The sequence below is a fragment of the Chloroflexota bacterium genome (assembly GCA_009840625.1).
GTDB lineage: Bacteria > Chloroflexota > UBA11872 > UBA11872 > VXNJ01 > VXNJ01.
On record VXNJ01000017.1, the window covers coordinates 1 to 57,671 of the forward strand.

The window sequence follows — 57,671 nt, forward strand, 5'->3', positions numbered from 1 at the left end:
GCGCGTGCCCCTGAATCCGGGACGGATAAAGCTCTATAGAAAAGGTATAGGTCGCCCTGGTCATGAGCGGCGGGAACATCACTCGCCAGCACCTGCGAGAGGCGCTGGCCTAGTTCCGGCGGCGGTACCGATCGATTCGGCGTTACGCTCCGGCGGGAAAGTCTTCAGCTCCCGGTTCGAAAGAGATAGCGGGTGTCGAAAAGCCCGTAGAGCGTGGCGGTCGTGTTGCCGAATACGTTGCGCACGGCCGTCATTCGAGCCGCATTGGCGGTGAAGATCACCGGCAGGTTCTCGGCGGCGATCGCCTGGGCGCGGTGGTATAGCGCCACCCGCGTGGCATGGTCAAGTTCCTGGCTGGCCCGCACGTAAAGGTCGTCGATCTGAGCCTCCCAATCGGTGGCCGGCCGCTGCTGCTTCGGATGCCATAGGTGAAATGCGCCGGTGCTGTGCCACAACCCGATGCCGCTGTAGGGATCGCTGCCGCCGGTGAACCCGATAACCGTCGCCTGCCAATCGTAGGTTTCGGTTAGCTGCTTAACCACGTCGCTGAATTCGATCAACTGGACGTCGGCCCGCACCCCGATATCGGCGAGGCCCCGGGAGATGATCGCCGCGACCCTTTCGCGCACGCTGTTGCCTTTGTTGGTAACCAGCTTGAACGCGATTTCGTTGCCGGCCGAATCCTCGCGGATTCCGTCGCCGTCGGTGTCCCGCCAGCCGAGGCCGTCAAGGATCTGCCCGGCCCTCGCCGGGTCGTATTCGTAGCGAGGCACATCGGGGTTGTGGAAGTCGCCGGCCGAGGGGCTGACCGAAGACCATTGCGGGGTTCCGAACCCGTTCAGCACCTGCCCGATGATCTCGTCGCGATCAATGCTGTGGGCGGCGGCCCGGCGAAATTCGGTGTTGGTGAACCATGCCAGGACTTTCGGCTCCAGATAGGGTTGCCCGGAATCGGGATCCCGGCCCGGGTTCATGTTGAAAGTCAGGAATGTCGACCCGAACGTTGGGCCGCGCCGGTGGATTGTGAAATCGCCGTCTGCTTCGCGGGACTTGAGATCGGCGTACTCCTCGCCCAGCACCCCGTGCACGTCGACCTCGCCGGCCAGGAACAACTCCAGTTCGGCGTCGAAGTCCGGAACGTATCTGAAATTGACGCTGTCCAGATACGGCAGCGAGTTGCCGGCGGCGTCGCGCAGCCAATAGTTGGGATTGCGCCGCAGGGTCAACTGCTCGTCCGGATCGTAGCTCTCGATCGTGAACGGGCCGGTGCCGATGATCTCGGCCGGTTCGGTATCGACGCCCCAGGCCTCGGCGAAGGTGCCTTCGTCGACGTATTTCTCTAGGACGTGCCGCGGGTAGATCGCCGTGCCCATCGCGCGCAGGAACGGGGCGAACGAGACCGGCAGATCGAAGCGCACCGTGTACTCGTCGACCGCCGCCACGCTCATCCGGGCTTCCTGCCACTGACCGGATTCCTGGTCCAGGAACCGGAACGTGAACGAATCGCGGCTGCTGGCGGGAATGTCGTCGTTGTAGATGATCCGGTTGAACGTGAATTCGACGTCGCGGGCGGTGAAGGGTTCACCGTCATGCCAGCGCACGCCTCGGCGCAGGCTAAATGTCCAGGTGAGACCGTCGTCGGAGTGAGTCCATGACTCGGCCAGGGCCGGTTCGACCTGGTTGGTAAGCCAGGAGATTTCGGTCAGACCCTCGAAGAGATAACCCAGCACGTTCGATGACGAGGTGTCTTTTGATACGGCCAGGTTAAAGGTCAGCGGTCCGCCTATGCTGGCGTAGTTGATCGATCCGCCCGGGCGTCCGACCTGGTAGCTGAAATCGCTGGCGTTCTGGTTCAACTGGGCGATTCTTTCCCAGGCCAACAGATCGCCGTCCGGCCGCGATTGGAGTCCGTAGGGACCGTTAACCCAGGTTTGCTGCCCGTCGCTGAAAGCGGTCCAGTTGTCGGCCTTGCGCCAGGTGAGCAGACCGCTCTCGGTTCGCTGGGTGGCCTCGCCGGTGGCGGGGTTGAAGCGCTCGTTCTCCAGGCAGGCGCCGACCCGGTCCGCGCCCTCGGAGAGCGTGATAAGCGTCTTTATCGCGGCAAATCCCAGTACGAAATCGCACCGCGCAGCCGCCGCCGCCGGCGCGCTGGATAGGACGAGCAACCCGGCTATGGCTAACGCGACGAGGCGGTTCTTCAATGCATGTTCTCCCGGTTTGGCGATGACCGCGGAACCGGGTTGCGGATCCGGACCTCGACGTGATTAATTCTTGGCCACGACCGATTCGAAATCACAACGAAATTCCGATCGGATCGCAGCTCGCGCGTCCAACCCGCACTCGCGGCGCTGTCTCTTGAGCGGCCGGCGCAGAGCATGCGGCGTCAGGCCCCCAATGGCTTGGCGGCCAGGCATTCGCCGAATCCGATCGAGCCGACCGCCCCCGGACTATTCCGCCAGGCTTCCAACGCGCCCCGGCCGCGCTCGAATTCATCCGCGGTCGAGAGACCGTGCTTGATCGCCGCCTCCACCACCGCCGGCGAGTGAAACCAGTCGACTATGAATCCATAGAAGAATTCCACGTCTCCGTCGCTCCCGAAACTGTCAAACGAGAAGCTCGGCTGGATTTCTTCGAATCCAGCCTTCAGCAGGGCGCTCTTGAGCTCCTTGCCCAGCTGCGGGTGGCCGCCGTTGGCCGACAGCAACTTGGTGAATACGGCCCATGCCCTATCGATTTCGACCGAACCCGGCTCAAGGAACGAGGACTCAACGATCGCCTCGCGGCAGGCGATGATGCCGCCCGGCTTGAGAACCCGGCGCACTTCGGCCAGGGCGGCGAATGTATCCGGAATGTGCATCAGCACCGCGTGGCAGTGGGCCACGTCGAAGGTATCGTCCTCAAACGGCAGGTCGTTGACGTTGCCGACGTGGAAGGTGACGTTGTCGTGCCCGCCGGATTCGGCCGCCGACCGGGCCAACCCGATCTGAGTCTCCTCCATATCGATTCCGTGCAGATGCCCGGGATCCACCGCTTCGGCCAGACCGAGGGAAATCGTTCCCGGACCGCAGCCGAAATCGAGGACGGTCTGCCCGGGCTCCAGGCGGGGGAGCAGATGACGGGCATGGGTCCTGGCGCTGCGGCGCCTCAGGAGCTGGCGAAAATCCTCGTCATACCCCATGGTGTAGCGGCTTTCCGAAGGCGAATCCGGGCTCATTTGCGACTCGGCAGAGTTAATTGGAACGGCGCTGAGATTTTTGCAATTTGGATGCCAGATCCGGGCCGTCAACAACGATCCGGATTGCTTTTGAATTGACTTCGCCTGTCCGGTGTTGCGCTTTCCAAGTGGTGAAATTGGGGCGCGTCAAACCAGAGTTCAAGACACCCCCTGTTCGATCCGGGCAACACATTTCTGGTTGCATCAGCGAATGGTTGCCGCTTCGCGGTGAAGTGCTATCCGGGCTGGCTTGGCTTAAACCCGGGCCGGCAGCGCAGCGCCTTGCTGACTTTCACCAATTGTCGTTCGGACTGATGATTTATACTTTACACCTTTATAACGGTTCCGGCACAAAAGTGATACGGCGACAATGTCCAAAGCCATGCGCACCTTTTGCCAGCGAGGCTACGTATCGCGCAAGGGCTGCGATCGCCTCAATCAGGTCCTGGCCGAGTGCGCGGAGCTGTACAACGCCGAGTTGGAAACATGGCGTATGCAGTACAAGGAGACCGGCAGGAGCGATTCGCTGTTCGACCGCTTCAAGGCCTTCACCGCAGTCCGAAATGCCGATGATTTCTGGTATGGCATGTCGCTTTTGGTGGGTCGTGGAGTGTTGTGCCGGGCCGATAGGGCCAAGAAGTCGTTCTACCGCCGGGCAAAAAACGGCGAGAAACCGGGCTATCCGAGATTTAAGCCGCGCAATCGCTACCGCACCATCCAGCTGGAGCAGGCAGCCCCGGGGATGATCAAACCCGATAAGCGCGGCTACGTAGTAAGGATTAAAGGTCTGCCCGAAATTAGGCTGCGGACAAAGCGTGAATTGCCGTCGTCGGATGACATCAAGTCCATCCACATCACTTTCAAGGGCCGCCGCGTCGGCGTAAATCTTATCTACGCGGTTGATATGAAACCACTGCCATACAACCGCGCCAGGGTCGGGCTGGACTTGGGTGTCCTGTCGCGCATTACCACCAGCGACGGGCGGAAGGTGGAGCGCCGCCGGCCGGACCGCGAGGAGATTACCGGCAAACAGCGGAGGCTGTCGGCGTGCAAGAAGGGAAGTCGAAGGTATCGCAAGCGCCGGAGGATTCTGGCCAACGCCCACGACCGGGCAAGGGTCCGGGACCGCGGCCGGTGCCATGAGATCACCACCGCTATCGTGCGCCGCCACGGCTTTATCGCCCTAGAGGACCTGGACAAGCGAAATATGATCAGATCGGGCGGTGCAAGAAAACGTAGTCTCAACCGCGCAATCTTGGAACAAACCTGGGGACGAATCGTAAGTCAGCTCGTCTACAAGGCAGCGTGGGCCGGCAGAGAGCTCGTATTCGTTGATCCCAGGGACACCTCGCAACTCTGCTCGGGCTGCGGAGCGAAGGTGCAAAAGAGCTTGCAGGAAAGGATGCACATTTGCGGCTGCGGACTGGTGCTGGACCGCGATCACAACGCAGCGATCAATATCCTGAATAAAGCTCTCGGGGGTGGGGTTATTCCCCCGGCCGTCGGTGAGACGGCGTGAATATGTGCCGGTTGGTTTTCCGACCTAGGTATATAAGCCCCAGTAATTGGGTTTCGCAACCGGGCAAAGGGCCTCAATGCACCAACCGACAAACCTGATCGAGGTCGACGGTTTGTGGAAGTGCTTCGGCAATACGTCCGAGCGGGTATTCACCCCCGAATACCGGTCCAAGAGCCGGTCCGACATCCAGTCCGAACTGGGAATCGTACTGGCGCTCCGCAACGTGTCCTTCGGCGTTCGCCCCGGTGAGATATTCGTGGTGATGGGGCTGTCCGGCAGCGGCAAATCGACCCTGGTGCGCTGCCTGATCCGACTGATCGATTCCGACCGCGGCCGAATCCTTTTCGATGGGGAAGATATCGGCGCCCTGGAAGGCGGCGAGTTGCTCCGGTTCCGGCGCGAAAAGATGGCGATGGTCTTCCAGCACTACTCGCTGCTGCCGCACCGCCGGGTCCTAGACAACGTCGCCTACGGCCTGGAAGTTCAGGGCATGGACCGGGATTCGCGCTACGACCTGGCCGCCAGGGCGATCGAAACCGTGGGCCTCGACGGCTGGGAGGATTACTACCCGCGCGAGATGAGCGGGGGCATGCAGCAGCGGGTCGGCTTGGCCCGGGCCCTGGCGGTGGACCCGCAGATCCTGCTGATGGACGAACCCTTCAGCGGGCTCGATCCGCTGATCCGGCGCGAGATGCAGGACGAATTGCTCGACCTGCAGAAAAACATGCGCAAGACGATCGTCTTCATAACCCATGACCTTAATGAGGCGCTCAAGCTCGGCGATCGGATAGCCATCATGCGCGACGGCGAGATCATCCAGCTGGGAACTCCGGAGCAGATCGTGACCCGGCCGTCCGGCGGATACGTGCGCGAGTTCGTGCGCGACGTATCGCGGGCCAAGGTCATCCCGGCGCGGGCGATCATGCGGGAGCCGAGGGCGTTGCTCAAGGAGGACCTGGCGCCGTCCGCGGCGCTGCGAATGATGGACGACCGCGGATTTGACGCCGCTTATTTGGTCGGGACCGATGCACGCCTGCGCGGCTTGGTGAGCAGGTCCAGCTTGGCCGATTGCGCGCGGGGAGACCGGGAATCGCTTGCCGGAATCCCGACGACCGATGTCGCTCGCGTCTCCGCAAGCGCCCCGGTGGAGTCGATCATTACCCTGGCGGCCCGCTCCGAACGCCCGGTAGCTGTGGTTGATGACGACGAACGCCTGGTCGGTGAGATCCACCGCCTGGTTCTTCTGGCCGCCCTTGCAACCGCCCCACCCTAGGACCGGTAACCATGAATCAAGCACCCACCGGCGAAACTGCCCCGGCCCGGCTGGCGCAGCGCCTCGATTTCAGCGGGCTCCCGGTCCTGCACCGCTGGCTGGCCGGATTCGTCGCGCTCGGGCTGGTGCTGGTGATTTCGCTGGCGATCTGGGGGCCGGAAATGGGGTTTCCGACCGACGTCGGGAGCCGGACATCGAGCGACGGTACGCTCGTGCTCGGTGAAACCGTGCGCGATGTGACCAGCCGCGCGATCGACGACGGATTCGACTGGATAACCCGCGAAGGCGCGTGGTTCTTCGACGGGATCAGCGCCGCGGTGACGTTCGCCCTGGTCAACATCGAAGTCGTGCTCAAGTGGACTCCCTGGCCGGTGGTCATCCTCGGCTTGGCGGCGGTCGCCTTCGGCGTCGGGCGCTGGCCGCTTTTCTCGTTCACCCTCCTGGCCCTTTTCTTCGTGGGCATGATGGACCTCTGGGAGAACGCCATGGACACCGTGGCCCTGATGGCCGTATCGGTCGCGGTGGCGGTGGCGATCGGCCTGCCGCTGGGCGTGCTCGGGGCGCGCTCCGGCATCGCCGACAGCATCATGCGCCCGATTCTGGACGGCATGCAAACGATGCCCAGCTTCGTCTACCTGCTGCCCGGCATCCTTTTCTTCGGCCTGGGCAAACCGGCCGGGGTTTTCGCCACGATCATCTATGCCGTGCCGCCGGTCATCCGCCTCACCAACCTGGGCATCCGCCAGGTTTCGGCCGAGACGGTCGAGGCCGCGCGCGCGTTCGGCTCCTCGCCGCTGCAGATCCTGACCAAGGTACAGATTCCGATCGCCCTGCCGACCATCATGGCCGGCATCAACCAGACAACCATGATGGCGCTGGCGATGGTGACGATCGCCAGCCTGGTGGCGGCCGGCGGCTTGGGCGACAACGTTAACCGGGCGCTGCAGAAAAACGAGCCCGGCAACGGATTGCTGGCCGGCCTGGCGATCGTGTTCATGGCCATCATCATCGACCGGTTGACCCAGGCCGTCGCCGGCGCCCGGCAGGGACCGATGAGCGTCGGTTGATTGCCTTGCCACATCGGCGGCGCAGGGTCTGCGCCGGGCCTAATGTGATGATGGTGGGTGGCGATTGATGGCTTCGACCCTTACGAATCCATCCCCCGACCGATCGGAAGCCGGAACTTGAAATTTGCAAAAACACGGATATTTGCCCTTGCGCTGCTAATGCTGATGTCGGTGGCGCTAGTCGGGTGCGAGTTGACCGAGTCAGAGGACCAAAAGCAGACCGTCATTTTCTCCGACCTGAACTGGACCAGCGCCCAGTTCCAGAACCGGGTGGCCCAGTACATCCTGGAAAAGGGCTACGACTACCCGACCGACGTGGTGTTCGGGGGAACGCTGCCGCTTTTCCAGGGCCTGCGCCGCGGCGACAGCCACGTGACCATGGAGATCTGGCTGCCCAATCAGGATGAGCCCTGGATGGAGGCCCAGGCCGCCGGCGAGGTCGTTTCGGTGGGCGCAAGCTTGGGCGAAGACTGGCAATCGGCCTTTGTCATTCCCAAATACCTGCAGGAGCAGTACCCGGACCTGGACAGCATCGAGGACCTTAAGGAAGAACGGTTCAAGGAACTGTTCTCCACCGCCGAAACCGGCGGCAAGGCGCGACTGGTCTCGTGCGTCATCGGCTGGGCGTGCGAGGAAGTTAACGCGCAGCAGATCGAGGGCTACGGCCTCTCCGAGCACGTTCACATCATCAATCCCGGCGATGGCGCGGCCGCCAACGCCGATCTGTACGGCGCCTACGAGCGAGGCGAACCCTGGCTGGGTTACCAGTGGGGCACCAACGACCCGGCGGTGGAACTGGAACTGGCCCTGCTGGAGGAGCCGCCCTACAGCGACGAGTGCTGGTTTACCACCAAGGCCTGCGCCTACGAGCCGGCGACTATCCTGATCGCGGTCCACCCGGATTTATTCGCCGCCGCCCCTGATGTTGTCGCAGTGCTCCGGGCGTGGGACATGAACATCGAGCGTTACGACGCGGTTGGCAAGTGGCGTCGCCAGAACGAGGGCGTGAGCATCAACGATACCGCCCTCTGGTGGCTCAACAACAACGTCGAAGTCTGGTCTGGCTGGGTGACCGAGGAAGCGGCCGAAAAAATCTCGGCGGCCCTGGCCGAATCCGAAGTTGCGGAGGGCTGGCCGACCGAATAACTCAGCCTTCCCATTGCGGGCGGGGCCGGTTTCGGTTTGCGCGCGTTCGCCGTCCGGTTAGTCCCGGCGCGGCCCGGATCGGTTTGCGGCCCGGAGGTCGAAGGTTTGCGGAAGCCCGCTCCCTAGCCGTCCCGCGGAGCTTCTTCGGTGTTTGCCCCGTCGTTCTTGATCATCGAGGTTGCCAGCGTGATCATCGAGGCCAGGTCGGTCATGTTGGCCGGGACCACGAATGTGTTGCCGCGTTGGGCCAGCTTGCCGAATTCGCCAACGTACTGTTCGGCGATTCGCAGCCGTAAAGCGTCCTCGCCGCCCGGTGCGGCAACCGATGCCGCGATCGCGCGCAGCCCGTCGGCAGTGGCGTTGGCAATCGAAAGAATGGCCTGGGCTTCGCCTTCAGCCTCGTTTATCTGCTGCTGACGGGCGGCCTCCGACTCGAGCACGACCCGCTGTTTGGCGCCCTCGGCGGCGTTAATCACCGCATCGCGTTCGCCTTCCGAGGTCAAGACGGTGGCGCGTTTTTCGCGCTCGGCCCGCATCTGCTTTTCCATCGCCCCCAGGACGTCGCCGGGCGGGTTGATGTTGCGGATTTCATAGCGCAGCACCTTAACTCCCCAGGCGTCGGATGCCTTGTCCAGTTCGGCCACCACCGACGCGTTGATCGCGGCGCGCTCCTCGAACGTGCGGTCTAGGTCGAGTTTTCCGACCTCGCTACGCAGGGTGGTTTGGGCGAGCTGGGAGATCGCGAACCGGTAGTTGGTTATCCCGTACGAAGCCAGGCGGGCATCGAGGATCTGCATGTAGATGACCCCGTCAACCCCGACCTGAACGTTGTCGCGCGTGATGCAGATCTGCTCGGGAATGTCGACCGCTTCCTCTTTCAGCGAATGCTTGTAGGCGACCCGCTGGATGAATGGGATCAGGACATAGAAACCGGCCTGGTAGGTCGTGCGGTAGCGTCCCAGCATTTCGATCACGTAGGCCGACTGTTGCGGGACGATGATGGCGGTCTTGGCGATGACAATGATCACCACCAATGCCAGCAGCACGAAAACCGCGATTGGTAGAAATTCCATTTACATTGGCTCCTTATGGCGTCGTTTCGTCTTCGGCGCGAAGGTGTAGGGTCAGACCGTCAACCCGCTCGACGCGGACCCTCTGCCCGTCGGTCAGGGTGCTCGAGCCGAGATTGTGGGCCTCCCATTTGGCGCCGCGCAAGCTCGCCTGGCCGTAACCCGCCGGGGCGATCTCGTCGATCACGAATGCGTGCTCGCCGGTGATTGCCTCAAATCCGCCGCTGCGGTTGATCCGCTCGTGGGCATGGCGGCGCAAGCCGACCAGCAGCGCCAGCGCCAGGACCGCAAAAATCGGCCAGTGGGCCCAGAATGGCAGGTCGCTCGCCAGCACGACCAGGATTCCGACCAGGATCGCCGCAATGCCGACAAACAGCAGGTAAAGGGCACCGCCGCCGACCAGCTCCGCGATCAGCAGCAGGCCGCCAAGCGTTATCCATCCCCACCACGGCACGGTTTAAGCGGTTGCGCCTTTCGATCTTTAGACGGTAGCGGGCGGCTCAACCGTGCCCGCACTCCATGCGGACACGCGGCCCAATTGATTTTGGCAGCTTCGCTCCGGTGCCAGCGACGACCCGGGCGCCAACCCCGGCCGGGCCGCTTAGTGGGTCAGGATCTGATCCAGGAAAAGCTTGGTTCGGCGGCGTTTCGGGTTATTGAAGAACTGCTCGGCGGTCCCGATCTCCACGATCTCGCCCTCGTCCATGAAGATGACCCGGTCGGCGACGTTGCGGGCAAAACCCATCTCGTGAGTGACGCAGATCATCGTCATCCCCGATTCAGAGAGCTCTTCCATTGCCCTTAAGACTTCGTTGATCATCTCCGGATCGAGCGCCGAGGTCGGTTCGTCGAACATCATGACCTTGGGGTTCATCGCCAACGCCCGGGCAATCGCCACCCGCTGTTGCTGTCCGCCGGAGAGTTGTCCGGGAAATTTTTCGGCCTGCTCGGGGATGCCGACGCGCTCCAGCAAGCTCCGGGCCAGGTCCTCGGCCTCGCGCTGCGGCATGTGCCGGACTTTCTGCGGCGCCAGGGTGATGTTGCGCAGGACCGTCAGGTGCGGGAACAGATTAAAGGACTGAAACACCATCCCGGTCTCGGTGCGGATCTTGGTCAGCGTGCGCGCGTCGTCGGTCAGTTCGGTGCCGTCGACGACGATCCGACCTTCGTCGTGGCGTTCGAGCTGGTTGATGGTGCGCAAAAGGGTCGACTTGCCCGAACCCGAAGGGCCGATGATCACCACCACCTCGCGCTCACGGATCGAGACATCTACCCCGTTTAGGGCGGTAAAGTCCCCGAAGCGCTTGACCACGCCTTCCAGGCGGACGATTTCCTCTCCCAGTTGATGTGCCATTGGTTCCTCCCGGTCAGCGGGTTTGGCGCGGGCTCTCGCCCAGGCGTGATTCGGCGGCGCTGCCCAGCCGCGAAAGCAGGTAAGAGACGACCCAGTAAATGAGTGCAACGATCAGGTAAACCTCGAAGAATGCGCCCTCAGCGATGTCGGACTGGCCGGCCAAGACCTTCTTGGCCTTTTCCAGGGTATTGACCAGCGATATCGCCGCCAGCAGGGCGGTGTCCTTCCAAAGCGCGATGAATCGGCCGATGATTGCTGGAATCACCGCCTTGATCGCCTGCGGCAGGATGATGAACGCGTATTTCTGGGTGGCGTTCAATCCGACCGCGTCGGCGGCTTCGAACTGCCCGCGCGGTATTGATTGCAGTCCGCCGCGCACCACCTCGGCGATGTAGGCGCCACCGAAGAAGGCGAACACGAACATGACCCGGAAAACCAGGTCGATGCTCGAGAAAGCCACTCCGATCGGACCGAGCTCGTCCTGCAGGAAGGTTGCGAACAGCAACCAGACCAGCAGCGGCGCGGCGCGGACGGTCTCGATGTATCCGACCGACGCAATCCGGATCGCCCGAAACGGGGAGAACCGGCCCAGGGCCAGAAACAGCCCGATCACGAACGAGAAGAATCCGCCGACGGCAAAGACCACGAAATCCAGCAGGACGCTTTCCCAGTGGAGGGTGGAAATTCCGATCTGCAGAACCACCACCAGCGGGATAAGCAGCACCCAGGCGGCCCCGAACGCCTGGCGCAGGATCGGGCTGTGGCGCCAGCGGGCGAGTTCTCGGCCAACGATCGCGCCACCGGCCATTACTGCAAAAACCCCCGCCAGCAGCAGCCATGGGCCCCCGAAGGGCACCGCTAGGCCGAACGAGAGCGCGTAAAGCCAGCCCGGCGCCCAGCCCCCCGATTGGATCAATTGACGGTCGATACCGGTCACGACCGTGGTCTGTCCGCCGGATTCGATCGTATCGGTGAACTCGAACTCCTGGATCTGGAATTCGAGTCCCAGGCCGAAGGTGAGGATGATTACGGCCACGATCCCGACCGTTAGCAGGTAGGGACGCAGGTGTCCGACCCAGACCCCGTAGGTGAGCGCGGCCAGGGCGGCGCCGAAGAACACCACGATCCAGATCCGGTACGCCTCGTCGGCCGGGTAGCTGCCGACGAAGAAAAGCTTGCGGTTTATCGCCACGAGGCCCCAGTTGGCGTCGAAAAGGACGAACCTGAGTACCACGAATCCGAGCACCGCCGCCACCAGCAGGGCGGCAATCGTCAGTATCGAATTCCCGCGCGAGTTGAACAGGTTCTCGCGTGACCAGCGCAGGCCGCGCGCGATCGATGTCTGTACCGGGATGTCGCGCGTCACTTGATCTGCACGTTCCGGTTGATGGTGTTCATGATGAACGAGATGATCAGGTTGGTCGTGACGAAGACGACGAATATGAAGGCGTACGTCTGCAGCAGATTGCCGGAGTTGTTAACGATCCGGTTCGAGATCAGGACGATCTCGCCGTAGGCGATCGCATGCGCCAGGGTGGAGTCCTTGTTGGCGTTCTGGAACTCGTTGTTCAGGGCCGGGATCATGATGCGCAGGGCCTGCGGGAGGATGATCAGGGTGAACCGCTGATAGGCGGTCAGTCCCAGCGAAGCCGAGGCCTCGGTCTGCCCGTGGTGCACCGCCTGGATCGATCCGCGCACTATTTCGGCAATGAACGCGCTGAAGTAGAGGGTGAGCGAAATCAGGGCGCTGATGTAACCCAGGCCCAGCAGATTGCCGCCGGTGTAGCCGAAGAACCCCGCTTCGGACACGGTCACGCTGGGAAGATCGGGCCGAATCGGCATCAGCAGGCCGAGGTATGCGACCAGGGCGATTCCGGTGAATAGCCCCAGTCCCCAACTGTTGGGCCGCAGACTCTCGCCGGTCTCGGCCTCGCGCTGGTCGCGCCGTTTGCGGACCTGCCAGCCGACGACCCCGGCCACCACCACCGCAATCAACCAGACCCACCAGAACTGGTTGTCGGTCTGCAGCCAGGGAATGGCGATGCCCCGGTTGGAGATGTAGAGCAGCCTGCCCACGCCCAGCTCCTCCTCGATTCGCGGCAGGGCCCGGAAGGCGGCAAAGGCGAAGAAGAACATGATCAGCAGCAGCGGCAGATTGCGGAAGAGTTCGACGTAGACTAGGCCCATGCGGTTAACCAGCGGGTTGCCCGAAAGTCGGGCCACGCCTACCAGAAGCCCCAGGAGCGAAGAGGCGGCGATCGCGAAAAGCACCACCGAGATCGTGTTGCCGGCGCCCTTGAGCATGCCTATCCAGCGCGGGTCGCTGGCTTCAACGTTGAGGAAGGGGACTATCGAGGTCCGGTCGGGGCTTCCGTATGGGCCGAACAGGAAATCAAAGTCGAAGAAATTGGTGGCGATCGAATAAGCAAAGTAAAGTGCCACCGCGGCGGCGCCCACCCCGACGACCGTGTTGACTAGCAGATAGCGCGAACGCCGCCGGTACCAGAGTTCGGCCAGGGGCTGCTTCAAGTGGATAGCCGCGCGCTTTAAAAGGAATGGACGGGTGGGCTAGACCCACCCGTCCATTGTTTCAGATCAGAGACCGGATTTACCGCATTGGCGGCGAGTAGATCAGGCCACCGTTCACGTACGAGTCGTTCAGCGACCCGGCGCGAGTGAGGCCGACCCGCTCGAGAGTGCGGGCGTAAGCTTCGCCGTAGTTTCCGACCTGTTCGATCACCGATTGCATAAACGTAATCGGGATCTTGCCGTGGCCGATGCCCAAATTGGGGGCTGCGCCGCCGTCAAATCCAACGCCCAGCAGGCGGGCGACGGTGTTATTCGGCGGAGCGGCGGCCATCTGGCGGACGTTCTGCGAGGTCACGCCTTGCTCTTCGGCAATGATCATCCCGTTAACGACCCAGCGGACCACGTCTTCCCATTCGGAGTCGTAGTCGCGCACGCTCGGTCCGAGCGGCTCTTTGGAGAGCGTCTCGGGCAGGACCACTGCGTTGACGCCGTCGGCGGTCAAGGTGAACTGGTGCCCACCTAGCTGCGACTTGTCAGAAGACCATGCGTCGCACTGATCGCTGATGAAGGCTGCCCGCAGTTCAGGGTTGGCCTGGAAGGTCAGCTCTTCATAGTTGAGGCCTTGTTCGGCGAAGTAGTCAGAAACCGCGCCCTGGGTGGAAGTTCCGTCCAGGATGCAGATCGTGGCCCCGTCGAGTTCGTTGACGGAGGACAACCCCGCTTCGGCCTTAACCATGATGCCGGCGCCGTCATAGAAGGTGGTCGGCGCGTAGGCGACTTCAAGATCAGCGTCACGACTGGCGGTCCAGGTCGTGGTGCGGATGAGTACGTCGATTTCCTTCGCTGCCAACAGCTCGAAACGGTTAGCCGAAGTGGCTTCGATGTACGAGACCTGATTGGCATTGCCAAATACCGCAGCGGCAAGTGCGCGGCAGTATTCGACGTCGTTGCCAACGGCGGTGCCGTCAGGGTTCAGAACTCCGAACCCGGGCGTATCGGCTTTGATCCCGCAGACCAGATTCCCACGATCGATGATCTCGTCGAGGGTGCTTCCGCGAGCCTCTTCCTCGTCGCCACCACCCAGCTCCAGGTCGCACGCCACAAGTACGGTCATTGCCAGGACCATTAGGAGGCCGGCTAGGATTCTTGTTCGGATTCCCATGCAGTTTCCTTTCCATAAAGACTCTTGCTGGCCTTAAGCGCTCCGCCGCCGAACAGCGGCCAGCCTAGCGAAGGCCACAATATCGTCGGCGCGACGTTGCGCCAACAATTATTAATAACACACTCTGTTATTTGCAGCACAATCTATATGTGCCGGGTGGCGCCGAATTCTTCCCGGAATTGATTCCTGCGTTGATCTGCGCCTAAAGGGTCCGCGCGCCAATCAGGCAGTCCAGGACCGCCATCTCATTCAGAGCCGGCTTGATTAGACGTTTCTTTGCCGATTGCGGTCGGCAGCGGCGGCTTCATTCCGAAGGGTCGCCCGGAGGGTCCAGAGCAGGCAGGAACCGGTCGATCAGATCGCTCCATTGCTCCGCTGACGGGACGTGGCGTTCATCCAATCCGCCGCCCTGCAACAGTTCGGTGCCCAACCCGAGCGATTGGCACAGGAATGTGAGCGCCGGCGTGCTGACGCCGGGATCGAACGTGCCGCTCTCCTTGCCGGCCTCAATCAGCCGCTCCAATTGCCCGGCCTCTTTATTGAGAAATGCCTGCAAGCGAGATTGCAGGTCTGGGTTGTTGCGAGCGCCCGCAAAAACGTTCACCATTACGTGGGGTAACCCATCGGGTTCCAGTAGTTGTTTGCCTAGCGCGTGAAGCGCCACCCGCGCTGACGTGTTTTCAATTTTTGAATCCGCGAGAAGGGTCCCTGGGAGGATCTTCTCGAATATGTGGTCCAGCGTCGCCGCCATCAATTCGCTTTTGTCTTGCCACCGCGCATAAACCGCGCCCGGCGTTAGCCCGGCGCGGCGGGCAACGGAACTTATACGGGTTCTGTCGTAACCGCTCTCGATGAATTCGGCCGCCGCCGCGTCCAATATCCGTTGCGTCGTCAGTTCGGTTCCGCTGCGACGACGCGGAGTCCTGTTGCCCACGGGTTCGTTTGATCCGTGTGCTGGCATCGACGCCTGTCTACTTTCGGTGCCAATTGAAAAACGGATTATGCGGCTACTTTCGCGCCTGCTCAATAAGTAGTACGTACCGTTATTGCATCCAGTTCTAGTCGACCAACTGGCGCCGGCCCGTCGAAATCATTTGCGCCGCAAAGTATCTCGCCGGACTCGTCCAACCTGTAGGTCGCGGACATTTCGGCGTGCGCGTCGCGAATAAGCCATTGCTTGGTAGCGGTCGAGTTTGATGTCGTGTTCGACGCGCGGCGGACGCATTAACAGGCGGCAAGGGCAGCGGCGGGACAACCTCTGCGACCGGGGCGGCCGCACCTGTTGCGGGCCGGAGTCGTGGTACACCGCCCGACTGAGTTCAACGCGGTCAACTTCGGTCCGGCATCAATATGCCAACGGCCCTAAGCGCGCCGATTCGAAGAAACCCGGCGGCCCAATCCGTACTGCGCTGGGATCGCGGCAGGGCGCGAGTTACCTAACCGCGCCGCGACCGGTACCCGGTTTACGAAGGTATGATCACCGGCGGGAAATACGCATCGCCGCTGGCCAAGGGCAATGCCGGCCCGAACGCCGCCTCGGCTTTCCAGCCCGGCACCAGCACGGCGCGCAGGTCGTCGCCCAGCAGAGTCAGTTCGGCCAGGTTGCTGCCCGGGGTGATCTGGAGGATCGCGGCCTGGAAGTACTGGCGGACAAGGCCGACGCTCTCCGGCTGGTAAAGGGTGCCTGCCGCGCCCGAGTCCCGCCGGGCGTCAGTCTTGGGGATCCCGAATCCTTCCACGCCGCCCAGCGCCCGGAACAGGTCCAGGAAACCGGTCGGATTGCCATCCATGTCGACGTTGGTAACGTAGTGCCCGAACACGCCGACCTGCACCCCACCCCCGGGAGCCTGCAGCGGCGCCGGCTCGACCCCCTGGTCGTTCTCGCCCAGGTGCCCGCCGAAGTAGTCCCAGGCGAGCCGGCGTTCGACGATGTAGCCGAATCCGGTGTCGTGGAAATCGAGCACCCCGCGCTGGTAGAACTGGGTCAGCGTGCCGGTTTCGATTTCGATCACTTCGGAGGTCGCCAATCCCCAGCGCCTTAAGCCCCCGGTCCGGTTGTAGGCGTCCAGGAACCCAGCCCGCACCGTCGATCCGTCGGCGAGGGTGACCTCGAAGTTGGCAATGTTGTGGTCCAGATCCGGGTTCGTCGCCACCGTCTGGTACCGGGTCTCGGCGACCACGACCGCGGCGAAACTGCTCAATCCGACGCGGTAGCTGCGCGCGCGGCGTCCGTCCTCCGAAGTCACCGTCACGGTGATCTCCGCCGAGCCCTCCAGTGCCACCTGGTGACCGTCGGTCGCAGCGTCGGCGTCCGGCGGGTCAATCACCACGCCCGCGCCCGCTTGCACTGCCACCGCCGTCACGGTAGTGCTCGTTACTCCGATGCCGACTCGCCCGGTGTAGCCCGTCCTGTCGGGATCGAACGCCCCGATGGAGATGCCGCTGAGCGCCAGCTGTCCCAATCGCGCGTCGATGGCGTCGGGCATGTTGTAGGTGTACACCCTGTCGGTGCCGGAGTCGGCTACGTATAGAACCGCTCCGTCCGACCAGATCCCGCGCGGGCTGGTGTTGCCGGCCCGCGCGAGTTCGGCAAAGTCCTCGTCGCGCGCCCGCTCGAGCGCCGTGGTCGCGTCACCGCCCGTCGCCTCCGGCAGAAGCGGCAGACGGTAGGCATAAACGTGCCTGGCTTCACCGTCGGAGACCCAGATGCTCACCCCGTCCGACCAGATGCCCCGGGGATCGCGGTTGGCTCCAACCAGGACGCGTTCGGCCAGCAGCGTACCGCTCTCAAGGTCGTAAGCGAAGAGCCTGGCCCGTCGACCGTCCAGCACCCACATGGTTATCCCATCGGACCAGATGCCGCGGGCGTCCCCGTTGCTTTCGACGAGCGCGATATCGCGATCCGGCAGGCGTCCGCCGCGCCGCAGGCCGTAGGCCAGGAGCCTGTCGAGGGCGCCGTCGGAGACCCAGACCGTGGTCCCGTCCGACCAGATCCCGGCCGGAGAGATTTTGGCAGGGTCCAGTCCGAACTCGCGCTCCGGCACGCGTTGGCCGCTGGCGGTGTCGTAGGCGAATACCGCGTCGGCGGCGCCGTCCTGGGCCACCCACAGCGTTACGCCATCGCCCCAAAGGCCCGTCGGCTCACCGTTCAGCTCGTCCAGCGCCTCGATGTCGAGCTCCACCGTCCAGGCGAAATCGGCCTCGCTGGGCGCCGGGGCCGAACCTCCACCGCCACCGCCACCGCCTCCGCCGCCGGACGTGCGCGCGCTGACCCTGGCGACGGTGATGATCACGTCGACGGAATCATCGGTCGCGTCGGACGGATCGTAGCCGGGAGTGAACCCATCGTTCACCTCCACGGTGACGGTATAGGTCTCCTGAACATCCGGGTCCAGGACCCCCTTCGTCCGAATCTGGCCCGTCTCCGGGTCAATGTCGAAGTTGTCGGCGTCGGGCCCGCCCAGCGAGTAGGTGAGGATGTCGTCCGGATCAGGGTCGCTCGCTCCCACCGGTGCCCCCACTGGCCGGCCGGCCTTGGATCCCTGGCCGACTGATCGCGGCACCTCGGAATCGTCGAAGGCCGGGTCGGCATTCGACGAGGGACGCACAGCGCCGATCCGCGCCCCCAGCGCAGCCATCGCGCTCTGGTTGCTGCCCCGGCGGTCGGAGTACTCCACCCTCACCCGCAGGTAATTGCCGACATCGTCGGCGCCCGCAGTGTAGTTGTCTGAATTGGCGCCGGAGATTTCTGCCCAGCTTGAGCGGTTGGCGGACCGCTCCCACTGCCAGGCTTCACCGCTAACGCCGCCGTCGTCATCGCTGAGCACGGCGTCGAACCGGGTCCCCTGCCATCCGCGCGGCGGAGAAATCCTGAGCGCACCCGCCTCCGCCACGTCCGTCACCGTGACGGTGACGTCGAGGTTCCCTTCCAGGCCGCCGGGATCGGTCGCGGTCACGGTTATCGCGAAGGTCGTGTTTCCGCTCTCGTAGTCGGGCGGCGTCTGGAAGTACAGCTGGCCGCGGCCGGAGATCCAGAAGTCGTTGCTGTTGACCGACCACTCGAGCGTGTCGCGCTCCGGATCGGCGGCCGCGTAGGTCGCAACCGCGGCGCTGCTGTTCTCGGCGACGGACGGGGTGGTGTTTCCGCTGACCACCGGCGCCTCGTTGACGTCGGTCACCGAAATGGTCACGGGCAGGGTGGCGTCGACGGCGTCCATGTCATCGTCGCCGTTCTGGTCTCTGCCATCGGTGACTCCCACCGTGACGCGGAACGTCCGCTTGCCCTCAAAGTCCAGCGACACGCCCTGCGCCAGCCTGATCTGGCCCGTGCCTTCATCGATGGTGAACGAACCGGCGTCAGTCCCTGTGAGCGAGTAGGCGAGGGGGTCGTTGACGGCTGAGTCGCCGGCGTTAACGTCGTTCGCGGCCACCGGATCGCCGATCGCATCGCCGCCCTGGGCGTCCTCGGACACGTCGCGCTTGCCGTCTTCGGTGGCCGGAAACGCCGGCGCCGAGTTGACTGGCGGCGGGTCGCCCACCCGCGGCGAGACCTTCGAGGCAGATTTGTTCTGGCCGTGGCCGTCCGTGTACGAGGCCGTGGCTCGAATGAAATTGCCCGCGTCCACAAGCGTCGGGGTGTACGAGTCGCTCGTCGCCCCTTGCACCATGACCCAGTCGGTGCGGCCGTTGGGCGAGCGGTGCCAGGCCCAGCTGATCGTGTTCGAAACCGGGATGTCGTCGTCCTCCAGGACGGACGTTACCGCGACGCGGGCCTGGATATTGGCCGTCAGCGTGGTGAGCGTTATGCTGCCGGGCTCCTCCACGTTCCCGACCGTGACCGTAACGTCGATCGAGTCGTCGATGGCGGCCGAGGAGTTTCCGAGGCCGTCCTTGCGGTCGTGCACGTCGACGGTGACCTGGTAGGTGGACTTGGACTCGAAGTCGAGCGCCTCCTTAACGCGCAGTTGGCCGCTGCCGGCGACGATGCTGAAGGACGCGGCGTCCGGTCCGCTCAGCGAATAGGTGAGCGGGTCGTTCTCCGGGTCGTCCGCGGCCACGGGATCGCCGATGTTCGCCCCGGGCGAGCTGTTCTCCGGCACCGTCCGGGCGCCGTCCTCGGTTGCCGGGAAGATCGGCTGCTGGTTCTCACCGAAGACGCGCAGCGAGGTGATCCCTTCGGCGCGCTTGCCGCCCCCGCGGTTGTCGGTGTAATTGACGGCCGCGCGCAGGAAGAAGCCCGCGTCCGCCAGCACCGTGGTGTAGCTGCTCGAGATCGTGCTGGAAGTCGTGTTCGGGATGGGTGTCCAACCCGTGCGCCCGTCGCGGGATCGCGCCCAACTCCAGCTGCGGCCGCTTATGCTGCCGTCGCCATCGCTGAGGGTGGCCTGCACCGTGGTCCCGACTCCCGGTTCCGTGACCGAAAGGGTGACCACGCCCTCCTCCTCCACGTCGAGGACACGAATCGAGACGGTCGTATCGGCGTCGACCACGCGCTCGGTCTCGACGGTGCCTTGGTCGTCCCGGCCGTCGCTGACGTTTACGGGCACGAGCAGCAGCCCCGTCGTGGTCTCGAAATCCAGCGCCTGGGCGGTCCGCAGCTGCCCGGTGGTCGGGTGGATCTCGAAGAGCGCGCCGTCGCCTCCCGCCCCGATCGCGAAAGTGAGGGCGTCGTTGTCGCGGTCGGTCGCCGTCACGGGATCGCCGACGTTCTCGCCGGGGCCCGCCTCGGGGATGTCCTGGGCATTGCCAGTGCGGAAGCGCGGTGGCGCGTTGGGGATGGGGTCCGGGGTGATCGCGGCGGTCGTCTCGCTCTCGGCCGATTTCCCCCCGCCCCGGCGGTCGGTGTAGGGGTCCACGATCGCCCGCAGTTCGAGGCCCGTCTCGTCCTCGTCCGCGGTGTAGGTGTAGGAGTCCAAACCGGTGTTTGCGTGGATCAGCTGCTGCCACTCGCCGCCCGATGTCCGCGTCTGGATGACCCAGGCAAAGCCCCCGGAACCCGGGAGCTGGCTCAGGACGATCCCGCCGTCGGGATCGGAGATCGTGAACGTCACGTTTTCTCCCACCGCCGGGTTGAGGTTGCTGACCGTGATTGTGCCGGCCTCTTCCTGGTCCTGCACCGTCAGCGTGACCTCGTGCCGGACGGCGCGGCGGCTGGGCCCGCTCTGGATGTCCGTTGCCACGACCGTGTAGCGGTAAACGTTGTTCCGGTCCGAGTCGTCCGGATCCTCCCAGTTGGGAGTGCTGTTGAAGGTGACGGTTCCGCCGAGGTCGATGGTGAAGTCGAGGCGGTCCGGGCCCTCAAGCGACCAGTTGACGAATCCCTCCTCGTCGCGAGCCGTGTAGGACGCCACGTCTGAGGTTGCGTTTTCGTCGTAGGAGAGGGCAGCGGCGGGGCTCCCGGTGAACTCGGGCTGCTCGTTCACATCGTCCACCTGGACTAGGAATTCACTGTCGAGTTCCCCGACGTTCTCGGCTGTGTTGTCGGGCGGCGTGTTGGCATCCCTTGCCCGGATGATGAGGCGGTAGATGTTGCTGGTCGACCCCGAACCGGTGGATTGCTCGAAGTCGGGCAGGGAGGCGAATCGCAGGACGCCCTTGCCGTCGGCGTTCTTGGTGATCGTGAAGTCGCTGGCGTCGGGACCGGCGAGCAGCCAGGTGATCTCCTCGTTCTCCTCGTCGCGGGCAGTGAAGGTCGCGACGGCGTCGATGTCGGCGAGGGCCACCCCCGCGTCGTACTCGATCTCGTCGTAGAGGGCGTTGGGCAGCGGGGCGATCTCCGGCGTCTCGTCGACGTTCGTCACCGTGACGGCGATCGGGTACGGCCGGATCCTCGACGTGACCCCGGCGGTGTCCCGCAGCCGCATGGTGACCTTGTAGACGTTGTCGCCCTCCGTCTGCCCCATTTCGGGAGAGTCGGCGGGGTTCTCGAAGTCGGGCCGTTGCTTGAAGCGGAGCCGGCCGAAGCGGTCGCCGAGCGTAGTGACGCTAGAGCCCTCTATGTCGCCGGTGTCCGGGCCCGCCAGGGTCTCGTAAAAGATCGATTGGCCTTCCTCGTCGTGCCCCCGGTACTCGCCTATCAGGGAGTCCCATGTGTCGGCGTCATAGGGGATCTCGGCGTAGGTGGGGTTCAGGTCGCCGCTGATGAGGACCGGTATCTCGTTGAGATTCGTCACCGTCACCGCGACTTCGAAGACGCCGACGCTGTTGCTCTCGCCCTGCTGGTCGTCGGCCCGAATCTGGATGACGTAATCGTTGTTCCCGTTGGCGTCGTCGGGCCGCTCGAAGTCGGGCCGCGCCGTCATCTCGCCGGTGACCGGGTGGGTAACGGGGGCGATGTTGAACGAGAGCACGCCGGTCGACGGGTTGATGCTGAAGTGCGACGCGTCGCCGCCGGCCACCGACCAGCTCACCGTGTCGTCGTCGTCGTCGTAGGCTGTGAACGTCGCGACCACGTAGTCGGCGGCCGGAATATCATCCGGGTCGCGGGGGAAGTCGATCTCCTGGAAGCTCGGCGCGGCGTTCCCGCTCACCACCGGCCGCTCGTTTACGTCTTTGACCTCCACTCGCACGCTCTGTGAGTCTTCGAGCCTTGGGCTCCCGTTGTCCCGCACCCGCACGGTCACGTCGTAAAAGTTGTCGGTGCCGGTGTCGCCAGGAACCTCGAAGTCCGGCGGGCTCTTGAACGTGAGTTCGGCCGTTCCGTTCACCGTCGAGGTGATGTTGAATTTCCCGGAATCATTGCCCTGCAGGTCCCAGGACATGGTTCCTGTCGAAGCGTCCGGATCAGTTGCGACGTAGGTGGCGACGACCCCTGTCCCGTTCTCATCGAATGCGGCCGTGGCGGGAGCGGTGGTCAGGGTGGGCGTCTCGTTCACGTCGGTAACGGTAACCGCAAGGGACTTGGAGACGCTGAGCTGGTTCGACGCTCCCCGGTCCCCTTCGATGCCGTTGTCCTTGACCGTGACGGTTACGTTGTAGACGTTGTCGCCGCCAGCGTCCTCCTTGTTCTCAAAGTTCGGCGCGTTCTTGAACGTGAGCGCGCCATTGGCGGCGATCTCGAAGAAGCCCCCGTCGTCGGCGGTCTCCACCGACCACGTCAGGGTGTTGTTCGCGTCATTGGCCTCTTCGTTGTTGTCCGGGTCGGATGCGACGTACGTGAGGACGGCGGTCTGGTTTTCGGCGACGGAGATCGCGGTCTGGGAGGTCGTGATGGCGGGCCGCTCGTTGACGTCGGTGAGGCTGACGGTCACGTTGATGCTGTCGTCGGTGAGCATGTTGGCGTTGCCGGCGGCGTCCTTGCTGTCGCGCACGTGCACGGAGAAGGCGTAGAAAGCGGTGCCTTCAAAGTTGTAGGTGACGTCTTCCTTGGTCTTGATCTGACCGGTGGCCGAATCGATGGTGAAGGATGCCGCGCCGTCGCTGCTGAGGGAATAGTGCAGCGAATCGCCGTCGTCGTCCCCGGCCGCCACCGGCGCGCCGACGTTGGTCCCTTCCGCGCTGTTCTCCGGCACGCTCCGCGCACCCGTCTCGCTGGACGGGAACTCGGGTTCGGCGTTGCTGGCGCTGATCTGGCCCGTCACGGCGTTGGCGGACTTGCCGGAACCCTGGGGGTCCGTGTACGATGCCGTGGCGCGCAGGAACCGGTTCACGTCCACGGCCACGGTTGTGTACTCGTTTGAGTTCGCCCCGGCGATGGGGGCGAAGGGTCCGGAGGCCGAGGCCCCCAGCTCCCACTTCCACGTCAGGCCGCTGACGGTGCCGTCGATGTCGGTAACGGAGGCCGTCAGCTTTTGACCCCCCGACTCGGTCCCTTCGATTGTCACCGTGCCGGGCTCGTCCACGTTGGAGAGATCGATCGTCACGTCGATGGAGTCGTCGTTGGCCGAATCGGTGCCGCCGGTCGAGTCCTTGTTGTCGCGAACGCTCACGGTCACGGTGTAGCTGCTCTTGGACTCATAGTTGTAGGTGATCCCCGACTTGGTCTGTATCTGGCCGCTCGTCGAAACGATGGTGAAGGAAGACGCGTCCGAGCCGCTCAACTCGTAGTGCAGGGGGTCGTTGTCGTCGTCGGTGGTCGACACCGCAGCCCCGACGTTGGTTCCCGTAGCGCTGTTCTCCGGCACGCTGCGCGTTGTGCTCATGGCGCTAAACGACGGATCGACGTTGCCGGCCACCACCTGGCTTGAAGCGGCGCTGGTTGCGGACTTGCCGGAACCCTCGGGGTCCGTGTAGGACGCCGTGGCCTTTAGGTACTTGCCCACGTCCGCGGCCACCGGCGTGTAAGGATTGGAGGTGGCCCCGCTGATGGGAGTGAAGGTCCCGAGCGCGGTGTCGGACCTAGACCACTGCCACGTTACGCTGCTGGTCGCCCCGTCATGGTCGGTGAGAGTGGCGGTTACCGACTGCCCGGCCGTGATCGTGCCGGGCAGGGTCACCGTGCCTGCCTCGTCGATGTTGGTGATCCTGACCTCGACGTCAATGCTGTCGTCTGGGGTGGTATCGCTACCGCCCTGGGCGTTCTTGCTGTCGCGCACCTGCACGGTCACGTTGTAGACGTTATCGGTGCCCTGGTCCCTGGGATCCTCGAAGTCGGTGAGGGCCTGAAACCTGAGGTCGCCGGTTGACGAGTTGATGGTGAAGTCGGCCGCGTCGCCGCCGCCCAGCGTCCACGTCAGCGTGTCGTCTTCCGGGTCGTCCGCCGCGTAGGTTGCCAGCGCGTCGCTGGGCCCGGTGCCCTCGGGCTTGCTGATGGTCGTGTGCGACGAGCCCGTGCTGGTGATGTCCGGGGACTCGTTGACGTCGGCGACATTGACTATTACGTCGTAGGTGTCGCTCAGGGCGGGCGAGCCACTGTCGGTGACCACGATCCTCACCTGGTAGGAGTTGCTGGGCGGTACCGTCGCGCTCCCCGGCGCCTCGTAATCCGGCGCGTCCTTGAAGGAGAGCACGCGGGTGGTCGAGGAGATCTCGAACAGCGAACCGTCCTGGTTCTCTTCAATGCTGGTATCGCTGTCTATCGACCACGTGTGGGTGTCGGCCGTGTCAGGGTCGCTGACCGTGTAGGTCCCCACAGTGGTGGTGTTCTCATCAACCTGTGGGAAAGCATTACCGGCAATCTCCGGCTCTTCATTTACGTCGTTGACGTTGATCGTCAACTTGACGCTGTCGTCCCAGATGCTGTCGCCGGTTCCGCCGGGGTCCTTGCTGTCACGAACGTAGAGCGGCACAACGTAGGAGGCAGTTGTCTCGAAGTCCAGCGGGTTGAACGTCTTTACCTGACCGTCCGAACCCACCGTGAAATGGAAAAACGTCGCGGGAAACGAGTAGGTCAGCGGGTCGCCCGAATCATTGCCCGTGACGGCAATCGCGCTTCCGACATTCATCGAGCCCCCTGTGTTCTCGTCGACGGAGATCGTGATCGTCTCGGACGAGAAGACAGGTCGGTCGTTGGTCGCGCCGGTGTGGTTCGTTACTTGCTGGCCGGTAAACGCTGGCGCGTTATTGCCGTCCGATTCGGCGTCGTCCTCTATCGGGTTCGACCCGATCGAGTAATCCAACGTCACCGTGTCGCCGCTGGCGGCGCTGGTCGACAGCGTGAGCGCCACTTCGACGCCGCGCACGACAACGCTCGACGGGGTGTAGTCCGTGCCGCCGATGTCTACGACAAAGTCCGTGGTCGCGGGAGTGGAGCCCTCGTTCAAAAGCTCGTTGTAGATCAGCGCCATGGACGTTCCGTCCACGTTTACCACGAGCAGCGATGGAGGAGTGTTATCAAAGTTCTGCCGGACGGATTGCTCAGCTTGCCGCGGATCCGACTCAGGTTCGGGTTCGGGTTCGCTGACGGTCGCCGCGGGCAATGTGATGTCGGTCCGCCCGGACCTGGAACCCTGGTCGTTCGAGCGGATCCGGTAGCGGTAGTACTCACCAGGGTTCACGTTCTCATCCGTATAGGTAAGGACGCTTCCGTCGACGCTGTCGATCTTGACCATGCGCGCCCCCAGAACGTCCATGTCGCGCCGATACACGGCGTATTCGTCGGGTGTGCAGTCGGCGGGCGCTTCCCAGTTGAGCACCACCGAAGAGCCGTCCTCGCCGAGCGTGCTGGTCAGGCCGGTCGGCGGAACCGCGCAGGTGGCATCGGCGCTTACGCCTTGCGAGCGCACCAGCAGGACGGCCAACAACAAGAGCAGGGCCGCGGCCGGGCCAAGCAGGCGGAGGACGCCTGCGCCGTAGCGGGGGTTGCGCCTAGCCCGCTTCAATCACCGGCCCCAAGAAAGCGGTGGGTCACAGAGGGTAATGACGTATTTGCCCAAGGTATGAATCTGCCTTTCGAGCAATAAATAGTTTGCACTATTACCTAATTAAGGCCAGATTGGCGACGGCTGACTAGCTGAAAAAAACGGACGGCCTGGCTGCTAACTCGATCCGCCGATCAGTTCCGCGCATCCGCCGGCAGAGACAGGAAGTGCGAGTCGTTCGCGCCGACCGATCGCCGGGCTGGATCCGGCGGTGCAAGCAAATGCGCCCCCGACCTAGGCGGTCGGGCCGTGGGCTGAGCGGGCGTGGGGCCATCGGCCCGGCGCCCGGCTGTTGCCGTGGGCCCTTAGCCTTTGGAAGTGATCCGTGTCGAGGACGCGGCGCGGTTTGGGGCTGTTGACCGTTTCCGATATGCGGCCTGCGTGTGGTCGGCGGCGCCGTCGGAGCCTGCGGGGGCTAGATGGGGTGTTGTCGATTCGCTTTTGGACCCGATTTCACGCTCAATTCCCCATTTGCGCCGGGGATCGTTCAGGTGGCGACCCGCGGCCGAGACGACGGCTCGCGATCGGCCGCGATCGCCCGGCTGCGACGTTCGGTTCAGCTGCCGGACCGGAACCCGTCAGCTCCCGCCAGTGATCGGACGCTGAAGGGGGCCAAAGACCGTCGGCACGCAGTGCCGCCAACGCCCGAGGCAATACTCGAATGCGGCTATCGACTGTGAGTCGCTGGCGACCGACCCTCTTCGACCCCTCCAATGGGCGGCGACGGCCGAGTTTTGTTGAGGGACTCGAAGAAGCCCCTGGCCAATCCAAAAATCTGTGCGGAGTAAACGGCGAAGTGCCACGCAAACCCAACATCGTTCTGATCGTCACCGACCAGCAGCGCTACGACACCATCGCCGCGCTCGGATTCGAGGGCCCCATAACGCCCAACCTGGACCGCCTGGTGCGCGAGGGCATTTCCTTTGACAACTGTTTCGTGAACGCCCCGGCCTGCGGCCCGGCGCGCGGTGCGATGTTCTCCGGTTACTGGCCGCACACTTCGGGGAACCTGAAGAACGGCGACCCCTGGCAGCAGACCTGGGTGGGAAACCTCGGCAAGGTCGGGTACCACACCGCCAACGTCGGCAAGATGCACTTTACGCCCTACGACGCCCAGGGCGGATACGATTTCCGCTTCAACGTCGAAAACAAGCAGCGCTTCCGGCAATGGCGCGCCTACCAGGACGAATGGGACAAGGAGCTGGCGCGCCGCGGGATGACCAAATACCAGCGCGAGGACCTTGAGAAGCGCTCCGACTACTGGATCTCGCTGGGCGCATTCGCCTGGGAAAAAGACCCGGACATGCACCCCGACAATTTCCTGGGTAAGGCCGCGGTCGATTGGATTGAAAACTATTCCCGATCGGACCCGTTCTTTCTCTGCATCGGTTTTCCCGGGCCGCATCCGCCCTATGACCCGACCCCCGACTGGTTGGACCGTTACTCCGAAACCGAATTCGACTTACTGCCGCTGCAGATCAAGGAATACATCCAGCACCCGCGCACCCTGATCGATATGGCCGAGCACAACACCCAGGTGGCGCACGATTCGATCCAGTTCGTTACCTTTCCCAACGAGTCGCACCGCCAGCGCCAGCGTCGGTTCTACATGGCCAATGTTTCGATGGTTGACGCTTGGATCGGGAGAATCCGCGCTTCGCTGGAAAGTCGCGGATTGCTCGAAAACACGGTGATCGTTTTCACCTCCGACCATGGCGATTCCCTCACCGACCATTTCTGTTCCCAGAAATGGACGATGTACGACCAGGTAGTCAGGGTCCCGGCGATCGTCTGGGCGCCGCAGCGCTACGGCGGCGGGCGCCGCATTGCCGAGCAGGTGCAGTGGTTCGATCTGGGCGCAACAGTGCTGGACATCGCCGGGGCCGAGGCGCTGCCCGGATCCGAGGCTGATTCACTGCTGCCGGCACTTGCGGGAGCGGAATTTGCCGGGCGCGAATACGTCTTTTCCGAGCACGGCCGCGAGGATGTCATGGGGCTTTACTGCGAGCACATGACGATGGTCCGATCCAAGGACTACAAGCTCGTCCATTTCCTGGGCGACGACCGCGGCCAGCTGTTTGATCTGAATGAGGATCCGCAGGAACTTTTCAACCTCTGGGATGACCCCTCCCATCGCCAGACGCGGACGGAGCTTATCGGCGTGATCGGCGACTGGCTGGTCGAATCCAGCTACCGGTCGAGTCCCCGGGCTGACGCCTGGCGCTGACCGACCACCGTGGTGTCGAGGTTCACGCGAACGCCTATCTCAATCCGAGCAGATCACAAATGCCCGACCGACCCAACATAGTCCTTATCGTCACCGACCAGCAGCGCTACGACACCATCGCCGCGCTCGGATTTGGACAGCTTCAGACTCCGAATCTCGACCGCTTGGTCGGCGAGGGAGTCTCTTTCGACAGCTGCTTCGTCAACGCCCCCTCGTGCGGTCCGGCCCGCTGTAGCTTCTTCAGCGGCCTTTACCCCCACTCGAGCGGTATGCTGCGCAACGAGCAACCCTGGTCGCAGACCTGGGTGCCGAACCTGGCCGCCGCCGGTTACTTTACCGCCAGCATCGGGAAGATGCACTTCACCCCGTTCGACGTCGACGGCCAGTTCGATTTCCGCTTCAACGTCGAGAACAAGCAGCGCGGCCATCCTTATCCCGCTCCGGACAGCTACCGCGACGAGTGGGACAAAGCCCTGGCGGCGCGCGGCATGGACAAGTACCACCCCGGGGACCTGGCCGCGCGCGCGGACTTCGATACCGCCCTGGGCGCGTTCGTCTGGGACAAGGATCCCGACATGCACCCGGACAACTTCCTGGGACACAAGGCGGTGGAATGGATCGACGGCTACGACCGGGACGAACCGCTGTTCCTGGAGATCGGATTCCCGGGACCGCACCCGCCATACGATCCGACTCCGGACTGGGTCGAGCGCTACGACGGCGCTCAGTTCGCATTGCTGCCCCTGGATGAAAGCGAACGCGATTCGCAACCGCCGGTTTTCCGGGACATGGCCCGCTACCAGTACGATGGCCGGCCAGGCGATTCGACCAAACTGTCACCCAATCCGACCCCGGAGCAGCGCCAGCGCCAGCGGCGCTTTTACATGGCCAACGTCTCGATGATCGATTTCTGGATCGGCAGGATCCGCGACGCGCTGGCGCGGCGCGGCTTGCTCGAGAACAGCGTGATCATATTCACGTCCGACCACGGCGACACCCTGACCGATCACTTCAGCACCCAGAAATGGACCATGTACGACCAGGTGGTCAGGGTGCCGGCGATAGTCTGGGCGCCCGGGCGCTACGCCGGCGGGCGCCGATTCGAAGAACAGATCGAGTGGTTCGACCTGGGCGCCACGATCCTGGAGATCGCCGGGGCAGAGCCGCCCACGCCGTTCCAGGCCCGCTCGCTGGTCGGCGCATTGGAAGGCGAGTCCTTCGACGGCCGCCGTTACGTTTTTTCGGAGATGGGCCGCTGGGACCTGGTCGGATTGACCACCGATTACATGACGATGGTCAGATCGCGCGAGTGGAAGCTGGTGCACTTCATCGACCAGCCGCACGGCCAGCTTTTTGACCTGGTCAACGACCCCGGTGAGCTGGAGAACCTCTGGGCCGACCAGAATCGGCGGCCGGAACGCGACCGCCTAGTGGAGGCGATGATCGAGTGGCGGATGCGCTCGAACGCCGAAACCGCCGGCTGGCGCGCGGACCGGCGCTAGGAAAAAATTAGGCCGGCTGGGAGAGAACCCCTCGGGGGATCGACTCTCCGGCCCGGGGCTTCCGGCCGGACGCGATGGAGGCGATCGGCAGATTCGCCGGCGAGAAACGGGAAATCACCCCGTCGCCGGGGATCGACCTCCTAGAGGTCGCTATCGGAGGTCTCAACCATTGATTTGACCAGGGCCGGGTCCTTTGTCACCTCGACGAAGCGGGCCGGCACCTGCTCCAGCGACATCCGGGCGGTGATCCAGGGGCGGGTGTCGATGCGCCCGCTTTCGATGGCCGCGATTATCTGCGGGAAAAGTCCGAAGCTGTTGCGCGAGGCCAGGACGTTCAGTTCTCGGCGGTGGAATTCCACATCGTCGAAGCTGACCCGATCCTGAACCAGCCCCACGAACGTCAACGTACCGGCCGATCCGACCAAATCGAACGAGGCCTCCATCGCCGACCGGTTGCCGGTGGCGTCGAACACGAATTCGTAGAAGCCGCCGTCGGCTTCCGTGAGCGTGCGGACCCCGAATTGCTCGACGAACTCCCGCCGTTGCGGCGAGAGCTCGAGCACCGTGACCTCGGCTCCGGCGGCCAGCGCGAATTGGACCACCGTCAGGCCGATGGGGCCGGCCCCCACCACCAGGGCCGCCCGGCCCGGCCCGATGCCGGAGCGCTCCACCGCGTGGGCTCCGATTCCAAGGGTCTCGACCAGGGCCAGCTGATCGAGCGAGAGTTTCCGGGACGGATGCAGGGTCGATGCGGGAACGCAGATGAGGGGTCGCATGCCGCCGTCGCTGTGAACACCCAGGACCTTAAGCGACTCGCAGCAGTTGGAGCGCCCGACGCGGCAGGGGTGGCATTTCCCGCAAACCAGGTAGGGTTCGACCGCGCAGTTGTCGCCGACCTCGACCCGATCCTGGCCGGAAGGGGCGGCAATTACCTCGACTCCCAGCTCGTGTCCGAGGATGCGCGGGTAGCTAAAGAATGGCTGCTGGCCGGCGTAAGCCTTGATGTCAGTTCCGCAAACGCCGATCCGGTGCACCCTAACCAGGGCCTCATCCGGCCCGGGTACCGGTTCCGGAGCGCTGCCGGTCTCGAACCGGCCAGGTTCTGCCAGTATCACGGTCCGCATCGCTGCAGGATCCTTCGGCTCGGACGGAGTCTTGCTTGGCTGTCGCCCAATTTACGGGTTGAGGGCGGTTAGATGGCGGTTGAAATGGCGCTCTAGAAAGTCCCCGTAGAGTTCGGATTCGCACTCGACCTGGTCTTTGACCAGCGGGCCAAGCTGAGGATCGGTGAGGATCGATCCGAAAGTCACGTGCGCGATCTGACGACCGGCGTCACGGTCCAGATAGGCGTCGGCGAGTTCGGCGGCGGTGACCTGTTCCGGCGGCGGCGCGTCGTCCAGGCCGATCGAGAGGTGGTACGTGTCGCGGTCGCGCGCAAAGTGCCGGCGCGCGGCCCCGATTACGCGGCCGAACAGGGCGGAGTCGGTCGCCGCGATTACCCGCAGCGCCTCCAGGTAGCTGGTGCCGGCGGTCTTGACGTGGAAAGCCCCTCCGGTGGCGCGCGCGAAACCGGGATAGATCGAAAGTTTGTCCGAGCCCGAATGCAGGCTGAGCTTGTACGGGCCGAGAACCTGGGCGACCCGGGCGTGGGCGTTTGCGTCGCGTTCAAATTCCAGCGGATCGCCGATGTAGTCGATGCCCTTCTCGAATCCGCCGACGTAGCGCGGCGCCAGAGCGGCCAGGCCAACCCCCGAATCCAGGAGCCGGCTGGCGACGATCCAGTGCTCGGCCAGGGTGGTCGGGCGCGTCGTCTCGTCGACGCTGACCTCGATTTCATAGCCGAGCGAGGCGGCCCGGCAGGACCGGTCGATGGCGGTGGCCATTTCGAGGCTGAAATTGACCGCCCGCCCGTATTTGACCGCGCAACGGGCCAGGCCCTCCGGACCGATGCTGATGCGAACGCCCTCTCCGAGGTCGGCCTCCACGCCCTCAAACTCTTCGATCCAGGGGACCTGGTCGCGGATCTCGGCGAAGGCCAGCCGCAACTGGTCCCGGTCCATCGAATCGGCCTCGGCGACCACGTGGTCGGAGGGGTCTATCGTGAAGAACGAATAGCCGGCGGCGACGAAGGCCTCAATGTCCCCGAATTCTTTCAGGTGGTCGGCGTCGGCGCCCCAAGGTTGGGCGAATCCGGCCGCGTCGACCGCCGCCTGGGCTGCCTCCGCAACCGCCGCGCAGCTGCGCCGGGTGCGTTCCAGTTCGCGAACTGATTGCTGGGCAAACACCGCCCTGACCGGCCCCCCGGTCTGCAGATGGGCGCGAATGTGCCCCGGGGTGGCAAGCCCCAGCCGGTCACCGTAACCGAAAGACGGTTCCAGGCCCAGCGGGGCGGGTCGATTCACGGCCGGCGGGCCGGAACGTGGAATTAGCCGGAACCGGCCAGCACGCCAGGTTTGGTGGCCGGGCTGGGCAGGTTCTCGACGAAGTGGATGGCTTCCATCGCGGCTTTGACGCCTTCGCCGGCCGACGTGGCGGCCTGGCGGAAGTGGTCGTCCTGGACCTCGCCGGCCGCAAAAATCCCGGGCACCGAGGTGTGCATCATTTCGTCGGCTTTAAGGTAACCGCCGGGCTTGAGCTCCAGCTTGTCCCGGTAGAGCTCGGTATTGGGATCGTGCCCGATGAAGATGAAGAACCCTTCCACCGGCAGCTCCGAGGTCTGGCCGGTCTTGAGGTTGCGCACGCGAACGTGTTCGACCACGTTTTCGCCGGCGATCTCCTCGACTACGCTGTCCCAGACGAACTCGAGTTTGGGTTCGGAGAACGCCCGTTCGGCGAGCGTTGCCCCGGCGCGCAGCTGGTCGCGGCGATGGATCACGTACACCTTGGACGCGAACCGGGCCAGGAAAAGCCCTTCCTGCATCGCGCTGTCGCCGCCGCCGACCAGGGCGGTCGGGGCGTCGGCAAAGAACGCGGCATCACAGGTGGCGCAGGTGGAAACGCCGCGGCCCCAGAATTTTTCCTCGCCGGGGACGCCCAGCGTCTTGGCGCGGGCCCCGGTGGCCGCCACAACTGCTTTGGCCTGATAGGTGTCGGCGCGCCCGTTCAGAGTAAAGGGCGGACCATCGACCTCGAGCGATTCGATGTGATCGAATACCGTCTCGGCGCCGAACCGCTCGGCCTGGGCCTTCATTCGTTCGGTCAGTTCCGGACCGGTGATGCCGTCCTCGAATCCGGGATAGTTCTCGACATCGTGGGTGGTCGCGATCTGGCCGCCGAAGGCCTCGCCGGTGAACACCAGGGTCGACATGTTGGCCCGGGCGGCGTAAACGGCCGCCGAAAGACCGGCGGTGCCGGACCCGATGATTGCGATGTCACAGCTGCGCATTGGAATTTCTTTGCTACTGGCGCGAGCGGCGCCGGCTGTTCCCAAGACCTCGCGTCGAGGTTACTGCGTTTCCTGGAGCGAGCGGAGGTAATTGATCACCTGCCAGCGCTCTTCCGGAGTAAGCAGCTTCTGGAAGGAAGGCATGTTGGCCTGGCCGTGGGTGAGCACTCCGTAAAGGTAGCCGTCGCTGACCACTGCGGCGACGCCGGTCAATAGCGATGGCGGTGCCCGCACGCCGGCGACTGTGAACTGCCCGGTGAGCTCGGAAACGCCGTCGGCGGCCACGCCGTGGCACATCGCGCAATTGACCGCGTAAACGACATGACCTTCGCCAATCGACGCCTCATCGAGCCGGACCGGATTTGGCAGGTCCGTCATTTCGGCCTGGGCGATAACGTATTCGGCCCCGCTGGTGGGAACGCTGCCCTCCGGGATCGGCGCGTAAGGGGGTTCCTGCACGCGGTAGGACTCCTGGTAGTGCATCTCCGGGAAGATGTCCAGCGGATACGCGCCGACTTCGCAACCGGTCAGCGTCAGCGACGCCAACGCGGCGGCGAGCAGCCCCAGCCGGGCCGGGGCAGCCAGGAATCGGCGCAGAATCATCTAGGTCGCGCTGGGGGCGGCCTCAAGCAGGCTACCCTCGGAATCGAGAATGTCGACCGCGCCGGCCCCGGCCAGCACGTCGCGGCCGCGCGCGATTTCGTCGTCTTCGGCGTTAAGCGAGACCCCGACGTAACCATCCCCCAGCCGGTCGTCGTAGAGGCTTATGCCGTCCGGCAGGCGCGACTCGAACAGGACTCCCAGGACGGTGAACAGGACGGCCCCGATCATCGTTCCTTCGTAAAGGATCTGGAACACCGCCGGAAGGGCGACGATCGGCTTGCCGCCGGTCACCAGCGGCAGGGTTACCTGGGCCCCGACCAGCCAGGCGACGCCGAGCGCGAACCCGCAGGCCGCGCCGGCGAAGGGGAAGGTGTAGAGGCGGTGCTTGGTGTGCGGTTCGCCGAATGCGCCCTCGGGATAGGGAACCCCGGAGACAACGTCGACGGCAGTGTCGGCAAAACCGGCGGTGCGCAGCCCCTCGACCGCGTCCGCGGCGGAATCGACGCTGTCGTAGATCGCCAGCAGTTCGGATTTGGGCATGCCTGCCTGCCTTACTCGCGGATTGTGGCCGGCACTTCGGCGCGGCCAATTTTGATTTTTCGGGCCAGTATCATTCCTTCCTTGATGTCAACCGCCGGCATGATGGGCACCACCTTGGAGAAGACGAGTACCCCGACCATGACGAAGGCGAACGAGGCGGCCACTAGGATGGCCTCGGAGATCGAAGGAACGTAGGTCGAGTAGGTAAAGGTGAGCGACGACTTGCGCTCCAGGGCCGGAACGATCAGGATGTAGCGCTCCAACCACATCCCGATGTTGACCAGGATGGTGGTAAAGAACATCCAGCCGTACGAGCGCCGCACCGACCTAAACAGCCAGAGCGGTACCGGGATGATGTAGGCGGTGAATATGAAGACGATCGCCACGATCGGGAACGGCCATTCCCAGACGCGTCGGTGCCAGGTGTCCACCTCGGTCGGTTCCAGCCCGTAGAGGCCGAAGCCGAAGTCCAGGAACAGGAAGAACAGCCAACCGGTGGCCACCGCGATCAGCAACCGGGCCAGGGCGTCGATGTGGTCGCGGGTGATGAAGTCCTCGAGCTTGAACGCCCATTTCATGACGATCATGGCGGTGACGACGCACGAAACGCCCGAGTGCACCGCTCCGATGACGAAGTAGGGGGCAAACACCGTGTTGTGCCAGCCGGGCACCGAGGTGACCGCAAAGTCCCAGGAAACGATCGAGTGCACCGAGACGAAGATCGGCAGGATGATCGCCGAGAGCAGTATCCCGGCGACCGCCTGGATGCGCCACTGCCGGGTCGATCCCTTAAATCCCAGCGCCAGGATCGTGAACAGGGCCCGGCGGATCGGGTCCTGAGAGCGGTCGCGCGCCAGGGCAAGGTCGGGCAGCAGGGCCACGTAGACGAATAGGATCGTGGAGGTCAGATAGGTAAAGATCGCCGAGGGGTCCCAGACCAGCGGTGATCGCGGGTTCGGCCACATGCCGCGGATGAAGTCGTAGGGGAAGGCCCAGTAGGCGGTGCGCCACGGCCGACCGGAGTGAATCAGCGGAAACAGGACCGCGGCCTGCAGCGAGAAGATCGTCACGACCTCGGCGGCGCGGGTAACCGGCCGGCGGAATTCGGCCTGGGTCAGGCGAAGGATCGCCGATACGAATACGCCGGCGTGCGAGATTCCGATCCAGAACACGAAGTTGACGATCAGGAATCCCCAGTACACCGGGTGTGAATAACCGAGGAATTCAAGGCCCCAGTAGAGCATCGTCAGGAACACGACCGCGCCCAGCATGAACACGAACCCGAGTCCGCCCGACCAGGTGAAGAACCAGCGCGGCGTGGTCATGACGAAATTGAGCAGGCGCTGATCGGCGGTCCGCTGATCGAGCATTACCGGTTCTTGCATTAGTGCTCCTCGCGCGCGCCGCTAGTCTGGTTTGGCCAGTAGCAGGAACTTGGCCCGGCCGTAGTCGACCTCGTCGCGGTACAGCGCGCCCTCGCGCATTTCCCAGCCCGAGAGCAGCGGGATCCAGCGGGCGCTGAATATGTACGCGAACGCCAGCAGGCCTATCCAGCCGACGATGAACAGGACGTCGTCCAGGGCCGGCCAGACCGCCGCCGGCAACGGGTCCAGCGGCCCGTGACCGGTGACTTCGGTGTTTGAGATCGCCGGAACGAACAGCCGGACCCGGTCGGCGAACGATCCGACCAGGGCCACCACCGCCACCAGCGCCAGGAGGTGGAAGCGGCGCCGCAGCGGGTTAAAGATCAGGCAGACGAAGGGTATTCCGAAGTGGCAGACCCCGGCGATTGCGAATGCGATTCCGTAGACCTCGGCGATGTTGACCTGCATGGCGGCGACTTCGCCGGGCAGGCGGGCGTACCAGACGAGCACGAAATCGGCCCAGAAGAAGTAGAAAACCAGGAGGGTGAAGGCCAGGAATATCCGGCCCAGATTTATCGCCTGCTCGGTCCCGATGTAGGGACGCACCTCGGGACAGAAGCGTCTTGCCAGGTAGGCGGTCAGCACAACCAGCGCGGTGGCGGTCTGGAATCCGGTGACCACGTGGTAGGCCGGGAAGATGCCCGAGCGCCAGCCCGGGATCAGGCTCTGTCCCAGGTCGGTGGTCAGGATCATGGTCGTGTAGACCAGCATCATCAGGTAGAAAGCGCCCAGCAACTTGGCGAACATCTTCAGCGCGCGCCACTGGCGCGGATTGCCCCGCCAGCCCACCGTTAGGAATCGGCAGGATCGGTTGGCCGCCAGGTCGGGAATGCTGGTAACCCAGAGCAGCCCGAGCCCGGCAAAGGCCATTGTTGCGAGTGCCAGGGCGTCGGTGATGACCGGTGCGCCGAACCTGAATTCGAACCATAGGCTCGCCCGCCCGTCCAGCGACGGCAGGCTGTGCAGTACCGGGATCAGGAGCGCGTAGCCCAGTACGGAGGGAATCGCGAACAGGGTCGCGATGCGCCGCACTGGGTAGCTCCAGTAACCGCGCGTCATGCGGGTTGCATAGGCCAGCAACGGCGCGGTCGATACCGTCGCCAGCATCCACATCAGGGTGGCGGTCGGGTAGGCAAATTCGGGTCGGTCCGCCCACTCGAAGAGCCGCAAAACGTACATGACCACGCCCAGGATTGCCAGCAGGGCGATCAGCAACTGGGCCGCGTTGGCCAGGCTGAAGCTGATCCCGCGCGGGCGAAAACCGCTGCCGGGAGCGATCGCCAGGGCGGCCGGTTCGGGTCCCGACATCAGTGGTGCTCGTCTTCCACGTGGGCGAACGGGTCCACCTTGGCCAGGTAGACGACGCCCGGCTCGGTGCCGCGCTCTTCCAGCAGGATGTAGGAGCGCTCGTCTTCCGACCGCTCGGCGGCGTGCGAGAAGGGATCGTTCAGGTCACCGAAAACGAGCGCGTGGGTCGGACAGGCCTGCACGCAGGCCGGCGAGACGTCGCCGTCGGCAACTTCGCGGCCCTGGCGACTGGCGTCGACCCGGGCGCGGTTGATCCGCTGCACGCAGAACGTGCACTTTTCGATGATTCCCTTGGTGCGCACGGTCACGTCGGGATTGAGCTGGTTCTCCAGATCGCCCGGCCACTCGGGGTTCCAGAAATTGAAGTGCCGGACCGAGTACGGGCAGCCGTTGGCGCAGAAGCGGGTGCCGATGCAGCGGTTGTAGACCTGTACGTTCAGGCCCTCTTCGTTGTGGTACGTAGCCCATGCCGGGCAGACCGGCTCACACGGGGCGGTGGCGCAGTGCTGGCACATGACCGGCAGGAAGCGGGCCTTGGCGTTCGGATATTCGCCCTCCCAGTAGCGCTCGATGCGGATCCAGGCCTTGGCGCGCTTCTCGTTGACCCGCTGCTCTTCGTTCAGCGCGACGTTGTTCTCGGCCTGACAGGCGACCACGCAGGCCTGGCAGCCGGTGCAGAGATCGGCGTCGACGACCATGCCCCAGCGGACGCCGCCGGAGCTTGCGGCGCGTTCTTCGGCGGAGATGGTCCGGGCGCCGGCATTGGCGGCCGCGCGGGCGGCGGCTTCGTTGTTGACGGCGGTGGGGATGCTAGCCATTGACAATCTTTACCGGCGGAGATTCGGCATCGTTGCGGGGATCCTCGATCAGTTCGAAGGTGGGCATCAGGGTGGTGCGGTCGAGCCGGCTTATCCGGGCCCGGGCGGACGCGAAGGCCATGCCCCCGGCGGCGCTGGTCAGGTCCGGCAGGAGCGCGCGCACGTTGCTGCCGCGGCCCTCGTTCCATCGACCGCTGAAGTTGCGGCCCTGTCCCTCGGGCACCGCGATTAGACCGGGCCCGATCGTCGGGGCCGGGTAGACCGGGACGTCGGCCGAACCGGCGATCGTCTGAATCCGCAGCACGTCACCGCGCTGGATGCCCATCGCGCGGGCCTGCTCGGGATTCATCTCCACCCAAGTTTTCCAGGTCATCGTGGTCAGCGGGTCGGGCGTCGCCTGCAACCAGGGCTGGGCCCCGGTCTGCGGGTCGGTTCCGATTCCCACCGTCTGGAAAGGAATGAGATTGAACGGGTAGGAGGCCGCGTCGCCGGAGAAGATGGGCACCCGCAGGCGCCCGGCGTCCCAGGCCGGGGTGGCGGCGAAAGCCTGCGCCTGACCCAGGTCCGGCCCCCAGACCCCGCCGCGCCGCAGGATGTCGATCCAGCCGGCCTCGGCGGTCGCGTCGCCCGGAGTCAAGCCCAGGGCCGCGAGCACCATGTTCTTGGTGGCGCTCTGCTGGGAGTCGAAAAGGACGCTGTTCTCGCCGAAGAGTTCGGAGGAGACCGCGATCAGCAGGTCGCCGAACGAGCGGGCCTGGGTGAGCGGGGTGACCACCGGCTGCTGCAGCCCCAGCACCAGTTCGCCGCGCAGCGGCTCGGGCAGGTAGGCGCCCCATTCCTCGAACGGGTGGGCGCCGGGGAGCACCAGATCGGCCCGGGCGAGGGTCTCGTTCATGAACGCGCCCATGCCAACGACCGCGCCGGCCGCCGCAAGCGCCTGCTCGAAACCGGCCGCCGGCAGATCGTGGACCGGATCGATCTCGTAGACGAAGACCAAATCGGGAGCCGCGCCGCCGCTCCAGGAATCGGCCAGGGCGCTGGCGGCGCGCGCGCTGATGGCCGGACCGGCCGCGCGCATGTGTTCCCAATTCGACTCTGGATTGGCGTTTACGCCGCCGGGCAGCGAATCGTTGCCGACCAGGCGGTTCAGCAGCATCACGGCGGCGGCGATCTGGTCGCCGTAGACGTGTCCGAGTGCCGATCCGCCGACCAGCGCCAGACCGGGCTGGGCAGCCACGAATTCGTGCGCCAGTTCGCGGATCGTATCGGCCGGAATGCCGGAGAGGGCGGCCACGCTGTCAGGGGCGAATGCATCCAGGGCGGAGATGCCGCCGGACGCGGAGAGCAGGCGCTCGGCGGCGGCGGCGTCGACCAGCCCGGCGCTGACCAGTTCGTTGGCTATCGCCAGGGCGACATGGCCCTCGTAACCCGGGTGCACCGGCAGCCAGCGGTCGGCGTTGGCTCCGGTAAGCGACATGTGCGGTTCGATTTGAGTTAGCAGGCCGCGCCCGCCGTTGCCGCGGCCGCGGAAATCCGCGTAGGCGCCGGAATAGGCGACCGGCGACAGCTCGGTGCCCAGGAAATCGGACCCGAAGGAGATGATCGAGCGGGCCCGGGCGATGTCGAAGTGGGGGAGCGAATTGACCCCGTAGACCTGCCGCAGGGCAAATCGCAGGTTCGCCTGGTCGGCCGGCCCGAGGCTGACGTGGTCGGCCTTGGACCAGAGCCGGAAAGAGTCGAGCAGGCGCTGCTTGACCGGGTCGAGTCGGCCGGTGAGGAACGTGGCGCCGGCTCCCCCGCCCATCCGGTCGGTGATGAAGGCCAGCGCCCGGTCCCAACTGATCGGGCGGAATTCGCCTGAGCCGGGTTCGCCGGTGCGCAGCAGCGGGGTGGCGATGCGGTCGGGGTGGTAGACGGACTGCACGCCGGCCTGGGCGCGGGCCGAACTCTTGCCCAGGTTGATCGGGAACTGGGGATTGCCCTCGACCTTCTTGGCGCGCCCGTCGACGGTTCGCACGACGACGCCGTTCGCGGCGAACGGGTCGTGCGCGTCGAGGGTGGCGAACCAGAGGTCCTCGCCGGGCAGTGACTGCTCGGGCGAGAGCGCGAAGCTCTTGACCCGGGATTCGCGCTCGGGCGCCGCGCAGCCCACGATCAGGCCGCTGCCCAGCAGCGCGCCGGCGGAGCCGAGCAGGAAGTTGCGGCGACGTATCTTGCGGTTCATCGGCACTACTTGTGGCAGATCGCGCAGTCGAGCGACGCGAAGTCGGGATTGATCGGGTGCGGGTTGTTCTCACCGATCGAGGCGTCGTTGGTGTTGCGGTGGCACCCCATACAGGTGCCCATGTTCAGGTTCACCACCTGTTTGACGGTGCTCATGCTGGCCACGTCGCCGTGGCAGGTCGAGCACTCGATTCCGGCGTCGATGTGCGGCGAGTGCACGAACCGGACGTGGTCGGGGAGGCGGTGCACCCTGACCCAGTCGATCCCCGTCCCGGTCTCAAAAGCCTGTCGCAACTGCTGGATCGGTTCGCGGTCGGTGGCCACGACCGAGTGACAGAACATGCACTGCTCGACCGACGGAATCGTGGCGGCGGCCTGCTCGTCGGCGCCGCGGTGGCAGAACTCGCATTCGATGCCCAGTTCGCCGGCGTGAATGGCGTGCGAGAAGGGGATCGGCTGCTCCGGCGCGGCGCGGGCGGTCCCACCCGAGGCGGCCAGGAAGACCAGCACGACGACGCCGGTTACCGCGCCGCCGCCCAGCAGCACGCCGGGAACGGTGAGCAGGATGATCTGCTGCAAGCTCAGCCGCGGCAGGAACGCGGTGAGCGCCGACAGGATGTCGATCTTCATACGAACATGCGCGGGTAAATGTCCGGCAGGACCTCAAGCCCAAGCAGGGCCCCTTTAACCAGGACCACGATCGCCAGCAACCCGAACGCGACCACGGCCGGGTAGACCAGCAGCCTGATGATCGCCCCGACGCGCGGGTCGAGGTCGCCGGTATAGACCAACGACGGAGCCATCGAGTGCGCCAGCAGGTAGGAAGCTGCGGAAATGACGAGACAGAGCGCGAAAACCCACGCATGTGCGGCGATGGCCGACATTTGCACCCAGTCGTTTTGGGTTAGCGGGGCTATCTCCAAGCCGGTGAAAGTCCTAAGCGGTCGTTTTCAAAAAAAAGACGGCTATTCCAACCCCGAAACCCGGACCTGGGATTTGCCGACCCCGGTTGCCGGGCTGGCGCCGTCTCCGGACCATGCGCAGACGTGCCTTGCGCGACAACATGCAAATCTTACCGCAGATATGGGGTTGAATCGACTTTCGGGCCGCCGCTGCGGCCGGATTGGCGCACGGCATTTAGCCTTGCCAGGCCAGGGCGACGCCGGTGTAGGTTTCCTTGTCCTCGAGCAGGCCGCGGTAGGCGATTTCAATGTCCTGTGGCGGCATTCGGTGCGAGATCAACGGCGCAATCTGCAATCGCCCGCGCGTGGCCAGATCTAGAACCGTCGCCAGGTTGCCCATGGTCGACTGATCGAACCCCGGCTGCGGCCAGAAAGGGATCAGTTGCTGCAGCGAACCGCGCAGCTTGATCCCGCGCAGCTTGACCGCGCGCGCGAGCGGAGTCAAGTCGGTGCGATGTTCGCGCCGCGGGGACCCGAGCAGGACGATCTGTCCGAATTTGCGCACGTGGCCGTGAATGGCGTCTATCACGGCGGCCTCGCCGACCGCGTCAACGCCGATGTCCAAGCTCTCGTCGCCGCCCATGGCGCAAATCTCGTCGCGGATGGCGGCCGCTTCAGGAGAAACGGCCGCGTCGATTCCGAGCGAAATCGCAACCTGGCGACGCGAAGCGGTCGGATCGATTCCGATGACCCGACAGCCGGCCAACCGGTACAGCTGGGCGGCCATGTTGCCGATCATGCCCAGGCCCCAGACACCGACCTTGTCGTTTAGTCGCCAGCGGGTATTCGATAAGGCGCTCAGGGCTATCTCGGGCATGATGCAGGCGGCCGCGACCGCGCCGTCAAGTCCCTCGGGGACTCGCGTGAGCATTTTGTCGATGGGCAGACCGCCCATAGCACCCGGTTCGTAGACCCTCAGATGTTGAATCTGCTGGTGCTTGCTTGAACTGAACACCCGATCCCCGACCTGGTAACCACTGACGCCGGCGCCCAATTCCACAATCCGTCCCACGTTGGCGTAACCGGCCGCCCACGGATAGGCGCACCAGGACCCCGGGACGTCAACGCTCCGGTCCAGGCCGGTGTAGTTGGCCAACTCGGTACCGGCGGAAATGAACGTGTATTCGGTTTCGACGGCGACCTGGCCGGGACCTGGTCGCCTGGGGATTTCGATCTCATCCAGGAGGACCCGATGGCGTCCGGGGACCAGTACGCGCTTGACCCGCATGTTCATGCGCGCGCCCGCCCGCCTTCAATCACGCCCGGGATTGCGGCTGGCACTATCCCTCCCAGATCAGGGCGACCCCGCTGTAGTGCTCTTTGTCGTTGAGCAGCCCCTGGTAGGCGCGTTCGATTTCCTGCGGCTGCATCCTGTGCGAGATCAGCGGCTCGATCTGCAGGCGACCGCGCGCGGCCAGGTCAAAGACCGTTTCCAGGTTGTGAAGGGTCGACTCATCGATCGCGGTCTGGGGAGTCAGCGGAATCAACCATTCGAGCGATCCGCGCAGCTTGAGCCCGCTCCAGTGGATGTGCGAGAGGAGCGGATTCATGTCGGCCACGTGCTCGCGGCGCGGCGAACCCAGCAGGGTCAGTTGCCCGAACCGGCGCACGAACTTGTAGGCTTCGGCCAGGATCGCCGATTCGCCGACCGCATCGATCGCGATGTCCAGGCCCGCGGTTGCCCCCAGGGAGTCCATCTGGGACCTGATTTCGCCGGGTTCCGGGGTTGCTACCGCACCGATCCCGACGGCCTGGGCCAGGTCGCGCCGGAACCCGGCCGGATCGATCCCGATCACCCGGCAGCCGGCCAGCTGGAACAGCTGCGCGGCCATGTTGCCGACCATCCCCAGGCCCCAGACGCCGACGGTGTCGTTGAGGCGCCATTCGGTATTCGACAGCGAGCTCATCGCCACCAGCGGCATCCGGCAGGCGGCCGCGACCGCCCCGTCCAGCGATTCCGGGACCTTGACCAGCAGCGATCCGGCGGCGTTCACCCCCAGGCCCGGACCCCCGTGGGTGACGAAGGTTACCTTCTGGTGCTTTCCGAACGAGAAGACCCGTTCGCCGACTTCGAATCCCTCGACCTCCTCGCCGACCTGGAGCACGCGGCCGACGTTGGCGTAGCCGGACGGCCAGGGGTATTCGCACCAGGAGCCGGGGGTGTCTACGTTCCGATCCAGGCCGGTGTAATTGGCCAGTTCGGTGCCGGCGGAAATGAACGTCGCCTCGGTCTCGACCATTACCTCGCCCGGACCAGGCCGGTCGGCTATCTCGATTTCTTCCAGATAGACCTGGTTCCTGCCCGCCACCAGCACCCGGTTAGTGCGCATTTGCCGACCCTGCCTTGCTCGATTCCCACCCGCGCCGGACGCCCGTGCGGCGAGCCGGACCGGGAAGCGCTCCACCAATAACATCAATTTATTGATAAGTGGGGTGGGCCAATGGCAATAGAAACGGTGGCGGTCAAGCGGACGCCGGCGGCGGCGCGGCGGCTGGCGAATTCGGCGCGCAGGTTCCTGGACGGGCTGGACGCCGCGCAACTGGAGGAGGCGCAGAGGCCGTTCGAGGACGTTCTGCGCTTCGAGTGGAATTACGTACCGGTGATACGTTCCGGCCTGCGTCTGGACGCTATGACCGGCCCGCAGCAGAAGCGGGCCAAGGAACTGGTCGATGCCGCCCTCTCGGTGCGCGGCGCCCGCCAGGCGCGCGAAATCATCGATCACGAAGCGGTGCTGGGCGAATGGGAGGCGATGTCCGGCGTCGAGCACGACACCCGCGTGATGCTGGCCCGCAACCCGCTCTTCTACTACTTCTCGGTGTTCGGCGAGCCGGGCGGGTCCGACCCCTGGGGCATAAAGGTCGGCGGTCACCACATCGGGGTCAACATAAATGTCATCGACGGGGACTACATCGCCCCGGTCCCGCTCTTCCTGGGTGCCAACCCGGCCGAAGTCAAGCACGGCCCCAAGATCGGCCACCGCATCCTGGCCGAGGAGGAGGACCTGGCGCGGGCCTTGCTGGGTTCGTTGTCCCCGGACCAGAAGGGGTTGGCCATCGTCGATCCGGTGGCCCCGTTCGATATCCTGACCGTCAACTACCGGACCATCAAACCCGGGATGACCCCCAAGGGGATACCTTTCCAGAACCTTAATGGCGAGCAGCGCTCGCGCCTGGCCAGGCTGGTCAAGCACTACGTCGACCGGGCCGCCGAGGACGTGGCCGGAACCCAGTGGCGGCGTATCGAGCGCAACGAACTCGGTCAGTCCGGTTTCGCCTGGGCCGGGCCCGAACGAAAGGGTTCGGGGCACTACTACACGATCGGTTCACCCGGATTCGTGATCGAATACGACAACGTCCAGAACCATGCCAACCACATCCACTCGGTCTGGCGGGACTTCAGCAACGACTGGGGCGGGGATCTGCTCGCCGCCCACTACCGCGACCACGAATCTCACCATCACCACTAGGCCGGTGCCGGCCTTGGCGGAGAAACGGTCCGGCGGTTGATCGCCAGCGTCATCTTCGACTTCGACGGGGTCATTCTCGATACGGAGAAACCCAATTTCGAAAGCTGGCGGGAAGTATTCGCTTCCCACGGCGTGGAGCTGGACCTTGGACATTGGTCGCGGCACATCGTGGGAACCGCGGACGAATCCAACGTCTTTGGCCACCTCGAGCAATTGACCGGGAGCCGTGTAGACCGCGGGGCAGTCGAATCGGCCCGGCGCGTTCGCTATCTCCGGCAGGTCAACTCGCAAGCGCCGATGCCCGGGGTCCTGGACCGCCTGCGTGAGGCGCAGGCGCTGGGCCTGAATCTCGGCGTTGCCTCCAGCTCCTCGCGCGGCTGGGTCGAGGGCCATCTTCAGCGACTGGGCATCCTGGAGTTTTTCGGATCAATTTGGACCCGCGACGATGTGGCCAACGCCAAACCGGACCCGGAAATCTACCGGTCGGTTGCCTCCGCGCTCGGATCGCTGCCCCGGCAGGCCCTTGCCATCGAAGACTCGGCCCACGGCGTGAATTCCGCCAAGGGCGCCGGGCTGTACTGCATTGCCGTCCCCAACTCAATTACCCGGCGCCTGCAACTCTGCAACGCAGACCTGAGGATTGATTCGCTCACCGAGATCTCGTTTATAGACCTAAGCGAGGAATTGGGTCTGAAGTAATCCGACCCCTTTCCCACCCGGAGCCGTGGCGGGAATTGGTGCCTTTGGGCCGGCCCGGTAGCTTAGAAAAAGGAACGCTGACCGTTTCCAAGGCAGGAGCTGCGGTCCGGGCGGGTTGGCCGGCGGTGAATACAACCGGAATTCGGCCAGCCCCCGGCGGGCGCCGTTGCCTGCGGACGGGAAGGGGAGCGGCGATGACCGTTGCAGCGGAGGATTCGGGTCGGCCCGGTGGACTTTGACAGGTACGAGTTGAGCTCCTCGGTTTTTGACGAAATGGTGCTCGCGGACGGGAGCCCGCGGCCGCAATGGCGCGCACTGTACGCGATGCTGGACAACCTGGACGCTTCCGATCTGGTCGCCATCCAGGAAGAAGTCAACCGGTCATTTGCGACCGAGGGGATAACTTTCACCGTCTACGGCGACGCCGAGGCCGACGAACGCATCATCCCGGTCGACTGCGTTCCCAGGCTCCTGCCGCGCGCCGACTGGGAATTCCTGGAACGGGGACTGCGCCAGCGGCTCAAGGCGGTCAACCGCTTCCTGGGCGACGTCTACGGCGCGGGGGAGATTGTCAAGGACGGGATCATTCCGGCCGACATGATCCTGACCTGTCCGCAGTACCGTCCCCAGATGCGCGGTTACGAGCCGCCGCAGGGGACCTGGGTGGCGGTCTGCGGCACCGACCTGGTGCGCACCAACGACGGTTTCTTCGTGCTTGAGGACAATCTGCGGGTCCCGTCAGGCGTCTCCTACATGATTGCCAACCGCAAGGCCGCCAAGTCGGCTCTGCGGCGCGAATTCCGCCTGCACCGCGTCCGCGAGGTGGAGCACTACGGGGCGACCCTGCGCACCACCCTTTGCGAGCTTGCGCCCGGAGGGATTTCGAATCCGACCCTGGCCGTGTTGACGCCGGGGATCTATAACTCGGCGTTCTACGAGCACATGTTCCTGGCCGGCGAAATCGGCGCAATGCTGGTCGAAGGGCGGGACCTGGTGGTCGACGACGGATTCGTCTACGCCCGCACCACCAGCGGCCTCAAGCGCATCGACGTCATCTACCGCCGGGTGGACGATGATTTTCTGGACCCGACCGTGTTCAGGCCGGATTCGCTGCTGGGGGTGCCGGGCCTGATCCACGCTTGCCGGCTGGGAAAGGTGACCCTGGCGAACGCTCCCGGCACCGGGGTGGCCGACGACAAGAGCGTCTACGCCTACGTTCCCGCGATGATCCGCTACTACCTGGACGAGCAGCCGATCCTGGCCAATGCGCCGACATTTCTGTGCCGGCGCGACGACGACCTGGCTTACACGCTCGAAAACCTGGACCAATTAGTCGTCAAGCGGGTCGGCGAGTCCGGCGGCTATGGCATGCTGGTCGGCCCGCACGCCACGGCCGACGAACGCCGCGATTACGCGGAAGGGATAAAGGCCAACCCGGCCGATTTCATCTCCCAGCCGACGCTGGCCCTTTCACGCTCGCCGTGCCTGATCGACGGGCACCTGGAATCCCGCCACGTGGATCTGCGGCCCTTCGTGCTCTGCGGGGCCGCAACCCGTATCGTGCCGGGGGCGTTTTGCCGGGTAGCGCTGCGCCGCGGGTCGCTGGTGGTCAACTCCTCGCAGGGCGGCGGCTGCAAGGACCTCTGGGTGCTGGAGGAATGATCATCTCTCATGCCGCCGGCGGGCGGACCAGGAACCGCCTCCGACCCTTGATTGCCTATGGCCGAGCGCCGCCTCGCTCCATGCCCGGTTTCGCGCAGGTCAAGGTCCGATGAGCCAGGATCTGCTGGCGCGCAGCGCGGCCGGGCTCTATTGGATGAGCCGCTACCTGTCCCGGGTCGAAAACCTCAGCCGACTGCTTTACCTGCAAACCGAGGCGCTGTCCGACCGACCGGTGCGCGACATCCACTTCGGCTGGACCCGCATATACCGCGCGCTGGGGCGCGAACCCCCCTGGGGCGTGCTCGATCAGTTCGAGGACGACGACTACCTGCTGGCCGATTCATTCACCCTGGCCGGCGACCTGACGTTTGAAGAGACCAATCCGAGTTCGATACGTGCCTGTCTGGGTCTCGGCCGCGACAACGCCCGGCAGATGCGCCAGCACATCAGCGCCGCGATGTGGACGCAACTGAACCTGGCCTATCTGGGGATTCGCGACCTGACCATCGAGGCCGTATGGCGGCTCAATCCGGAGGGATTCTTCGCCGAAACCGAAGCGACGATCCACAAATTCTGGGGAGTGACCGCGGCAACCATGTATCGGGGTGACGGGTGGCGATTCATCCAGCTGGGGAACCTGGTAGAGCGGGTCCAGATGATTTCGGGCCTCCTGGTGGCCCAATCATCGGCACTGGAAGAATCCGGCGAAGGCACCGATGCCGACTGGATCAGTCTGTTGCGCCAGTTCCACGCCCGGGCAGCCTACAACCAGCGGTTCGGGCTGCAGATCGACCCGGGCAAGGTGCTCTCCCTGTTGATCGCCGATCCGCAGTTGCCCGGGTCGCTGCTGGGATCGTTGCTTTACGCTCAAACCCACTTCCACAATCTGGAGGCCGGGCCCGACGCCAACGCCGTCGGCGCCGCGCGCGAGTCCCTCGGCTTCCTGACCCAGTCCCTGGCCGGCGGCTGGACGGCTCCCAGCCACGACCGCGCACAGCTGCTGGCCATCAACGAAGCCGGACGCGAACTGCACGAACGGATCAATTCCGCTTTCTTCGACTACCCGATCGAAGATGCGCCCCGCGCCTGAAGGGGCCCTGTTCGATGTGCGGCACCTCAGCGTGTATCGCTACGCGGTACCGGTCAGCAGCTGCGTCATGTCGCTGCGACTGCAGCCGCGCCAGGACCGCGATCAACGGGTCGAGAGATGCGTGATCGAAGCCGAGCCGACCGGATCGATGGCGGCGGGCCGCGACGGGTTCGGCAATCCCTGGCACCTGCTGGCGGTAAGGAGCACGCACCAAAAGCTCGAGTTGCTCTCCCGGTCCAGGGTTGGGACGACCGCGCGTAGCGAACCTTCCCGCGGCGCCGGCCAGGTCGGCTGGGACGACTACCGGACGCTGGCCCCGGATCCGGAACACTGGGACTTTATTGGTGACAGCGCCTTCGCGCGGCCCTCGCCGGCATTGGCCTCGTTCGCGGACCGGAACGGGCTCTCCCGCCCGGTCGCCGAACCGCTGGCCGACCTTGCCGGCCTGTCGGCGGCGATCCACCGGGAATTCGAATTCGCGCCCGGCAGCACGACGGCCAGCTCCCCGATTGAGGACATGCTCGAATCCGGGCGCGGCGTATGCCAGGACTACGCGCACCTGATGATCGCGCTGGCCCGCGGCTGGGGCGTGCCGTCGCGCTATGTCTCGGGCTACCTTTACATCGCCGACGACGCGGGCACGCCAATCCGGCAAACGGCCATGCATGCCTGGGTCGAATGCTTGCTTCCGGACGGGAGTTGGGTCGGTTTCGATCCCGCCAACGACTGCCTGGTCGGAGGCGGACACATCCGGGTCGCGGTAGGGCGCGACTACGGTGATGCGGCTCCCACCGCCGGTGTGTACCAGGGCGGTTGGGAATCCGAGCTGACGGTGGAAGTCGACGTGATTCCGGCGGTGACCTGAAGCGGCGCCCCGCGCGATCGCCGGCCAGACATGGCTTCGCGGGAGCCGCGGTCCCGGTCTCCGATTCCAATTCCCAGCAAGTGACTCGCTACCGGGCGGTTGTCGCTGCAATTCAGACTAGGGCCAGACAGAGTCGACGCAATTCCAGGAGGAATCCCGTTGGAGCTATCACATTCCGTTAACTACTTGGCGGTACTGGTGGCGGCGATCGCCAACATGGTGATCGGCGCGGTCTGGTTCATGCCGGCGGTGCTCGGCAGTCACTGGATGCGCTTCACCGGCCTTACCAGCGAGGCGATCGAAAACACGCCGCACATGTGGGCCAGCTACTTGGGATCGCTCGCGGGGTCCATCCTTGTTGCCTACGCAGTTGCCCGCATCGCCGCTTACGCCGCCGCCGAGTCGGTCACCGACGCCGCTATCCTGATGCTGCTGATCTGGACTGGGCTCGTGCTCGTGCCGCTTTCGGACGAGGCGCTGTGGGAACGTCGCCCGGTGGGACTGTTCGTCCTGGTCGGAGCCCGCTGGTTCGTGGCCCTGGCGGTGATCACTGCGATAGTTGCGCTTTGGGTCTGACCCCCAACTCCCGATAATCCGGGTCGGGCCGGAAGGCCCGGGACCCCGCGCAACGCAAGGTAAGAAAATGCCCAATTTCGCCGCCGAGTTATTCACCGTCCGAGACTGGCTGGGCGACCAGCACCAGCTGCACGAGGCCGTCCACCGGCTGGCGGGAGTGGGTTTCGAGTGGGTCGAATTGGCGGCCGTGGCCGCGGTCGACGGGCCCGACGCCGATACCTCGCCGGCGACGCTGCGCCGGATCCTCGACGACCACGGGTTACGGGCCCTGAGCGCCCATCGCAGATTCGGCGAGCTGCGCGACAACACCGAGGCCGAGCTCGAATACCTGCAGACGCTGGGCTGCAAGATGGTCGCACCGCCGGTAATCTTCGATGTCTACGACTACCGCGACTTCGACGGCTACCGGCGCTTCCTGGACGACGCTGCGCCGGTGCAGGAAAAGCTCTCCGCCGCCGGCATCGATTTCGCCTACCACAACCACTCGCACGAATTCGTCTACTTCGCCGGCACCAACCCGATGGAGTACCTGATCGAAAACAGCGACATGCAGATGGAGCTGGACACTTACTGGACCGCGATTTCCGGCGCTGATCCGGCCGCGATGATCAGGCGGCTCGAACGGCGAATCCGCTACCTGCACTGCAAGGATGCCCAGGTTTTCCCGACCGACGACCCGGACTGGTTCGCCAAGCCGGAGCCTACTTGGGCCCCGGTCGGTGAAGGGTTGCTTAACTGGGACGCAATCCTGCCTGCCGCCGCCGCTGCCGGAACCGAGTACTACATCATCGAGCAGGATATCTGCCGGCGAGATCCCTTCGACTGCCTGGCTTCTTCACTGCAGTTCCTCAAAGACCGGGTCGCCGCTTAAGCACGCCGTTGACCGGCCGGAGCCGGACCGCGTGGTCCTTGACCGTTATTCGGTTCCGTACTGGCGGTCGCCGGCGTCGCCCAACCCCGGCAGGATATAGCCGCGCTCGTCCAGGCCGTCATCGAGAGCGGCCACGAATATCGGCACGTCGGGGTGTTCGTCGTGCAGGCGCGCCACGCCTTCCGGAGCCGCGATAAGGCCAACGTAGCGGATGCCGGCCAGCCCGCGGCGCTTTAGCAGGCGGCAGGCCGCCGCCGCGGTCCCGCCGGTCGCCAGCATAGGGTCCAGCAACAGGCAGGTCTGAACCTGGGCGATGCCGGGCTCGGCGTCGTAGTACTCGATAGGATCCAGGGTCTCCTCGTCACGGCGAATGCCGAGATGCCAGATGACGGTATCGGGCAGCATCTGCGCCAGCGTTTCGGCCATTCCGAGCCCGGCCCGCATTACCGGGGCAAGGGCTATCGGACCCTGCAGGCGTCGGCCGCGGGCGATTCCCAGCGGGGCCTTTATGTCCGTCGGTTCGGTGATCAGATCCGTGCTCGCCTCGTAGAAAAGCAGCCGGGTGAGGTCGCGGACCACGCCGCGAAACCGGCGTGGCGGAGTCCTGGCGGCGCGCAGTTCGCAGAGCTTGTCGCTTACGACCGGGTGGTCGGACACGTGGAGGTTTGGGGGCAACGAGCCAGACTCCATTAACGTCCCAACCTAATCTGGGCAACCGGCCGCCGGGCTGGCCAGGGTAGTCCTACGCCGCACCTTTTATAACTCCGGAATTGACCAGCTTCACGGCCAGTCAGGCGGCAGATTCATACTGTGGCAGCCAAGGCGCCTGGGCCGTTAGCAGTTCCTCGGTCATCGACCAAACTTCGCCCGGGGAACACACCGCCCCCACCAGGGGGTCGTGCAGCATGGCCAGACGCAACAGCTCGCGGTCACCGCTGACCGCGGCCTCCTTGGCCATCCGCTGCACGTCTATCGATGCCTGACAGGTCGCCGCACACGCCAGCGGAAGATCGTTGAGCTGCCCGACATTAATCCCGTGTCGGTCGACGTAGCCGGGTACTTCGACCACGCAGTCCGGCGGCAGGTTCGGGATCGCCCCGTCGTTGCGGACGTTGAAATGACCCCGGTAGGGTCGCCCGGTCTCGATCGCTTCGATGATGTGCGAGCCGTGCTCGTCGGAGCGCTCGGATTCCTCGATCGGGCTGGCGGCGGCCAGCTGGCGCTCATAGTCGGCGGCGAAGGTGCGGTTGCGCTCGCGGCAGTATTCGAGGTACCCGCCGGTGCGCCCGTCGATCCAGCGTTCGCGGTCGATCCAGCCCTCAATTTCGTCGCCGCGTTTGCGGTACCAGGGAAGGTACTCGGAGAGGTGGCCGTTCGACTCGGTGGAGAAGTAGCCGAAGCGCTCCAGCACGTCCAGCCGCACCGGCTCGCGGCGCGCGATTTCGGGATCGGCGCGCATCGCCGCCAGTAGTTCGTCGGCCTCTACTTCGCGGCCGCGGTGGACGATGCTCAGGTACCAGGTCTGGTGATTGATCCCGGCGGCGACGATTTCGACCTCGGTAACCGATTCGGCGCCTAGGGCCTTGGCGATCAGCCGGTGCCCGCCCTGCACGCCGTGACAGAGCCCCACCACGTCCGCGTCGGAATAGTCGAGCGCGGCCCAGGTGTTCATGGCCATGGGATTGGCGTAATTGAGCAACAGCGCCCCCGGTTTGGCGCAAGCGACCACGTCGTGGCAGAACTCGAGCATCTTGGGAATTGAGCGCTGGCCGTACATGATCCCGCCGGCGCAGATGGTGTCGCCGACGCATTGATCGACGCCGTAGCGCAGCGGAATCTCGATGTCCGAGGCAAAGGCGTCCAGGCCGCCGATGCGGGCGCAGTTGATTACGTAATCGGCGCCTTCGAGCGCGGTAGGCCGGTCGAGTTCGGTCTCGATCGTGGCCGGCAGATCGCTGAGTTCGATTTCCCGCCGGCAGAGTCGGCTGACCCGGTCCAGCGCCTCAGGGTCGATGTCGTGCAGTACGAAGCGGGAGTCGGCCAGTTCGCTGACGCAGAGCATGTCGCGGATCAGGCGGCGGGTGAATCCCAGGCTGCCGGCTCCGATGAATGTCACGCTGATGGCCATTGGGGCAGTTTCCTCCGTTATTTCAGGGCACCGCGCGGAACTGGGTGAGTACTTCCAGCCCGTCTCCGGTCAATGCCAAGGTGTGCTCGAAATGCGCCGCCCAACTGCCGTCGGCGGTGTAGACGCCCCACCCGTCGGGGGCGGTCCTGCACTGGTCGGAACCGGCCGAAACGATCGGTTCGATGCAGAATGTGGCGCCCTTTTCCAGGATCGCGCGCGGCGCTCCGCTGGCCCGGTTGGGAATGTGCGGGGGCTCCCAGATCTGATGCCCGACGCCGTGCCCGCCCAGCGCCACCACCGGCGCGAATCCGGCGCCACGAACCGTCTTTTCGATGCGGCGCGCGATCGCCTCCACGCTGGTCCCGGCACCGCAGATTGCGACCGCGTCGTCGAGGGCTTTGCGGGTCGCGGCGAGCAGATCGGAAGTCCCTGCCGGGACCTCGCCCACCGACCAGGTCCAGGCGGCGTCGGTTTTCAGGCCCTGGTAATTGACGCCGACGTCGACCGTGACAACGTCGCCAGGTGCCAGCGCCCGATCGTCCGGTATGCCGTGCACGACCATCTCGTTGACGGAATAGCAGATTGCGCCGGGGAAGGGGTTGTCCGGGCCGTAGGGTGCGTACCCCAGGAAACTGGGTTCGGCGCCGGCGCCGCGGATCACCTTGGTCACGATCGAATCGAGTTCCAGGCCGGTGATTCCGGGGCGGATTGCGGCCTGGACTTCCTCGAGAGCGGTGCCCAGGATCTGGCCGGAACGGCGCATAGCCGCCAGCTCGCGTTCGGTCTTGGGGATGAACCCGCTTGGTTCGGCTTGCGGCTTTTCGGCCCGACGCCGGCGGTTGCGCCGCCGCCTAGCGATAGACGGTTTCTTTCGCCTGGCGCTGCACCTCGTAGATCGATCCCACCGTGTCGGGCTGGGGCAGGGGTATCCGGACCACGTGGTCGGAGCAGCGCATCATCGGCGGCTCCTCGCCCCTGAGCAACCAACTCTTGAACTTGGAGATGTCGGGCATTCCCATCAGGGGCCAGGCGTCGGCGGCGGTCAACTCGATCAGCCAGAGGCGCCGTGGAATGTTGGAAGTGTTGGGCTCGGACCCGTGCAGGGTGCGGGCGTGGTGGATCGAAACGCTGCCGGCCTTGAGCACCAGCGGCTCGGCCTGGCTGAGGTCGAGTTCGCCGTCGGAGGACCTGACCGCGCCGGCGAAAGCGCCGCCGGCGTGGTGATCGAGGACCGGGAGGCGGTGGCTGCCAGGAATGCAGCGCAGGCAACCGTTCTCGAGCGTGCAGTCGTCAAGGCATACCCCGATTGCCAGGACGTCGTCGTTCGAATGCGGGTAGAAGGCATAGTCCTGGTGCCACTCAACCGGGCTGCCGACTTCGGCGATCTTGAGGTTGAGCTTGTCGTTGCGGTAGCGGATGCCGTTGAAGCCCAGCAGCGGATCGGCCAGGTCGAGCAGGGCGTCCGAGCGCATCACGCGGTCAAACACCGCCGAGACCTGGGCCGGGTTCTTGAGCCGCCGCAGGCGCGGGACTTCGGGGGTGTGACTGGGCTCGAGATCGAAGACGGCATCGTTTTCGCTCACCTGTCGCGATCGCTCGACGAAGCGGGCGACTTCGTCGCGCAACTCCTCCAGAACATCGGCGGGCAGAACGTCGGGAACGGCAATGAACCCGCGTTCGCGATATTCGTCGATTTGAGATTGGACGAGCATGGGATGGCTCTTTCGCCGACTGAGGGGCGCTGCTTACGGAGAATTGACCTAATTTTGCCCGGTCTGCGCCCCGCAGAGAGCTGCTCCCAAATATGTACGAACCGATGCGATTCCTGCACATCCTATTTGCCCTCAGCCTGTTCGCCGGTCTGGGCGCCTCGATGGCCCTGCGCCCGCTGGTCGGCCGGCTGGCCGCAAGCGGTCACCTTGAGCCGGTGATCGGAGCTTTGGAGCGCAATGTGCGGATCGTGACGATTCCCTCCGGCATCCTGACCGTGGTCTTCGGATTCGCCGCCGCCGAGGCGGGGCGCTGGAACACGTTCACTGAGGGCTGGCTGCTGATTTCGCTGTTGGCGTCGCTGGCCCTGATCGGCTTGAACCTATTTGTTGTTTATCCGCACTTTCGGCAAATTCGCGAAGCCCTCGCCGTGGAGCCGAAACCGGGCGCGGAACTGCTGTCCCGGATCCGGCGCCCGCTGATTCGCTACATCGGGTTGGGCCAGATGATCACGCTGCTGGTGATCGCCTACCTGATGGTCTACAAGCCGTTTTGAAGTTGCGGGATCCAGACCTGCATTGAGCTCGGCTCGCGATTACCCCACGAAAAGTAGGGAATAGCGACCAGTTCGGCATCGCCGAGTGCCCGGCGGACCGGCGCGGCTTCCGAATAGAGCGAGAAATCGGCGTCCGGCCCCGGCTCCAGTTGGGCCCCATTGGCCCGAATCACGGTCGCCCCGCCGACCAGGTCGGTATCGAAGGAGACGCGCGGGTTGAAATCAGCCTTCAACGCCAAGTCGTAGGCGTGAACCGACGCCCGATTGGGGACCTCGATGCAGTAGATCAGCGGGCCGCGGGCGATCGCCACCCGACCGGCATTGTCGGCGATCCGGGGATTGGAGTAGACCGTTCGCACCGGCATCGGCAGGTAGAGGTTCAGCACTTCGCCGGCATTGAATTGCCGTTCCACCACCAGGTACTCGCCGGGTCGTGCGTCAAGTTCCTGGCCGGAGATCATGGCGCTGGCGCCGCTTGCCCAGGACGGGATGCGGACCCGCAGGCAGGATCGCCCGGCCGGTGCCCGGTTGATCGCGATCTGCACCTGGCCCTGCCATGGATAGGCGGTTTCCACATCGAGTTCGAAACCGCCCGCGCTGACCGACCCGGCGATGAACTGGTGCAACCACAGCCCCTCAACGGAGGTCGAGTAGCAATAGCCCGGTAGCGAAAGCAGGAGCCGGGCCACGTTGGGCGGGCAGCAGGAACAGGTGAACCACTCGTCGCGGTGGTAGTCGCCGCGCGCGGCCAGCGGGTTCATGTAGAAGTAGCCGGCCCCGTCGTGCGAGAGGCCCGAGATGATGGAGTTGTACAGCTGGGTCTCGATCGCGTCGGCGTAGCGCGCCTGCCCGGTCAGGCAGAGCAGGCGGAAGCTGAAGAAAACACCGCCGATCGCCGCGCACGTCTCGGCGTAGGCGCGCTCGTTGGGAAGCTCAAAATCGGCCCCGAAGGCCTCGCCCTCGAAACGCGCCCCCAGCGCGCCGGTGACGTAGGCTTTTCGCCCGTAGGCGCTCTCCCATAGCTTGAACGCCGCCGCCTGCATCGCCAGGTCCTCACGTTCCAAGGCGATGTCGGCCATCCCGCTGGCCTGGTACATCATGCGCACCGCGTGCCCCCAGGCCTCGTGCTGCTCGCGCACCGGCAGGTGGTCCTGGTAGTAGTGGGGATCGCGAAATCGCGGCTCGCCGTTGAGGCGGGTATCGGGCTGGCCGCGCATTTCCAGGAAGAAGAGCGCCTGGTCTAGATAGGCCCGGTTGCCGGTTTCCCGGTATAGCTCGACCAGGGCCAGTTCGATTTCCTGGTGACCATCGGTCAGTTCAAGGCGCCCGTGCCCGAAGGTTTCGCAGATGTGATCGGCGGCCCGCACCGCGATGTCGAAAAGTGCGTTGGAACCCGAGGCGCGGCGGTGGGCGATGCCGGCCTGGATCAGGTGCCCCATGCAGTAGAGCTCGTGCTGGTTGCAGAGGTCCTGGTACCGCTTGTCTTCGCGTTCGAAGGTGAAGTAGGAATTGATGTAGCCGTCGTCGCGCTGGGCGGCGCCGATCTCGTCGATGGCCAGATCGATCCACTTTTGGACCGAGTCCGCGACGCCCTCGATCAGACCGAAACTGGCCGCCTCCAGCAGCTTGTAGACGTCGGAATCGTTAAAGTACAGGCCCGAGTATTCGGGTACGTCTTTGCGCCCCGAGGCGCGGCGGAAATTGTCCAGCCGGCCGGTGGTCTCGCAGTGCTCGAACTGGCGTTCCAGCGACGTGTCGCGGACGACTTCGCGCCAGTGATGCCAGAACCCCGTCTCATTGACCCGCACGGACGAGATCGGCACCGGCCGCAGTCGCGCATTTGAACTATCCGTGGTATTCAGGACCACATCCCTGGCCTGCTGCATTGCCCGCTCCCCGTTGGTCTTCGAATCGGTCGGAAGGATCGTTGATTGGTCTAATTTTGTGATTAAGGCGACGTCCCCTCCCCAACTTTTCAGGCCCGTTCCGAATGAAGATTGAAAGCGTAAAAGCCACCCTGCTCAAGGTCCCCTACCCGCTGCCATTCGAGGCGGCCTGGGAACCGGGAGTGATTCGCAACGACCGCGACGTGACGGTGGTTCGGATCCAGGCCGATTCGGGACTGGTCGGCTGGGGGGCGAGCGGATTCGATCAAGCCGACGACATCAATACCCTGGCGGCCCCGCACCTGGTCGGCGAAGACCCGTTCGCATTCGAGCGACACGCCCGGATCACCCGATACGCCAAAGGCGCCTGGATCGTTGAAATGGCGCTCTGCGACCTGGTCGGCAAGGCCGCCGGACTGCCGCTGGCAAAGCTCTGGGGGCGCTACGCCGACCGGATCCCGGCCTACGCCTCGATCGTGGCCGCCAAAACCCCGGCCGAGCGTGCCGATGACGCCCTGGAGCTGCTGGAACGCGGTTACCGGGCGATAAAGCTGCGGGCTCACGCACCCAGCATTGCCGATGACATCGAAATGGTCGAAAAAGTCCGCGCCGCGGTCGGCGACCGGATGGAGATCATGGTGGACGCCAATCAGGCCGGCGCCGCTTCGGGACCGATCAAACACCCCGGCGACCCGATCGTTTGGGACTACGACCGGGCGCTGGCTACCGCGCGGGCCTACGAACAGCTGGGCGTTTACTGGCTCGAAGAACCCCTTCCTCGCTATGACCTGCAGGCGATCGCCCGGTTGACCGACGCGGTCGAGCTAAAAATCGCCGGCGGCGAGGGCAACGCCGGCCTGCACGAGTTTTACTGGATGCTGGACGCCGGCGCCTACGACATCATCCAGCCGGACGCGGCCACCTGCGAAGGGGTCTGGCAGTTGCGCAAGCTGGCCGCGGCCTGCGAGCGGGCCGGCAAGCTTTGCATACCCCACCACGGCGCCAATGGAATCGCCCTGGCGGCCCACCTCCAGCTGCAGGCCAGCGTCCCTAACAGCCCCTGGGTCGAATACATCATCGATCCGCCCTGGCGCACGATCGAGTCCTACCAGCAGCTCTACGGGGTGATGCGGGATCCGCTGCTGATCGATGCCGACGGCTGCTTGCCGGTTCCCCAGGGGCCCGGGCTGGGAATCGCAGTCGACGAAGACGCGATCGCCAGAATGGCCGTTTAGCGGATACCGGGCCCTATCTCTCGATCAGGGGCATGACCTGGTTGGTGAGCAGGTCGATCGAATGCCGCCACGGCGCGAAGTCGTCGATGTCGTGGGCGATCATGACCAGTTGTCCGAAGGGGGCGGTGCGATCGCGGATCGAATTGATCTTGTCGGCCACCGTCTGCGGGCTGCCGGCGATCCAGGTGTTGTCGAAAAGGAACTTAGGGGTTATGTCGGAGTCCGGCCGGTCCGGGTTCGAGCCCTTGAAGTGCACGAAGTTGTGCGACCCCTTGGTCAGGTCGAACATGTAGCGCGTATAAG

44 protein-coding genes (1 of these 44 running past the window's edge) are annotated in these 57,671 nt (G+C 64.7%); 15 read left to right on the plus strand and 29 right to left on the minus strand.

All coding sequences use genetic code 11. The features are described 5' to 3' along the window. Positions 1 to 164: 164 nt before the first annotated feature. On the minus strand, positions 165 to 2,225 hold the full coding sequence (locus tag F4X41_09325) for an ABC transporter substrate-binding protein (GenBank protein MYB17209.1): 2,061 nt from the start codon (positions 2,223 to 2,225) through the stop codon (positions 165 to 167). A gap of 158 nt (positions 2,226 to 2,383) precedes the next feature. Next, the gene (locus tag F4X41_09330; protein MYB17210.1) at positions 2,384 to 3,214 is read right to left on the minus strand and encodes a class I SAM-dependent methyltransferase; all 831 of its coding nucleotides are present in this window, start codon (positions 3,212 to 3,214) and stop codon (positions 2,384 to 2,386) included. A 370-nt stretch (positions 3,215 to 3,584) separates the two neighbouring features. On the opposite strand from F4X41_09330, the gene F4X41_09335 reads away from it, so the two are divergent. The 4 genes from F4X41_09335 to F4X41_09350 all read left to right on the plus strand — a co-directional run bounded on the left by F4X41_09335 (position 3,585) and on the right by F4X41_09350 (position 8,219). Next, the gene (locus F4X41_09335; GenBank protein MYB17211.1) at positions 3,585 to 4,733 is read left to right on the plus strand and encodes an IS200/IS605 family element transposase accessory protein TnpB; all 1,149 of its coding nucleotides are present in this window, start codon (positions 3,585 to 3,587) and stop codon (positions 4,731 to 4,733) included. Between the two features lie 76 nt (positions 4,734 to 4,809). Further along, positions 4,810 to 6,006, plus strand: coding sequence for a glycine betaine/L-proline ABC transporter ATP-binding protein (locus tag F4X41_09340; GenBank protein MYB17212.1), 1,197 nt, complete (start codon positions 4,810 to 4,812; stop codon positions 6,004 to 6,006). Between the two features lie 161 nt (positions 6,007 to 6,167). Beyond that, entirely contained in the window at positions 6,168 to 7,073 is a 906-nt protein-coding gene (locus F4X41_09345; GenBank protein ID MYB17213.1) for an ABC transporter permease subunit, read from the plus strand. Positions 7,074 to 7,190: 117 nt separating this feature from the next. Then, complete coding sequence (locus F4X41_09350; protein MYB17214.1) at positions 7,191 to 8,219, plus strand: ABC transporter substrate-binding protein; 1,029 nt, start codon at positions 7,191 to 7,193, stop codon at positions 8,217 to 8,219. Positions 8,220 to 8,341: 122 nt separating this feature from the next. Here F4X41_09350 and F4X41_09355 read toward each other — a convergent pair whose 3' ends face one another. The 8 genes from F4X41_09355 to F4X41_09390 form a co-directional block, all read right to left on the minus strand. Next, on the minus strand, positions 8,342 to 9,292 hold the full coding sequence (locus F4X41_09355; protein MYB17215.1) for a paraslipin: 951 nt from the start codon (positions 9,290 to 9,292) through the stop codon (positions 8,342 to 8,344). Positions 9,293 to 9,305: 13 nt separating this feature from the next. Then, entirely contained in the window at positions 9,306 to 9,743 is a 438-nt protein-coding gene (locus F4X41_09360; GenBank protein ID MYB17216.1) for an NfeD family protein, read from the minus strand. Between the two features lie 147 nt (positions 9,744 to 9,890). Beyond that, a complete protein-coding gene (locus F4X41_09365; protein ID MYB17217.1) occupies positions 9,891 to 10,619 on the minus strand; it encodes an amino acid ABC transporter ATP-binding protein in 729 nt (242 codons plus the stop codon). A 37-nt stretch (positions 10,620 to 10,656) separates the two neighbouring features. Then, positions 10,657 to 12,009 carry an amino acid ABC transporter permease gene (locus tag F4X41_09370; protein MYB17218.1) on the minus strand — a complete coding sequence of 451 codons (1,353 nt, stop codon included), beginning with the start codon at positions 12,007 to 12,009 and terminating at the stop codon, positions 10,657 to 10,659. Then, positions 12,006 to 13,172 (minus strand): ABC transporter permease subunit, encoded by a 1,167-nt coding sequence (locus F4X41_09375; GenBank protein ID MYB17219.1) that lies wholly within the window; start codon positions 13,170 to 13,172, stop codon positions 12,006 to 12,008. Before F4X41_09375 ends, F4X41_09370 begins: the two co-directional genes overlap by 4 nt. 79 nt (positions 13,173 to 13,251) lie before the next feature. Beyond that, the gene (locus F4X41_09380) at positions 13,252 to 14,334 is read right to left on the minus strand and encodes an amino acid ABC transporter substrate-binding protein (GenBank protein ID MYB17220.1); all 1,083 of its coding nucleotides are present in this window, start codon (positions 14,332 to 14,334) and stop codon (positions 13,252 to 13,254) included. A 304-nt stretch (positions 14,335 to 14,638) separates the two neighbouring features. Continuing rightward, a complete protein-coding gene (locus F4X41_09385; protein MYB17221.1) occupies positions 14,639 to 15,295 on the minus strand; it encodes a TetR/AcrR family transcriptional regulator in 657 nt (218 codons plus the stop codon). Positions 15,296 to 15,797: 502 nt separating this feature from the next. Beyond that, positions 15,798 to 25,592, minus strand: a complete 9,795-nt coding sequence (locus F4X41_09390; GenBank protein ID MYB17222.1) for a hypothetical protein — start codon at positions 25,590 to 25,592, stop codon at positions 15,798 to 15,800. 700 nt (positions 25,593 to 26,292) lie between these two features. Here F4X41_09390 and F4X41_09395 point away from each other — a divergent pair. Beyond that, positions 26,293 to 27,858, plus strand: a complete 1,566-nt coding sequence (locus F4X41_09395) for a sulfatase-like hydrolase/transferase (protein MYB17223.1) — start codon at positions 26,293 to 26,295, stop codon at positions 27,856 to 27,858. A gap of 59 nt (positions 27,859 to 27,917) precedes the next feature. Continuing rightward, positions 27,918 to 29,360, plus strand: a complete 1,443-nt coding sequence (locus F4X41_09400) for a sulfatase-like hydrolase/transferase (protein MYB17224.1) — start codon at positions 27,918 to 27,920, stop codon at positions 29,358 to 29,360. Positions 29,361 to 29,500: 140 nt separating this feature from the next. On the opposite strand, the gene F4X41_09405 is transcribed toward F4X41_09400, so the two are convergent. From F4X41_09405 to F4X41_09465, 13 genes are all read right to left on the minus strand, one after another. Further along, positions 29,501 to 30,484: a zinc-binding alcohol dehydrogenase family protein gene (locus F4X41_09405; protein ID MYB17225.1), complete on the minus strand. Its 984-nt coding sequence runs from the start codon at positions 30,482 to 30,484 to the stop codon at positions 29,501 to 29,503. 51 nt (positions 30,485 to 30,535) lie between these two features. Next, the gene (locus F4X41_09410) at positions 30,536 to 31,786 is read right to left on the minus strand and encodes a hypothetical protein (protein ID MYB17226.1); all 1,251 of its coding nucleotides are present in this window, start codon (positions 31,784 to 31,786) and stop codon (positions 30,536 to 30,538) included. Then, positions 31,786 to 32,745 (minus strand): thioredoxin-disulfide reductase, encoded by a 960-nt coding sequence (gene trxB, locus F4X41_09415; protein MYB17227.1) that lies wholly within the window; start codon positions 32,743 to 32,745, stop codon positions 31,786 to 31,788. The genes F4X41_09410 and trxB overlap by 1 nt, the downstream gene beginning before the upstream one ends. Positions 32,746 to 32,805: 60 nt before the next feature. Then, complete coding sequence (locus F4X41_09420; protein ID MYB17228.1) at positions 32,806 to 33,348, minus strand: cytochrome c; 543 nt, start codon at positions 33,346 to 33,348, stop codon at positions 32,806 to 32,808. After that, complete coding sequence (locus F4X41_09425; GenBank protein MYB17229.1) at positions 33,349 to 33,888, minus strand: DUF3341 domain-containing protein; 540 nt, start codon at positions 33,886 to 33,888, stop codon at positions 33,349 to 33,351. A gap of 11 nt (positions 33,889 to 33,899) precedes the next feature. Then, a complete protein-coding gene (locus tag F4X41_09430) occupies positions 33,900 to 35,273 on the minus strand; it encodes a molybdopterin oxidoreductase (GenBank protein ID MYB17230.1) in 1,374 nt (457 codons plus the stop codon). 21 nt (positions 35,274 to 35,294) lie between these two features. Next, positions 35,295 to 36,620 carry a hypothetical protein gene (locus tag F4X41_09435; protein ID MYB17231.1) on the minus strand — a complete coding sequence of 442 codons (1,326 nt, stop codon included), beginning with the start codon at positions 36,618 to 36,620 and terminating at the stop codon, positions 35,295 to 35,297. Next, positions 36,620 to 37,438 carry a 4Fe-4S dicluster domain-containing protein gene (locus F4X41_09440; protein ID MYB17232.1) on the minus strand — a complete coding sequence of 273 codons (819 nt, stop codon included), beginning with the start codon at positions 37,436 to 37,438 and terminating at the stop codon, positions 36,620 to 36,622. The genes F4X41_09435 and F4X41_09440 overlap by 1 nt, the downstream gene beginning before the upstream one ends. Next, the gene (locus tag F4X41_09445) at positions 37,431 to 39,662 is read right to left on the minus strand and encodes a molybdopterin-dependent oxidoreductase (protein ID MYB17233.1); all 2,232 of its coding nucleotides are present in this window, start codon (positions 39,660 to 39,662) and stop codon (positions 37,431 to 37,433) included. The genes F4X41_09440 and F4X41_09445 overlap by 8 nt, the downstream gene beginning before the upstream one ends. A 5-nt stretch (positions 39,663 to 39,667) precedes the next feature. Beyond that, on the minus strand, positions 39,668 to 40,291 hold the full coding sequence (locus F4X41_09450; protein ID MYB17234.1) for a cytochrome c3 family protein: 624 nt from the start codon (positions 40,289 to 40,291) through the stop codon (positions 39,668 to 39,670). After that, entirely contained in the window at positions 40,288 to 40,545 is a 258-nt protein-coding gene (locus F4X41_09455; protein ID MYB17235.1) for a hypothetical protein, read from the minus strand. Before F4X41_09455 ends, F4X41_09450 begins: the two co-directional genes overlap by 4 nt. 253 nt (positions 40,546 to 40,798) lie before the next feature. Beyond that, complete coding sequence (locus tag F4X41_09460) at positions 40,799 to 41,857, minus strand: zinc-binding alcohol dehydrogenase (GenBank protein ID MYB17236.1); 1,059 nt, start codon at positions 41,855 to 41,857, stop codon at positions 40,799 to 40,801. 46 nt (positions 41,858 to 41,903) lie between these two features. Then, positions 41,904 to 43,037, minus strand: coding sequence for a zinc-binding alcohol dehydrogenase (locus tag F4X41_09465; protein MYB17237.1), 1,134 nt, complete (start codon positions 43,035 to 43,037; stop codon positions 41,904 to 41,906). 27 nt (positions 43,038 to 43,064) lie between these two features. Between F4X41_09465 and F4X41_09470 the strand changes: the two genes are divergently transcribed. The 7 genes from F4X41_09470 (at position 43,065) to F4X41_09500 (ending at position 49,853) form a co-directional block, all read left to right on the plus strand. Further along, entirely contained in the window at positions 43,065 to 44,090 is a 1,026-nt protein-coding gene (locus F4X41_09470) for a DUF3500 domain-containing protein (GenBank protein ID MYB17238.1), read from the plus strand. 36 nt (positions 44,091 to 44,126) lie between these two features. After that, positions 44,127 to 44,789 carry an HAD-IA family hydrolase gene (locus F4X41_09475; protein ID MYB17239.1) on the plus strand — a complete coding sequence of 221 codons (663 nt, stop codon included), beginning with the start codon at positions 44,127 to 44,129 and terminating at the stop codon, positions 44,787 to 44,789. Positions 44,790 to 45,062: 273 nt separating this feature from the next. Continuing rightward, entirely contained in the window at positions 45,063 to 46,451 is a 1,389-nt protein-coding gene (locus tag F4X41_09480) for a circularly permuted type 2 ATP-grasp protein (GenBank protein ID MYB17240.1), read from the plus strand. A gap of 109 nt (positions 46,452 to 46,560) precedes the next feature. Next, positions 46,561 to 47,541, plus strand: a complete 981-nt coding sequence (locus F4X41_09485; GenBank protein ID MYB17241.1) for an alpha-E domain-containing protein — start codon at positions 46,561 to 46,563, stop codon at positions 47,539 to 47,541. Further along, positions 47,525 to 48,406 (plus strand): transglutaminase family protein, encoded by an 882-nt coding sequence (locus F4X41_09490; protein ID MYB17242.1) that lies wholly within the window; start codon positions 47,525 to 47,527, stop codon positions 48,404 to 48,406. The genes F4X41_09485 and F4X41_09490 overlap by 17 nt, the downstream gene beginning before the upstream one ends. 159 nt (positions 48,407 to 48,565) lie before the next feature. After that, complete coding sequence (locus tag F4X41_09495; protein ID MYB17243.1) at positions 48,566 to 48,982, plus strand: DUF1761 domain-containing protein; 417 nt, start codon at positions 48,566 to 48,568, stop codon at positions 48,980 to 48,982. Positions 48,983 to 49,049: 67 nt separating this feature from the next. After that, positions 49,050 to 49,853 carry a sugar phosphate isomerase/epimerase gene (locus F4X41_09500; GenBank protein MYB17244.1) on the plus strand — a complete coding sequence of 268 codons (804 nt, stop codon included), beginning with the start codon at positions 49,050 to 49,052 and terminating at the stop codon, positions 49,851 to 49,853. A gap of 45 nt (positions 49,854 to 49,898) precedes the next feature. On the opposite strand, the gene F4X41_09505 is transcribed toward F4X41_09500, so the two are convergent. From F4X41_09505 to F4X41_09520, 4 genes are all read right to left on the minus strand, one after another. Beyond that, a complete protein-coding gene (locus F4X41_09505; protein ID MYB17245.1) occupies positions 49,899 to 50,543 on the minus strand; it encodes a uracil phosphoribosyltransferase in 645 nt (214 codons plus the stop codon). A 100-nt stretch (positions 50,544 to 50,643) separates the two neighbouring features. Further along, positions 50,644 to 51,981 carry an alpha-galactosidase gene (gene melA / locus F4X41_09510; GenBank protein MYB17246.1) on the minus strand — a complete coding sequence of 446 codons (1,338 nt, stop codon included), beginning with the start codon at positions 51,979 to 51,981 and terminating at the stop codon, positions 50,644 to 50,646. A gap of 22 nt (positions 51,982 to 52,003) precedes the next feature. Continuing rightward, on the minus strand, positions 52,004 to 52,744 hold the full coding sequence (gene map / locus F4X41_09515) for a type I methionyl aminopeptidase (GenBank protein MYB17247.1): 741 nt from the start codon (positions 52,742 to 52,744) through the stop codon (positions 52,004 to 52,006). Positions 52,745 to 52,832: 88 nt separating this feature from the next. Next, positions 52,833 to 53,693, minus strand: a complete 861-nt coding sequence (locus F4X41_09520; GenBank protein ID MYB17248.1) for a phytanoyl-CoA dioxygenase family protein — start codon at positions 53,691 to 53,693, stop codon at positions 52,833 to 52,835. Between the two features lie 92 nt (positions 53,694 to 53,785). Here F4X41_09520 and F4X41_09525 point away from each other — a divergent pair, with 92 nt between their 5' ends. Next, positions 53,786 to 54,247 (plus strand): DUF2269 family protein, encoded by a 462-nt coding sequence (locus tag F4X41_09525; protein MYB17249.1) that lies wholly within the window; start codon positions 53,786 to 53,788, stop codon positions 54,245 to 54,247. Here the strand turns inward: F4X41_09525 and F4X41_09530 are convergent. Next, the gene (locus tag F4X41_09530; protein ID MYB17250.1) at positions 54,232 to 56,133 is read right to left on the minus strand and encodes a glycoside hydrolase family 127 protein; all 1,902 of its coding nucleotides are present in this window, start codon (positions 56,131 to 56,133) and stop codon (positions 54,232 to 54,234) included. The genes F4X41_09525 and F4X41_09530 overlap by 16 nt on opposite strands. Before the next feature lie 104 nt (positions 56,134 to 56,237). Here F4X41_09530 and F4X41_09535 point away from each other — a divergent pair, with 104 nt between their 5' ends. Further along, on the plus strand, positions 56,238 to 57,368 hold the full coding sequence (locus F4X41_09535) for a mandelate racemase/muconate lactonizing enzyme family protein (protein ID MYB17251.1): 1,131 nt from the start codon (positions 56,238 to 56,240) through the stop codon (positions 57,366 to 57,368). A gap of 13 nt (positions 57,369 to 57,381) precedes the next feature. Here the strand turns inward: F4X41_09535 and F4X41_09540 are convergent, their stop codons facing one another. Next, positions 57,382 to 57,671: the 3' end of an LLM class flavin-dependent oxidoreductase gene (locus tag F4X41_09540; protein MYB17252.1), read on the minus strand. It continues 856 nt past the right edge of the window; the window shows 290 of its 1,146 coding nt (coding positions 857-1,146); the start codon falls outside the window, past its right edge; its stop codon occupies positions 57,382 to 57,384.

Coding starts and splice junctions, on each gene's coding strand:
- F4X41_09450 (MYB17234.1), bottom strand. CDS start 40,291: ATGAAGATCGACATCCTGTCGGCGCTCACCGCGTTCCTGCCGCGGCTG.
- map (MYB17247.1), bottom strand. CDS start 52,744: ATGCGCCGTTCCGGCCAGATCCTGGGCACCGCTCTCGAGGAAGTCCAG.
- F4X41_09335 (MYB17211.1), top strand. CDS start 3,585: ATGTCCAAAGCCATGCGCACCTTTTGCCAGCGAGGCTACGTATCGCGC.
- F4X41_09340 (MYB17212.1), top strand. CDS start 4,810: ATGCACCAACCGACAAACCTGATCGAGGTCGACGGTTTGTGGAAGTGC.
- F4X41_09405 (MYB17225.1), bottom strand. CDS start 30,484: ATGCGGACCGTGATACTGGCAGAACCTGGCCGGTTCGAGACCGGCAGC.
- F4X41_09525 (MYB17249.1), top strand. CDS start 53,786: ATGTACGAACCGATGCGATTCCTGCACATCCTATTTGCCCTCAGCCTG.
- F4X41_09345 (MYB17213.1), top strand. CDS start 6,168: ATGGGGTTTCCGACCGACGTCGGGAGCCGGACATCGAGCGACGGTACG.
- F4X41_09385 (MYB17221.1), bottom strand. CDS start 15,295: ATGCCAGCACACGGATCAAACGAACCCGTGGGCAACAGGACTCCGCGT.
- F4X41_09355 (MYB17215.1), bottom strand. CDS start 9,292: ATGGAATTTCTACCAATCGCGGTTTTCGTGCTGCTGGCATTGGTGGTG.
- F4X41_09480 (MYB17240.1), top strand. CDS start 45,063: ATGGTGCTCGCGGACGGGAGCCCGCGGCCGCAATGGCGCGCACTGTAC.
- F4X41_09505 (MYB17245.1), bottom strand. CDS start 50,543: ATGGAGTCTGGCTCGTTGCCCCCAAACCTCCACGTGTCCGACCACCCG.
- trxB (MYB17227.1), bottom strand. CDS start 32,745: ATGCGCAGCTGTGACATCGCAATCATCGGGTCCGGCACCGCCGGTCTT.
- F4X41_09520 (MYB17248.1), bottom strand. CDS start 53,693: ATGCTCGTCCAATCTCAAATCGACGAATATCGCGAACGCGGGTTCATT.
- F4X41_09535 (MYB17251.1), top strand. CDS start 56,238: ATGAAGATTGAAAGCGTAAAAGCCACCCTGCTCAAGGTCCCCTACCCG.
- F4X41_09470 (MYB17238.1), top strand. CDS start 43,065: ATGGCAATAGAAACGGTGGCGGTCAAGCGGACGCCGGCGGCGGCGCGG.
- F4X41_09530 (MYB17250.1), bottom strand. CDS start 56,133: ATGCAGCAGGCCAGGGATGTGGTCCTGAATACCACGGATAGTTCAAAT.
- F4X41_09440 (MYB17232.1), bottom strand. CDS start 37,438: ATGGCTAGCATCCCCACCGCCGTCAACAACGAAGCCGCCGCCCGCGCG.
- F4X41_09395 (MYB17223.1), top strand. CDS start 26,293: ATGCGGCTATCGACTGTGAGTCGCTGGCGACCGACCCTCTTCGACCCC.
- melA (MYB17246.1), bottom strand. CDS start 51,981: ATGGCCATCAGCGTGACATTCATCGGAGCCGGCAGCCTGGGATTCACC.
- F4X41_09420 (MYB17228.1), bottom strand. CDS start 33,348: ATGATTCTGCGCCGATTCCTGGCTGCCCCGGCCCGGCTGGGGCTGCTC.
- F4X41_09435 (MYB17231.1), bottom strand. CDS start 36,620: ATGTCGGGACCCGAACCGGCCGCCCTGGCGATCGCTCCCGGCAGCGGT.
- F4X41_09430 (MYB17230.1), bottom strand. CDS start 35,273: ATGCAAGAACCGGTAATGCTCGATCAGCGGACCGCCGATCAGCGCCTG.
- F4X41_09380 (MYB17220.1), bottom strand. CDS start 14,334: ATGGGAATCCGAACAAGAATCCTAGCCGGCCTCCTAATGGTCCTGGCA.
- F4X41_09500 (MYB17244.1), top strand. CDS start 49,050: ATGCCCAATTTCGCCGCCGAGTTATTCACCGTCCGAGACTGGCTGGGC.
- F4X41_09330 (MYB17210.1), bottom strand. CDS start 3,214: ATGAGCCCGGATTCGCCTTCGGAAAGCCGCTACACCATGGGGTATGAC.
- F4X41_09490 (MYB17242.1), top strand. CDS start 47,525: ATGCGCCCCGCGCCTGAAGGGGCCCTGTTCGATGTGCGGCACCTCAGC.
- F4X41_09400 (MYB17224.1), top strand. CDS start 27,918: ATGCCCGACCGACCCAACATAGTCCTTATCGTCACCGACCAGCAGCGC.
- F4X41_09445 (MYB17233.1), bottom strand. CDS start 39,662: ATGAACCGCAAGATACGTCGCCGCAACTTCCTGCTCGGCTCCGCCGGC.
- F4X41_09425 (MYB17229.1), bottom strand. CDS start 33,888: ATGCCCAAATCCGAACTGCTGGCGATCTACGACAGCGTCGATTCCGCC.
- F4X41_09465 (MYB17237.1), bottom strand. CDS start 43,037: ATGTTATTGGTGGAGCGCTTCCCGGTCCGGCTCGCCGCACGGGCGTCC.
- F4X41_09455 (MYB17235.1), bottom strand. CDS start 40,545: ATGTCGGCCATCGCCGCACATGCGTGGGTTTTCGCGCTCTGTCTCGTC.
- F4X41_09460 (MYB17236.1), bottom strand. CDS start 41,857: ATGAACATGCGGGTCAAGCGCGTACTGGTCCCCGGACGCCATCGGGTC.
- F4X41_09485 (MYB17241.1), top strand. CDS start 46,561: ATGAGCCAGGATCTGCTGGCGCGCAGCGCGGCCGGGCTCTATTGGATG.